59 protein-coding genes (2 of these 59 running past the window's edge) are annotated in these 57,671 nt (G+C 43.6%); 30 read left to right on the top strand and 29 right to left on the bottom strand.

From position 1 onward, the window contains the following. Both VHE99_03885 and phbB read left to right on the top strand, forming a co-directional pair. On the top strand, positions 1-578 hold the final stretch of the coding sequence (locus VHE99_03885) for an MFS transporter (protein ID HVV68165.1). Its footprint begins 784 nt before the window's first position; the window shows 578 of its 1,362 coding nt (coding positions 785-1,362); its start codon lies off the left edge, out of view; it ends in the stop codon at positions 576-578. A 102-nt stretch (positions 579-680) separates the two neighbouring features. Further along, positions 681-1,421 (top strand): acetoacetyl-CoA reductase, encoded by a 741-nt coding sequence (phbB, locus tag VHE99_03880; GenBank protein HVV68164.1) that lies wholly within the window; start codon positions 681-683, stop codon positions 1,419-1,421. 61 nt (positions 1,422-1,482) lie between these two features. On the opposite strand, the gene VHE99_03875 is transcribed toward phbB, so the two are convergent. Both VHE99_03875 and VHE99_03870 read right to left on the bottom strand, forming a co-directional pair. Further along, positions 1,483-1,611, bottom strand: a complete 129-nt coding sequence (locus VHE99_03875; protein HVV68163.1) for a hypothetical protein — start codon at positions 1,609-1,611, stop codon at positions 1,483-1,485. Between the two features lie 175 nt (positions 1,612-1,786). Beyond that, a complete protein-coding gene (locus VHE99_03870) occupies positions 1,787-2,011 on the bottom strand; it encodes a hypothetical protein (GenBank protein HVV68162.1) in 225 nt (74 codons plus the stop codon). A gap of 19 nt (positions 2,012-2,030) precedes the next feature. Between VHE99_03870 and VHE99_03865 the strand changes: the two genes are divergently transcribed. Beyond that, positions 2,031-2,606 carry an MFS transporter gene (locus VHE99_03865; protein HVV68161.1) on the top strand — a complete coding sequence of 192 codons (576 nt, stop codon included), beginning with the start codon at positions 2,031-2,033 and terminating at the stop codon, positions 2,604-2,606. Beyond that, positions 2,603-3,580 (top strand): BadF/BadG/BcrA/BcrD ATPase family protein, encoded by a 978-nt coding sequence (locus VHE99_03860; GenBank protein HVV68160.1) that lies wholly within the window; start codon positions 2,603-2,605, stop codon positions 3,578-3,580. Before VHE99_03865 ends, VHE99_03860 begins: the two co-directional genes overlap by 4 nt. A 37-nt stretch (positions 3,581-3,617) precedes the next feature. Here VHE99_03860 and VHE99_03855 read toward each other — a convergent pair whose 3' ends face one another. Next, the gene (locus VHE99_03855; GenBank protein HVV68159.1) at positions 3,618-4,262 is read right to left on the bottom strand and encodes a DUF4351 domain-containing protein; all 645 of its coding nucleotides are present in this window, start codon (positions 4,260-4,262) and stop codon (positions 3,618-3,620) included. Between the two features lie 3 nt (positions 4,263-4,265). After that, positions 4,266-4,607, bottom strand: a complete 342-nt coding sequence (locus tag VHE99_03850) for a hypothetical protein (protein HVV68158.1) — start codon at positions 4,605-4,607, stop codon at positions 4,266-4,268. Between the two features lie 88 nt (positions 4,608-4,695). Here VHE99_03850 and VHE99_03845 point away from each other — a divergent pair, with 88 nt between their 5' ends. Further along, positions 4,696-6,717, top strand: a complete 2,022-nt coding sequence (locus VHE99_03845; GenBank protein ID HVV68157.1) for a hypothetical protein — start codon at positions 4,696-4,698, stop codon at positions 6,715-6,717. Between the two features lie 183 nt (positions 6,718-6,900). After that, entirely contained in the window at positions 6,901-7,356 is a 456-nt protein-coding gene (locus tag VHE99_03840) for a hypothetical protein (GenBank protein ID HVV68156.1), read from the top strand. 58 nt (positions 7,357-7,414) lie between these two features. Here the strand turns inward: VHE99_03840 and VHE99_03835 are convergent, their stop codons facing one another. From VHE99_03835 to VHE99_03815, 5 genes are all read right to left on the bottom strand, one after another. Further along, a complete protein-coding gene (locus VHE99_03835) occupies positions 7,415-10,384 on the bottom strand; it encodes an FAD-binding and (Fe-S)-binding domain-containing protein (protein ID HVV68155.1) in 2,970 nt (989 codons plus the stop codon). 126 nt (positions 10,385-10,510) lie between these two features. After that, complete coding sequence (locus VHE99_03830) at positions 10,511-10,855, bottom strand: DUF1640 domain-containing protein (GenBank protein HVV68154.1); 345 nt, start codon at positions 10,853-10,855, stop codon at positions 10,511-10,513. A gap of 62 nt (positions 10,856-10,917) precedes the next feature. After that, entirely contained in the window at positions 10,918-11,820 is a 903-nt protein-coding gene (mmsB, locus tag VHE99_03825; protein ID HVV68153.1) for a 3-hydroxyisobutyrate dehydrogenase, read from the bottom strand. 90 nt (positions 11,821-11,910) lie between these two features. Next, positions 11,911-13,413 (bottom strand): CoA-acylating methylmalonate-semialdehyde dehydrogenase, encoded by a 1,503-nt coding sequence (locus tag VHE99_03820; protein ID HVV68152.1) that lies wholly within the window; start codon positions 13,411-13,413, stop codon positions 11,911-11,913. A 39-nt stretch (positions 13,414-13,452) separates the two neighbouring features. Continuing rightward, positions 13,453-14,634 (bottom strand): ATP-binding protein, encoded by a 1,182-nt coding sequence (locus VHE99_03815; GenBank protein ID HVV68151.1) that lies wholly within the window; start codon positions 14,632-14,634, stop codon positions 13,453-13,455. Between the two features lie 487 nt (positions 14,635-15,121). Here VHE99_03815 and mnmG point away from each other — a divergent pair, with 487 nt between their 5' ends. The 5 genes from mnmG (at position 15,122) to VHE99_03790 (ending at position 19,059) form a co-directional block, all read left to right on the top strand. Beyond that, entirely contained in the window at positions 15,122-17,002 is a 1,881-nt protein-coding gene (gene mnmG / locus VHE99_03810) for a tRNA uridine-5-carboxymethylaminomethyl(34) synthesis enzyme MnmG (protein ID HVV68150.1), read from the top strand. A gap of 100 nt (positions 17,003-17,102) precedes the next feature. Then, entirely contained in the window at positions 17,103-17,381 is a 279-nt protein-coding gene (locus VHE99_03805; GenBank protein HVV68149.1) for a BrnT family toxin, read from the top strand. Then, positions 17,362-17,601: a CopG family transcriptional regulator gene (locus VHE99_03800; protein ID HVV68148.1), complete on the top strand. Its 240-nt coding sequence runs from the start codon at positions 17,362-17,364 to the stop codon at positions 17,599-17,601. The genes VHE99_03805 and VHE99_03800 overlap by 20 nt, the downstream gene beginning before the upstream one ends. Before the next feature lie 28 nt (positions 17,602-17,629). Next, complete coding sequence (rsmG, locus tag VHE99_03795; GenBank protein HVV68147.1) at positions 17,630-18,262, top strand: 16S rRNA (guanine(527)-N(7))-methyltransferase RsmG; 633 nt, start codon at positions 17,630-17,632, stop codon at positions 18,260-18,262. A gap of 32 nt (positions 18,263-18,294) precedes the next feature. Next, positions 18,295-19,059, top strand: coding sequence for a ParA family protein (locus VHE99_03790; GenBank protein HVV68146.1), 765 nt, complete (start codon positions 18,295-18,297; stop codon positions 19,057-19,059). Between the two features lie 27 nt (positions 19,060-19,086). Here the strand turns inward: VHE99_03790 and VHE99_03785 are convergent, their stop codons facing one another. Continuing rightward, positions 19,087-19,890, bottom strand: coding sequence for a hypothetical protein (locus VHE99_03785; protein HVV68145.1), 804 nt, complete (start codon positions 19,888-19,890; stop codon positions 19,087-19,089). Between the two features lie 226 nt (positions 19,891-20,116). On the opposite strand from VHE99_03785, the gene VHE99_03780 reads away from it, so the two are divergent. From VHE99_03780 to VHE99_03770, 3 genes are all read left to right on the top strand, one after another. Further along, positions 20,117-20,992, top strand: coding sequence for a ParB/RepB/Spo0J family partition protein (locus tag VHE99_03780; protein HVV68144.1), 876 nt, complete (start codon positions 20,117-20,119; stop codon positions 20,990-20,992). A gap of 91 nt (positions 20,993-21,083) precedes the next feature. After that, positions 21,084-21,305 (top strand): hypothetical protein, encoded by a 222-nt coding sequence (locus VHE99_03775; protein ID HVV68143.1) that lies wholly within the window; start codon positions 21,084-21,086, stop codon positions 21,303-21,305. Next, on the top strand, positions 21,302-21,856 hold the full coding sequence (locus VHE99_03770) for an ankyrin repeat domain-containing protein (protein HVV68142.1): 555 nt from the start codon (positions 21,302-21,304) through the stop codon (positions 21,854-21,856). Before VHE99_03775 ends, VHE99_03770 begins: the two co-directional genes overlap by 4 nt. 12 nt (positions 21,857-21,868) lie before the next feature. On the opposite strand, the gene VHE99_03765 is transcribed toward VHE99_03770, so the two are convergent. The 3 genes from VHE99_03765 to VHE99_03755 form a co-directional block, all read right to left on the bottom strand. After that, the gene (locus VHE99_03765; GenBank protein HVV68141.1) at positions 21,869-23,188 is read right to left on the bottom strand and encodes a replication-associated recombination protein A; all 1,320 of its coding nucleotides are present in this window, start codon (positions 23,186-23,188) and stop codon (positions 21,869-21,871) included. Positions 23,189-23,337: 149 nt separating this feature from the next. Continuing rightward, complete coding sequence (gene lolA, locus VHE99_03760) at positions 23,338-23,952, bottom strand: outer membrane lipoprotein chaperone LolA (protein HVV68140.1); 615 nt, start codon at positions 23,950-23,952, stop codon at positions 23,338-23,340. A gap of 241 nt (positions 23,953-24,193) precedes the next feature. After that, on the bottom strand, positions 24,194-24,679 hold the full coding sequence (locus VHE99_03755) for a GAF domain-containing protein (GenBank protein ID HVV68139.1): 486 nt from the start codon (positions 24,677-24,679) through the stop codon (positions 24,194-24,196). Between the two features lie 229 nt (positions 24,680-24,908). Between VHE99_03755 and VHE99_03750 the strand changes: the two genes are divergently transcribed. The 3 genes from VHE99_03750 to waaF all read left to right on the top strand — a co-directional run bounded on the left by VHE99_03750 (position 24,909) and on the right by waaF (position 26,942). Continuing rightward, entirely contained in the window at positions 24,909-25,580 is a 672-nt protein-coding gene (locus VHE99_03750; GenBank protein HVV68138.1) for an outer membrane beta-barrel protein, read from the top strand. Positions 25,581-25,708: 128 nt separating this feature from the next. Continuing rightward, the gene (locus VHE99_03745) at positions 25,709-25,924 is read left to right on the top strand and encodes a zinc-finger domain-containing protein (GenBank protein HVV68137.1); all 216 of its coding nucleotides are present in this window, start codon (positions 25,709-25,711) and stop codon (positions 25,922-25,924) included. After that, positions 25,908-26,942: a lipopolysaccharide heptosyltransferase II gene (waaF, locus tag VHE99_03740; GenBank protein HVV68136.1), complete on the top strand. Its 1,035-nt coding sequence runs from the start codon at positions 25,908-25,910 to the stop codon at positions 26,940-26,942. Before VHE99_03745 ends, waaF begins: the two co-directional genes overlap by 17 nt. Before the next feature lie 22 nt (positions 26,943-26,964). Here waaF and VHE99_03735 read toward each other — a convergent pair whose 3' ends face one another. Further along, complete coding sequence (locus tag VHE99_03735; GenBank protein ID HVV68135.1) at positions 26,965-28,254, bottom strand: MFS transporter; 1,290 nt, start codon at positions 28,252-28,254, stop codon at positions 26,965-26,967. A 68-nt stretch (positions 28,255-28,322) separates the two neighbouring features. On the opposite strand from VHE99_03735, the gene VHE99_03730 reads away from it, so the two are divergent. Next, on the top strand, positions 28,323-29,105 hold the full coding sequence (locus tag VHE99_03730) for a TatD family hydrolase (GenBank protein HVV68134.1): 783 nt from the start codon (positions 28,323-28,325) through the stop codon (positions 29,103-29,105). 329 nt (positions 29,106-29,434) lie between these two features. Here the strand turns inward: VHE99_03730 and glpK are convergent, their stop codons facing one another. Next, positions 29,435-30,922, bottom strand: coding sequence for a glycerol kinase GlpK (glpK, locus tag VHE99_03725; protein HVV68133.1), 1,488 nt, complete (start codon positions 30,920-30,922; stop codon positions 29,435-29,437). A 337-nt stretch (positions 30,923-31,259) separates the two neighbouring features. Between glpK and VHE99_03720 the strand changes: the two genes are divergently transcribed. Further along, positions 31,260-31,661: a hypothetical protein gene (locus VHE99_03720; protein ID HVV68132.1), complete on the top strand. Its 402-nt coding sequence runs from the start codon at positions 31,260-31,262 to the stop codon at positions 31,659-31,661. Between the two features lie 43 nt (positions 31,662-31,704). Here VHE99_03720 and VHE99_03715 read toward each other — a convergent pair whose 3' ends face one another. After that, positions 31,705-32,910, bottom strand: coding sequence for a multidrug effflux MFS transporter (locus VHE99_03715; GenBank protein HVV68131.1), 1,206 nt, complete (start codon positions 32,908-32,910; stop codon positions 31,705-31,707). Between the two features lie 150 nt (positions 32,911-33,060). On the opposite strand from VHE99_03715, the gene VHE99_03710 reads away from it, so the two are divergent. Together VHE99_03710 and VHE99_03705 are read left to right on the top strand one after the other, a co-directional pair. Further along, the gene (locus VHE99_03710) at positions 33,061-33,498 is read left to right on the top strand and encodes a hotdog fold thioesterase (GenBank protein HVV68130.1); all 438 of its coding nucleotides are present in this window, start codon (positions 33,061-33,063) and stop codon (positions 33,496-33,498) included. Beyond that, positions 33,495-35,012, top strand: a complete 1,518-nt coding sequence (locus VHE99_03705; GenBank protein HVV68129.1) for a hypothetical protein — start codon at positions 33,495-33,497, stop codon at positions 35,010-35,012. The genes VHE99_03710 and VHE99_03705 overlap by 4 nt, the downstream gene beginning before the upstream one ends. A 3-nt stretch (positions 35,013-35,015) precedes the next feature. Here VHE99_03705 and VHE99_03700 read toward each other — a convergent pair whose 3' ends face one another. From VHE99_03700 to VHE99_03675, 6 genes are all read right to left on the bottom strand, one after another. Continuing rightward, positions 35,016-35,519, bottom strand: a complete 504-nt coding sequence (locus tag VHE99_03700) for a phosphatidylglycerophosphatase A (protein HVV68128.1) — start codon at positions 35,517-35,519, stop codon at positions 35,016-35,018. Positions 35,520-35,534: 15 nt separating this feature from the next. Next, positions 35,535-36,491 (bottom strand): thiamine-phosphate kinase, encoded by a 957-nt coding sequence (thiL, locus tag VHE99_03695; protein ID HVV68127.1) that lies wholly within the window; start codon positions 36,489-36,491, stop codon positions 35,535-35,537. A gap of 678 nt (positions 36,492-37,169) precedes the next feature. Beyond that, on the bottom strand, positions 37,170-37,625 hold the full coding sequence (gene nusB / locus VHE99_03690; GenBank protein HVV68126.1) for a transcription antitermination factor NusB: 456 nt from the start codon (positions 37,623-37,625) through the stop codon (positions 37,170-37,172). Positions 37,626-37,745: 120 nt separating this feature from the next. Further along, positions 37,746-38,204: a transcriptional regulator NrdR gene (gene nrdR / locus VHE99_03685; protein HVV68125.1), complete on the bottom strand. Its 459-nt coding sequence runs from the start codon at positions 38,202-38,204 to the stop codon at positions 37,746-37,748. A gap of 3 nt (positions 38,205-38,207) precedes the next feature. Continuing rightward, complete coding sequence (gene glyA, locus VHE99_03680; GenBank protein HVV68124.1) at positions 38,208-39,461, bottom strand: serine hydroxymethyltransferase; 1,254 nt, start codon at positions 39,459-39,461, stop codon at positions 38,208-38,210. 160 nt (positions 39,462-39,621) lie between these two features. Next, complete coding sequence (locus VHE99_03675; GenBank protein HVV68123.1) at positions 39,622-40,278, bottom strand: response regulator; 657 nt, start codon at positions 40,276-40,278, stop codon at positions 39,622-39,624. 233 nt (positions 40,279-40,511) lie between these two features. Between VHE99_03675 and VHE99_03670 the strand changes: the two genes are divergently transcribed. After that, complete coding sequence (locus VHE99_03670; protein HVV68122.1) at positions 40,512-40,991, top strand: hypothetical protein; 480 nt, start codon at positions 40,512-40,514, stop codon at positions 40,989-40,991. Between the two features lie 76 nt (positions 40,992-41,067). Here the strand turns inward: VHE99_03670 and polA are convergent, their stop codons facing one another. Further along, positions 41,068-43,761 (bottom strand): DNA polymerase I, encoded by a 2,694-nt coding sequence (polA, locus tag VHE99_03665; protein HVV68121.1) that lies wholly within the window; start codon positions 43,759-43,761, stop codon positions 41,068-41,070. A gap of 183 nt (positions 43,762-43,944) precedes the next feature. On the opposite strand from polA, the gene VHE99_03660 reads away from it, so the two are divergent. Beyond that, complete coding sequence (locus VHE99_03660) at positions 43,945-44,592, top strand: hypothetical protein (GenBank protein HVV68120.1); 648 nt, start codon at positions 43,945-43,947, stop codon at positions 44,590-44,592. 89 nt (positions 44,593-44,681) lie between these two features. Further along, positions 44,682-45,332, top strand: coding sequence for an OmpA family protein (locus VHE99_03655; protein ID HVV68119.1), 651 nt, complete (start codon positions 44,682-44,684; stop codon positions 45,330-45,332). A 155-nt stretch (positions 45,333-45,487) separates the two neighbouring features. On the opposite strand, the gene VHE99_03650 is transcribed toward VHE99_03655, so the two are convergent. Then, on the bottom strand, positions 45,488-45,949 hold the full coding sequence (locus VHE99_03650) for a DciA family protein (GenBank protein HVV68118.1): 462 nt from the start codon (positions 45,947-45,949) through the stop codon (positions 45,488-45,490). An 82-nt stretch (positions 45,950-46,031) separates the two neighbouring features. On the opposite strand from VHE99_03650, the gene secA reads away from it, so the two are divergent. Beyond that, positions 46,032-48,767: a preprotein translocase subunit SecA gene (gene secA, locus VHE99_03645; protein HVV68117.1), complete on the top strand. Its 2,736-nt coding sequence runs from the start codon at positions 46,032-46,034 to the stop codon at positions 48,765-48,767. A gap of 44 nt (positions 48,768-48,811) precedes the next feature. After that, positions 48,812-49,228, top strand: coding sequence for an 8-oxo-dGTP diphosphatase MutT (gene mutT, locus VHE99_03640; protein HVV68116.1), 417 nt, complete (start codon positions 48,812-48,814; stop codon positions 49,226-49,228). A 49-nt stretch (positions 49,229-49,277) separates the two neighbouring features. Here the strand turns inward: mutT and zapD are convergent, their stop codons facing one another. Both zapD and VHE99_03630 read right to left on the bottom strand, forming a co-directional pair. After that, the gene (gene zapD / locus VHE99_03635) at positions 49,278-50,063 is read right to left on the bottom strand and encodes a cell division protein ZapD (GenBank protein ID HVV68115.1); all 786 of its coding nucleotides are present in this window, start codon (positions 50,061-50,063) and stop codon (positions 49,278-49,280) included. 117 nt (positions 50,064-50,180) lie between these two features. Next, entirely contained in the window at positions 50,181-51,059 is an 879-nt protein-coding gene (locus tag VHE99_03630; GenBank protein ID HVV68114.1) for a Kdo hydroxylase family protein, read from the bottom strand. A gap of 175 nt (positions 51,060-51,234) precedes the next feature. Here VHE99_03630 and VHE99_03625 point away from each other — a divergent pair, with 175 nt between their 5' ends. Together VHE99_03625 and VHE99_03620 are read left to right on the top strand one after the other, a co-directional pair. Continuing rightward, positions 51,235-51,861: a DUF47 family protein gene (locus VHE99_03625; GenBank protein ID HVV68113.1), complete on the top strand. Its 627-nt coding sequence runs from the start codon at positions 51,235-51,237 to the stop codon at positions 51,859-51,861. After that, a complete protein-coding gene (locus VHE99_03620; GenBank protein HVV68112.1) occupies positions 51,862-52,863 on the top strand; it encodes an inorganic phosphate transporter in 1,002 nt (333 codons plus the stop codon). A 49-nt stretch (positions 52,864-52,912) separates the two neighbouring features. Here the strand turns inward: VHE99_03620 and VHE99_03615 are convergent, their stop codons facing one another. Beyond that, entirely contained in the window at positions 52,913-53,188 is a 276-nt protein-coding gene (locus VHE99_03615; GenBank protein HVV68111.1) for a YfhL family 4Fe-4S dicluster ferredoxin, read from the bottom strand. Positions 53,189-53,208: 20 nt separating this feature from the next. Continuing rightward, on the bottom strand, positions 53,209-53,682 hold the full coding sequence (gene coaD / locus VHE99_03610; protein HVV68110.1) for a pantetheine-phosphate adenylyltransferase: 474 nt from the start codon (positions 53,680-53,682) through the stop codon (positions 53,209-53,211). A gap of 64 nt (positions 53,683-53,746) precedes the next feature. On the opposite strand from coaD, the gene rph reads away from it, so the two are divergent. Beyond that, on the top strand, positions 53,747-54,463 hold the full coding sequence (rph, locus tag VHE99_03605) for a ribonuclease PH (protein ID HVV68109.1): 717 nt from the start codon (positions 53,747-53,749) through the stop codon (positions 54,461-54,463). Positions 54,464-54,516: 53 nt separating this feature from the next. Here rph and typA read toward each other — a convergent pair whose 3' ends face one another. Further along, on the bottom strand, positions 54,517-56,328 hold the full coding sequence (gene typA / locus VHE99_03600; protein HVV68108.1) for a translational GTPase TypA: 1,812 nt from the start codon (positions 56,326-56,328) through the stop codon (positions 54,517-54,519). Positions 56,329-56,457: 129 nt separating this feature from the next. Between typA and pepP the strand changes: the two genes are divergently transcribed. Next, a protein-coding gene (gene pepP, locus VHE99_03595) for a Xaa-Pro aminopeptidase (protein HVV68107.1) crosses the window boundary here: on the top strand, positions 56,458-57,671 show its 5' portion. It continues 145 nt past the right edge of the window; only the first 1,214 of its 1,359 coding nucleotides appear in the window; its start codon is at positions 56,458-56,460; the stop codon falls past the right edge of the window.

Here is a 57,671-nt window from a genome sequence, read left to right as displayed (position 1 = left end):
CGATGGCGCTCATTGCGGCGATGATTCTGAATTTGTGTTTTTATGGCGAATTATTCATGATCCCATTTTATTTTGAAAATTTTCGTCATTATTCTGTTTTTGTAACGGGCCTTGCTATTTTACCACTACCAGGATTAGCGCTTATTGGTTCTTATTTAGGTGGGAAATTAACCGCAAAAATTGGAGCAGCAAAAATTATATTTACTGGGTTGTTCATTGCAGCCATAGGATTTTTTGCATTATTGACTTTGGAGGAAATGTCTCCGAATTATATTTGGATCATGCTACCATTTCTCGCAATTGGTTTTGGTGTTTCTTTTACCACGCCGGCGATGACTTTCGCCGCCATCCATTCAGTAGCGCCAAAACGCGCAGGCATTGCTGCCGCAGTGTTAAATACGGGCAATCAAATTGGTAGCCTTATCGGTGTTGCAGTATTTGGCACTATCACAATTACTTCAAAGGATTTTATCTCTGGGGTGCATAGTACGTTTTATATTTCTGGCACATTGTTTATGGTAACTGGGTTTTTGAGTTTATTTATCATGAAGGAGGGCGTTTCTACTAATTTCTCTTGAACCTAGAATGGAGAAGCTTTATGGGGGAAATCTATCCAACGTCTGAAAAATTCAAACTTTATGCTATACTTAAATTTCGCATGAAATATAAGGAGATAAATCATGAGAAATCAAGTTGCACTCGTAACAGGAGGTATGGGTGGAATCGGAACCGCAATTTGCCGCAGTCTGGTCGATCAAGGGGCTAAAGTTGTTGCTACCTACAACCGTGGCGGAGACCACGTTTCCGCTCAAAAATGGCAGCGCCAGCAGCAAGAAGATGGCTATCACATCGATATAGCCTTTGTTGACGTAACGGACTACAACTCTTGCAGCCGCTTAGTAAAAGGCCTGCCTGTTGATTTAAATAAAATAGATATACTCGTCAATAACGCGGGTGTCGTGCATGACATGCAGTGCTACAAAATGGGTGCAGATGCCTGGGATAAAGTCGTAAATACCAATTTAAACGGCACATTTTACGTTACCCGCCATGTCATTAATGGCATGATTGACCGCCAATATGGCCGTATCATTAATATTTCCTCAGTCAATGGACAAAAAGGCCAATTTGGTCAGGTGAATTATTCCGCTTCAAAAGCAGGCATTCATGGCTTCACCAAAGCGTTAGCATTAGAGGTTGCCAGCAAAGGGATTACGGTGAATACCATTTCCCCGGGCTATGTAGCAACCGAAATGGTGATGTCAGTAGCTGAACCAGTACGCGAAAAAATACTAGCACAAATCCCGGTAAAACGTTTTGGCCAGCCTGAAGAAATAGCGCGAGCTGTGGTTTTTTTAGCAGCGCCGGAAAGCAGTTTTATTACAGGCTCTAATTTAAATATTAATGGTGGGCAGTACTAAGTGCCCAGGTTAAAGATCTGAAGCAGGGTAGCGTCCAGTCTGCCCTGGTTCAATCTTTCTTTTACTGATAGCTAGCGCCACTTGTTGTAGCAGGCACGGCATAAGGACTTGGTTTTGCAAAAGTGTGGCAACAGGCGCTCAAACCACCCAGTGTCAAACCGAATAAAACAATCATAATAGCTCGCTTCATATACCTTTTCCTCTTTATTAGATTAATTTAACTTATTGGCTTACTTCTTTATTCTACATAGGGTGCAAGAAAGCAGGGGTAAGATACTTGATAAACAGAAGCTTTGCAATATATATAAGAAAAATACAGTGTAAAATAAAAAAAATCAGCGCTGTTTCGGTACTGTAGCGAATAGTTACGAGCTAGGAATAATGCTAGGGTCAATTTTTAGGCGTGCATGCCCAATCAGCACGGCCTTATGGCTGGCGGTTCCCTGCTTAGCTATGGCTAAACCTGAAAAAGTATCCCCATTCACTTTAATTTTGTAACTCACATACAGTGGATCTGCCGGTTTATGATTGTCGGCATAGGCATTTAGTTCGCAAAAAGTGCCGATGTAAGTATCTGGCTCACCTGGCACAGTTTACCGAGTTTATTCCATATTTGCTCAATTCAGTGGTATCAATGCAATTATGTATTACGCGCCGGAAATTTTTAAAACTGCCAGTACGTCTACGGATGCAGCTTTTGCTGCAACGGTATGGGTGGGGGCTATTAATTTGATCTTTACTTTTGTCGCCATTTTGTTTGTGGATCATGCGGGTCGTCGGCCTTTGTTATTGGTAGGCACTGCCATTCAGACAGTATCTTTATTTGGGGTGGGTTGGATGTTTCATATCGGTCATGAAGGCTTGGGGGTTTTATTGTTTATTTTAGTTTTTGTTGCGGCTTTTGCTATGGCTATGGGACCATTACCCTGGATTATTATTTCAGAAATTTTTCCAGCGCGTATTCGTGGCCGTGCAGCGTCATTGGGGGTGATGATGATCTGGATTGCCTGCTACATTGTGGCGCAGACTTTCCCAATATTGAATAACCGCCTAGGTGGGGCAGTCACATTTATAATTTATGGTATTTGTTCACTCGCCAGCTTAGTTTTTGTACTTTTTGCAATACCGGAAACCAAAGGCCGAACCCTGGAGGAAATTCAGGCACAGTGGAATAGAAAACCATGAAGCGGCCTGGTTATTTCATAGGAGTGGATGGAGGTGGCACTCACACCCGTGCTTTGCTCGCCAATGCGGAAGGTGAATTGTTGGGCAGGGCTGAAGCAGGCTCTACTAATCGTAATCATCATTCGCGTGAAGTGGTGCGTAGAAATTTGCGCGAGGCTATACTGACAGCGATGGGTGATGTCGCTACAGGTCAAGAATTAGCCGGTATTTTTTTGGGTATGTGTGGTGTTTCCACCGATGATGACCGTGCTGATACAGTATCAATTGTACGTGAAATCACAGAAATTCCTGCAACGGTGCCGGTGCGGGTCGAAAATGATGCTTGGATTGGTCTGGCGGGAGGGCTGCTGGGTCGTTCCGGTATGGTGCTGATTGTGGGCACAGGTTCGGCGTGTTTTGGCTTAAGGGAAGATGGAAAATCGCTATGGTGTGGTGGTTGGGGAGCTTTGGCCGATGATGTGGGCAGTGCACCCTGGATAGGGACACGCGCCTTGCAAGCGGCTGTGCGCTGTGAGGATGGCCGTATCCCGTCAACCTTGTTACGGGATTATGTATTTAATTTTCTCGGTATATGTGAACCTAGAAAGCTGATTGACCGCATACATAACCAGGGTTTAACTCGTGAAGAAATCGGTCAATTGGCACCGAAAGTATTACAAGCTTATGTATTGGGAGATATTGAAGCTAAAAAAATTATTACTGATGCCGTTTCTGAGTTATCACTTTTAGTAGCCACGGTGGCTAAAAATTTATTTCAGCATCAACCTTCTGAATTAATTCTGGTAGGGGGATTAGCCTTATCTGGAAAGCCTTTTCAAAATTTGTTAATTGAGCGCATTATTCAAGATTCACCTGAGGTTTCAGTACCTACACCTGAAATGTCGCCGGTGCAGGGTGCGGTATTAGAGGCGCTTAAAGCGGGTGGTATCAGTTGTGGTCCAGAAATTATGGCGCGTATTCGGCGATTTGGATGAATATTCAGGGAATAAATAGAAGTCATTGGGTAGGTATTTATTCAAACACTTCTTCTAAGGTGTTGGCATCAAGCACACGTTCACCCCAGATTAAAAGAGTATTGCTATCTGCTTGTTGAATTCGTGTTAAGTAATTAGAAGGTAGATGATGAAAACGGTGTTGTAATAAACGGATTAACAGGGCAGCTTCACCCTTTTGTAAACCTGTTTTCAAGCCTTGTTGAAAACCTTGCTGAATACCTTTTTGAATACCAACGCGCTCTGGGGTAGTAATAAAATCCACTTGTTTTTCCTCCTCAATCTCTTTTAATGTTTCATTATATTTTATCACAAGTTCTTCAGGTAGCGTAACCAGCCAGTCAATTAGGGTAAATAGCTGAATAATATCCTGTCTGCTATAGCCTCTTTCATATAGTAAGCGGGTAAGGGCAGTTTTGGCTTTTAAACGTACTATTGGATTGTGCTTGGTTTCTAATACAGTTAATTGCGCCAACATAATGATGGCAAAGCGATTATTTATGGCAGCTAATTCTTGTCGCCGGTGTTGGTAATCCAATAGTTTCACAACGATATAACCTACCTCCAGGTAAGTACCAAAACATTCTTCTCGGTAGTGATTGATTCGCCAATTGGGATCATCATCAATAAGGATAGCAATGCTAATAATGGGTAGACGACGCATGTCTTAGATGCGATAGCGATAGATCATCATACGCTGAGGTAGTTTATCCTTGGGATCTCTATCAATTTCAAGATGACATAATATTAATATCTCATTATTATTTTTTTTCCAGAGTTTGATTAGTTTATCAGCAATCCGATTGCCAATTTCCGCATCACGAGTAATGGCATTTAATTCTTTATCCAGCGATTCATACCCTTTTGACCAATCAATTTGCTCGGCAATGTGGGGCAAGCAGAATTGCATAAAGTCGCGAAAATAGAATTCTAAGCTATGTTTCCAGGGACTATCAAAATTAGCACGAGGTGTGGTTTTCCTAATAGGTTCGATGGTATCAGTCATCATTTACTGGTCCTTAGCTATACATCTATTGTTGAAGATGCTAATTTATCTCAAACGATGTGACAATACCGTAAAATTCAGGAGAATGGCTATGTCAATTTCGGCACTTAATTCTGCATTATTAGAACTTTTAGCAATCCATCCGTCTTTAGCTTCGGAAGACTATGTCAATAATAAGCAACAATTTCATTTATATCATTTGTTAACGGAACAGCGTCACCCCAAAACGCAAAACTTAAGCCGATTGATAGCAGAAAACACAGCAGCGGGTTTACGTGCATTGCTGAGTGTGGATGAAGATATTGCACAGCAATTAAATGTCATTGTGCATAATCCTGAAACTTTAAAGCAGCTGAACTGTGCTTCTGCCAGTATTCAGCAAGCCTTACTTGGAGGCCAGCGCATTTATTATTATGGCACGGGTTCAACTGGCCGATTAGCGGCTACTTTAGAAAGTGGATTGTGGCGGCCTTTCTGGCAAAAATTAGAGAAACTGGCATTTTGGCCAAAGCTAGAAAAGCGTTTACCTCATATAAAAAATCGCGTCAAAGGTGAAATTACCGGTGCAGATCGCACTTTAATCAGTTCACTGGAAGGTTTTGAAGACTCTCAATTGATCGGGCAATTGCAATTACAGGAAAATCACATAAGTGAAGATGACGTGGTCATTGCCATGACTGAAGGTGGAGAGACCTCAGCAGTCATCGGCTGTATTTTAGCAGCTGCAGAACAGCACAAAACGCATACCTGTGAGCATTTGTTTTTTGTTTACAATAATCCCGATGAAGTATTGCTACCTTTTGACCGAAGTCGAATGGTGCTAGAGCATCCCAAAATTAATAAAATTAATTTAGCGACGGGTCCGCAAGCGATTAGTGGTTCTACCCGTATGCAGGCTACGACGATTGGTTTATATGTTATGGGTGCGGTTTTGCAAGATGCTGTGTATCGTGTTTTGCAAACTTGTTTAACAGCTGATGAATTAGCAAGCAGCGGTTTTGATGAGTCATTCACGCTAAAATCACAATTACTGCAATTTACGCAAATCCAAAAGACGCTGTATCAACTGGCTGATAAATTGGCGCCTTGGGTGGAAAAAGAAGCAAATACCTATCAAAAATTTGGTCATAGTTATTATTTTGCAGGCAGGGGTTTGCTATGTGTTTTTGTTGATGTGACCGAGCGTTCTCCGACTTTTCGTTTGCCACCTTTAGATAAAAAAAGTACCGAAAAAAAATCTTGGATAGAGATTTGGTCGCCAGCTAAAAGTCAATCTGAAGCTTGGGATATGTTGCTTAGACGGCAGTTTAAAGGTTTAGATGCGGGTTTTTATAAAAAACTATTTAGTGAGTTGGCGGATAGGTATTTACGAGAAGTCGCTTTACATAGCTTGGATGACGCAGGAGACGAGCAGCAGTTTCATTATGATTTGTCTGCACAAGAACAAAGACTGCGACATTTGTTTCCAAGTCCCAATGATCTGGGTGTCATGTTTTTATTTGGCGATGAAGAAATAACGCCAATTTTTCAGCAATGGTTAAATAAATTTTCCTTCACAAAAACACCGGTTATTATTTTTTCACTCGCTGCACCCGAGTCTGATTTTTCGGGGGATAATTTGATGCATATTCATTTGAATATTTCCAAACGCGACCCTTTTGATTTGTATTTAACGATTGCTTTAAAGATGGTATTGAATGCGGTATCCAGTGCCACGATGGCGAAAATTGGCCGTATCGTTGGTAATACCATGACCAATGTACAACCTAGCAATTTAAAATTAATTGGACGTGCGACTTATTTGATTCAACAACATGTCAATAATGTGTTGCAAAATGCTAAATGGCCAAAACATAGCAACATTTCTGCTATAACTTTTGCTGAAGCCAATGCAGTTTTATTTTCAGCCAAGGATTTTCTAGAACAACAGGGTAGTGCAACGGAGTCTGCAGAAGTTGCCGTGTCTATTATCCGAATTTTAGAGGCTTTGAAAAAATCTGAAAATATTTCTTGGGAACAAGCTATTTTAGTGTTAAAAGCGCAGGGGCTGGAAAATTATTTAAATGCATTCATGCTTGTTTCATCTGAATATGCGAAATTTAAACCAAAGTAAGGTTGATAGATTTACAAGTTTTGATTCAAAAAAATCCCTAAAAATCTCGACGTATTTCAAAAATTTTTCTATTTCCATCCCGTTTTGGTAAAAATTACTATGATGCAATTCTGTGGTTTGACAACTAATTAAAATTGAGACATTATTTGAAGTTTGAATATAATATTTAGTGGAGATTAAGTTATGTCGATGTTTAAACGGCAAAAGTTAGACGAGAAAAAAGCTAAACAATCCCCCCCCCTCTTTGATAGTATCGAAGAGCTAATCACAGAATGGAAAAAGCATAAAACCAATCCAGTGAATTTGATATTTTTCGCTATTGAGAAGGTTAAAAATAAATCTAGAGATGAAAAAGAATTATTACTTAAAATAGCCAAACTTTATCTGCCCATTGCGGCTAAAATAAATCCATATAAGGGATTTGACTCGGAAATTACCATGAATGTTTTTTTTGGGAGAATTGAGGGGTATAAAAGCACTGGAAAATTCAATGAAACTCCGATAGAACCTCAACCAGGTACCCAGAACTTTTTATTGGAGGGAACAGATCACTATCGAAACCTGTCTTGGGCCATCAAGGATTTGGAGAAAAATCTTGCTGAGCCAGATAAACAAGAAAGTAAATGCCTCATTTGCTAACCTTAAATTGTGAAGGGGGCAAGTATTCACATGACATGTTTACTTGACCCTTTACATCTCAGCTTTTTGTTAAAGACACGCTTACCTTACCAACACCATCCGTATAGGGGTAATCATTTTCAAAAGCCTCAAGCGCCATCCTCAAAACTTCCACCAAATGCAAGGCCTTTTTACCCGTACCATGCTGGATTTGTCCTTGGCAACTAAAACCATTAGCAATAATCAGTGTATTTTCTTCAGCTTGGCGCAATTTTGGAAATAATGCTTGTTCTGCCACTTGCATCGATATATCGAAATGTTCGCCTGCTTCATAACCAAAGCTACCAGCCATCCCGCAGCAACCAGCATTTAATATTTCCAAATTTAAACCTAATTTTTCCAATAATTGTTGCTCAGCATCAAAACCCATGAGAGCTTTGTGATGACAGTGCACTTGTACTAAAGCCTTGCCTGATAATTGTGGCCAAACATAATCTTTTTGTTCCTGTGCTAAAAACTCGCTGAACATAAAGCTTTGCTTGGCTAATCTTCGCGCATCTTCATCTTTGGGTAATAAATTCGTTAATTCGTCGCGAAAAACGGCTATGCAACTGGGCTCTAGTCCAATCAAAGGGATGCCGGCGCGAATTTCACAACGCAGGGCTGAAAGAATTTTCAGTAACGTTTGTTTGGCAGTTTTCAAAAAGCCATAATCATAGAGCGGCCGTCCACAGCATAAATGCTCGTTAGGAATTATGACCTCGTAGCCGAGAATTTCTAATACTTCAACTGCCGCTTTGCCAATCCTAGGATTAAAATAATTGGTAAAGGTGTCAGGCCATAATAGTACTTTTTTTGTGATTGTTGTCTTGCTTAAATGGGGTCGATTTTTAAACCAGGTTTTAAAGTTCTCTTCGGCGACAATAGGAATAGCGCGATGTTCCGCCATGCCAACCAGTTTTTTGCTTAAACGATTAATCAACCGATTTTGCGTCATGAAATTAAAAAGGCGAGGTGCTTTTTCTGCCAAGCGCAGCCAACGGTTAATCAATCCAAAAGCATAGGCTGAACGCGGTCGCAGACGATTTTGGTAGTAATGCGAAAAAAATTCCGCCTTGTAAGTGGCCATATCTACATTGACTGGACATTCACCACGGCAACCTTTGCAGGCCAGACATAAATCCAGTGCTTGTTTGACGGCAGAATCCCGCCATTTTTTTTTGCCGATTACTTCGCCTCTTAACAATTCAAACAGCAGACGGGCACGGCCGCGCGTTGAGTGCTGTTCTTCACGCGTGACTCGATAACTGGGGCACATCACTCCCCCCTCATCGCGTCGACACTTGCCCACACCGACGCAGCGTAAAGCGACATCACCCAAATTACCTTTATCGCGCGGGTAACCAAAATGCGTATTGGGTTGCCAAGGGTGATAATCTGTGCCCAGGCGCAGATGGTCAGTAATGCTGAAGGGGTCAACGATCTTGCCGGGATTCATTTTGCCTTGTGGATCAAAGATACGTTTAAATTGTTTAAAAGCATCTACTAATTCAGGTCCAAACATTTTAATTAAAAATTCAGCGCGCGCTTGTCCGTCACCGTGTTCACCGGATAAAGAACCGCCTAAGCTCAAGACTAAATCAACAGCTTCTTCCATAAATGAGCGGAATTGTTTCAGCCCTTGTGCGGTTGTTAAGTCAAAAGGAATGCGACAATGCATACAACCCTGGCCGAAGTGGCCGTAGATAGAAACCGTCCAATCATATTTAGCAAATAATTTTTTTAACTCGCGCAGATAAGTACCTAATTTTTCTGGCGCAACCGCAGCATCTTCCCAACCTTCCCAGGTGAAGGGTTCATGCGGCACGTGCGAAAGTGCGCTTAAACCTGACTCTCGCACTAACCACACACGCTGTTGTTCTTCAGGATTTTGAAAGAGTTTAAAAGATAAAGCCGAGTGTTTTTCTTGGACTTCGCTGATGAGGCGATTGGCTTTGGCTTCTGCTTCTTCTTTAGTGTTACCACCAAATTCAACCAATAGCCAACCTTTGCCTTGAGGTAATAATTGGATATGTTGGGGATGAATATGGCTGCGCTTCATATAATCAATTAATAAATCATCCATGCCTTCAAGACCTGAGGGTTTATGTGCCATGACTTCAGGTACATGATCTGCGGCGGTATAGATATCGGGATAGCCCAAGGCTAATAGAGCGCGGTGACGGGGGCTAGGTATTAATTTGACAGTGGCTTCTAGGACGATGACGCAGGTGCCTTCGCTCCCGACTAAAGCCTGTGCCACATTAAAGCCGTTTTCCGGTAATAAGGCTTCAAGGTTATAACCTGATACGCGTCTTGGAATATTAGGATAGCGGGTTCTGATGAGTTCGATATATTGGTCACGCAACTGTTGTAGATGCGCATAAATTTCTCCACGTCGACCGCCTGCTTGAATAATAGCAGCTAATTCTTGTTCACTGGTTTTGCCCACGCGCAAGCGGATACCGTCATAGGTGAGAATTTCCAGTTCTTCGATATTATCTGCGGTTCTTGGTCCGTCTCCCTCAAAGGCAGCAAGGACAGAATGCACGCCACAAGAATCATTGCCTATCATACCGCCTAACGTATTGTTGTAATGCGTTGAGGGGTCGGGACCAAAGGTTAAGTGTTGTTGTTCGGTTATTTTGCGTAAATGATCTAAAACACAACCTGGCTGTACTCGTGCTAGGCGTTTTTCAGCCTGGATTTCTAGGACTTTGTTTAAGTATTTGGAGAAATCTATAATCACTGCATGGTTGCAGCATTGTCCTGCTAGACTGGTGCCGCCACCGCGAGATAACAGCGGTAATTGAAAAGTTCGGCAAAGGGCAACAGTGGCTATGACTTCTTCAATAGTTTTAGGCAACACCACGCCAATGGGTGTCATGCGGTAATTGGAGGCATCGGTAGCATAAAGCGCGCGGCTACCGTCATCAAAGCGGACATCGCCGGTTATTTGGTTTTGTAATTGTTGAATGAAGCGATTGATGAGCTCGGGGTGATAGTCCATATCATTCATCCTATCTAGGCTGTCATCCTGAGTGTAAGCGAAGGATCTCCTTATGGTCGCACTAGCCTAGTATTGGGTGCCACTAAAAGGAGATCCTTCGCTTACGCTCAGGATGACATCCTACTTCTAGTTAAAAAATGCTTTAAGAATTAAAGCAGCTATCCCAGTCAGTACAAACCCAATCATCCAGCTGTGGAGTTTTAAATTAGATTTAACGTCGACAAGCTCATGGTTGATTTCTGTGCGGAGGTTAGTAATATCCTGTTTAACCTCAAGCCGCAAATCCGCTATATCTTGTTTGAATTCTTGTTTAAGCTCAAGAAGGTCAGTTTTAGTCGCTATCATATGATTTGTGGTTTCAATAAATGCTTCATTTTGTGCTTCAGTCAAAGCGATAGCCTGCTCTTCCGGCATACCGCCGGCTTTTAGTTTTTGTAAGAATTTCAGTGTGTCAAATGCAGCGCTTATCATGCTAACCCTCCTAGTATTATTATAGGAAAATTAGTGAGTAGCTGCTATACCGTAATAATAAATTAAAACTCTTCAGCCGCTTTCCCAGAAAGCATCTGAATAATGCCGGAAAAATCTTTCTCACCATAACCTTGGTTGACAAACAGCGTGTACAGTGCCGTTGCAGCTGCGCCAAGCGGGGTGGCATTTCCGCTCTGTTGTGCGGCATTCTGGCTAAGTAGTAAATCTTTCAGCATCATTTTGCCAGTAAAACCTGGTTCATAATTAAAATTGGCAGGGGAGGTGGGGACTACCTCAGGGACAGGGGCATAAGTGGTTAAAGACCAGCATTGCCCTGAAGCATTGCTGCAGATTTCAAAAAACTTATCGGCAGGTAATCCGAGCTTTTCTGCTAAGTTAAATGCTTCTGAGACGGCAATCATGGAAACACCGAGAATCATGTTATTGCAGATTTTAGCAGCCTGGCCATTACCAGGTGGTCCGGCGTGGAAGATTTTTTTACCCATCGCTTTGAGTACTTCCTCTGCACGCTGGAAGTTAGCTTCTGTCCCGCCCACCATAAAGGTTAAGGTGGCAGCGGCTGCGCCTTTATCGCCACCCGACACAGGAGCATCCACCATCGCAAGACCGGCTGCAACCGCTGCCTCGTGCAGCATACGACTGCTGGTGATATCAATGGAGGAACAGTCAATATATAAGCTGCCAGGTTTGGCGTGTGCAAAGATGCCGTTATTACCTAAACAAACTGAGCTGACCTGTTCTCCTGTTTGTAGCATAGTAATAATTATATTAGCTGATTTTATCGCATCTAAAACCGATGTGGCAGCCGTTGCGCCTAATGCTGTCAGTGGGGTGATTCGATCCGCCACGGTGTCATAAGCAGTGACTTGATGACCTTGTTTGAGTAGGTTTTGTGCCATGGGTTGTCCCATGTGACCAAGGCCGATGAAGGCAATGTGGCTCATGTTGAATGCTCCTATAAATAAAGAAATTCTGATTCCCTTCTCCCCTTGTGGGAGAAGGAAAAATGTCAAGGCTATTTTTAGATGCCACTTTCAAGCCCTAGCCGTAGGTATATTAAAATCCACCCCCACTTTCACCGCGCTCGGCCAACGTTCCAACACTTTTTTCAAGCGAGTATAGAAATGAATAGCGTCAGTTCCATACATCCCCGTATCCCCAAAAAATGACAGCTTCCAACCGCCAAAGCTGTGGGCGGCAGAGGGCACAGGAATCGGCAGATTAATGCCTACCATGCCAATTTGCGCCTGCGTCGCAAACTCACGGGCGCTGTGGCCACTTTGCGTAAAAATCGCTGTACCATTACCGAATGGATGCGCATTGATCCATTGTAATGCAGTTTCTAAATCTGGGGCGCGCAATACACAAAGCACCGGACCAAAAATTTCTTCTCGGTAAATACGCATATGCGGTGCGACATGGTCAAATAAACAGCCACCTAGATAGAAGCCATTTTTCAAAGTAGGATGCTGATAGTCTCGACCATCAATCACCAGTTTTGCGCCTTCATTGACCCCGAGGTCTACATAAGATTTAACCCGTTCGCGATGTTCAGCAGTAATCAGCGGACCCATTTCCACTTCCGGGGAATGTCCATCACCGATTTTCAAATCAAGTACACGGTTTTTAAGTTTATTGATAAAATGATTTGCCGTGCTTTCACCCACCGCCACCACCGCAGAAATTGCCATACAACGCTCTCCCGCTGAGCCATAAGCGGCTCCGACAATGGCATCGGCAGCTTGTTCAAGATCAGCATCAGGCATAATTACCGCATGATTTTTCGCGCCACCCATGGCCTGCACGCGTTTACCATGCGCTGCAGCCGTTTTATAAACAATTTCAGCTACATTAGTTGAGCCGACAAAACTGACCGCAGCAATATCGGGATGCGTCAGCAATACCTCTACTGCAATCTTATCTCCTTGCACCACATTTAATACGCCGTCAGGTAAACCCGCTTCATGCATCAGCTGTGCCAGCCGCACGGAACATGAAGGATCTTTTTCGGAAGGTTTTAATACAAACGTATTGCCGCATGCAATGGCTAATGGAAACATCCACAGCGCAATCATAGCCGGAAAATTAAACGGCGTGATACCGGCACACACGCCCAGCGGTTGGCGCATGGAATAAGTATCAATACCTTTACTGACATTGTCACTGAAAGCACCTTTGAGCAAATTAGGCCCACCGCAAGCAAATTCCACTACTTCTATACCCCGCAATACTGACCCACGTGCATCAGTCAGGGTTTTACCATGTTCTCGGGTAATGAGTTCTGCCAGCTCATCTAAATGCTGATGCAACAGATGATTAAATTTAAATAAAATCTGTGTGCGCTGTGTGGCGGGTGTTGCAGCCCAACTGGGGAAGGCAGCTTTAGCCGCGAAAATGGCAGCTGTCGCTTCTTGTTTATCAGCCAAAGCGACTTGCCCAATGATTTCGCCAGTGGCTGGGTTGTAAAGCGGTTGTGTGTGGTTGGAACGGCCTTGAACAATTTTGCCTTGAATAAAATGTGGGACGGTATAGGTCATGAGGCATTCCTTATGTGAAAAATAAAATTTAAACTATGATCAAATATTTTGAATCTTATTGACCATCTGCGCTACATGTCTGAAATTAATTACCTGAAAATGACCAATGCGTTGTTCCTGCTCACCTGCGTAAATTAAAAAACCTTGTTCACAACGATCATGTACCAAGCGCTTAAAATATTCCAGATTTTTAAGAAACTGCGGATGAAAGGTTTGGCTGGCTTTGATTTCTATAGGAATCAATTGTTGTCCACTTTTAAACAACAAATCTACTTCATGTTGATTGCTATCGCGATAAAAATAGCAGCCAGGTTCAAATCCGGCATTTAAACGGTATTTAATAAATTCTGAAATGACTAAATTTTCTACCAAATTGCCCAATAACGGATCTCTAACAATCTGTTGCACAGAAGTGATATCCAGCAAATAACTGGCGAGCCCAACGTCAGTAAAATAAAGTTTGGGTGATTTAATCATACGCTTGCCAAAATTTTCAAAATACGGCGCTAATCTGAATATCAAGAATGAAGCCTCTAAAATCGATAACCAATTGGATACAGTATGATATGAGACGCCTAAATCATTACTTAAACTGTGACTATTTAAAACTTGGCCAATTCTGCCGGCACATAATTTTAAAAATTGTTGAAATAAAGTTAAATCTTTTACATTTACCATTTGTCTGACATCGCGTTCAACATAAGTTTGTACGTAATCACGATAAAATTTAGTAGGGTTTAAATTATCTTTATAAATACGCGGATACATACCTTGAAAGATATACTCGTGTAGTGAAAACTCTTTATGTTCTTTGGCCAGTTCTTGCATTGTGAATGGCAGTAATTTTAACACAGCAGTTCTGCCGGCCAGTGATTGGCTGATAGATTCATGTAATGAAAGCTGATGGCTGCCGGTTAAAATAAACAAGCCCTTAGTATCAATGTTATCGATAATACCTTGCAGGAAAGAAAGTATTTTAGGAAGGCGTTGAATTTCATCCAAAATAGCGCCATTGGGGAATCGTTGTAAAAATCCTCTGGGATCACCATATGCAAAGCTTCTTTCGTCTGGATCTTCCAGGGTGATATAGGGTTTTTGTGGAAATACCTGTTTAATTAGCGTGGTTTTTCCAGATTGTCTTGGGCCTAATAGCGTAACAACAGGGTAGCTGGCTGCCATAGTCAAGAGTTCTTGTTCTAGATTTCGCGTGATAATTTGCATGAATAGCTTATCAGATTATCGTGATTAGAGAATTTATATAATATTAGCATAAATTTATGTAAATTAGAAGTTGAACTTCTAAATTGCATAGGGGTACTTTGGATGGAAGGCATTGATTTTGGATTTAAAGCTAGGGGGGATTTAAGAGTTTTTTGGGTGGTGCCAATATGTCTACGAGTATTCAAAGCTTTTTAAATCCCCATTAATCCCCCTTTTTCAAAGGGGGAGGGTAGCCACACAAAAGCTTAGAATAGTATCCAAGTAGGCTCTCAATCCGTTTGCCAACCCTGCCGGCTAAAATAACCCCTTTTTTTCATGGATGAAAAAAGGGAGCGTACAGGGATGTATTCACCGCGTGTTTGTTTTAGCGGGCAGGGCTGGCAAATGGATTGAGAGCGTGAATTGGCACTGAGATTGGCACCGAGGTCTTGCCTCTGTACAAACTTTTAACCATAATCCTAAGTTTTACATACACGCGCTTTATACCATGAACCTGGATCAAACATACGATGTCATCATAGTAGGCGGCGGTCACGCGGGGACTGAAGCCGCATTGGCTAGTGCGCGGCTGGGGGCTGCGACTTTGCTTCTGACCCACAATATTGAAACCTTAGGCCAAATGTCATGTAATCCGGCCATCGGCGGCATTGGCAAAGGCCATTTAGTGAAAGAAATTGATGCCTTAGGTGGCGCCATGGCGCAGGCAGCGGATAAAGCGGGCATCCAATTTCGAATATTAAATGCCAGTAAAGGCGCCGCAGTGCGTGCCACCCGTGCTCAGGCCGATCGGGTGTTATACCGCCAGGCGATACGCTATATGCTGGAGCATCAGCCCAACTTATCGCTGTTCCAGCAGGCTGTTGATGATTTACTAGTAGAAAATGGCCGAGTAGCGGGTGTCGTGACGCAAATGGGATTGCGAATTAAGGCCAAAACCGTGGTATTAACCACCGGTACCTTTTTAGGTGGTTACATACATATTGGTGATAGCCACTACCAAGGTGGGCGCGCAGGTGATCCACCGGCTAATGCGTTAGCGGAGCGCCTACGCGCACTACCATTTCGCGTGGATCGCTTAAAGACGGGTACACCGCCACGCATTGATGGTCGCAGCATTGATTTCAGCCAATTAGCTGAACAGCCAGGCGATACGCCTCTGCCGGTATTTTCTTTTTTAGGCACAGCAGCTGACCACCCGCGTCAGGTGCCTTGTTACATTACCCACACCAATGAAACCACCCATGACATCATCCGCAATAGTTTAGATCGTTCACCCTTATATACAGGGCAAATTGCCGGCATCGGTCCACGTTACTGCCCTTCCATTGAAGACAAAGTCGTGCGCTTTGCCGATAAACTCTCCCACCAGATTTTTGTCGAACCGGAAGGTTTGACTACCCATGAAATCTATCCCAATGGCATATCCACCAGCTTACCGTTTGATGTGCAGTTGGCAGTGGTACGTTCCATCAAAGGCTTTGCGAATGCGCATATGACGCGACCAGGCTATGCGATTGAATACGATTTTTTTGATCCGCGGGATTTGTATCCGTGGTTAGAAACTAAATTAATGCCGAACTTGTTTTTTGCTGGGCAGATTAATGGTACTACCGGGTATGAAGAAGCAGCCGCGCAAGGTCTTATCGCCGGTGCGAATGCAGCCCTGCAAGCGCAAGGTAAAGACACCTGGTATCCGCGTCGCGATGAAGCTTATATGGGTGTGTTGATCGATGATTTGACGACACACGGCACTAAAGAACCTTATCGCATGTTTACCAGCAGAGCGGAGTGCCGTCTAATTCTACGTGAAGATAATGCCGATTTACGTTTGACTGAAATTGGCTATCGATTGGGTCTGGTGGATCAAGCGCGCTGGCAACAGTTTAACGCCAAACGTGAAGCCATAATCCATGAACAAAAGCGTTTGCATCATGTGTGGATACGCCCGGATACGGCAGCTGCATTGCACATTAAAACGGCAACTGGCCAAGTGTTGGATAAAGAGTATCGGGTATTAGAGCTATTGCGCCGACCTGAAATCAGTCATAGTCTTTTAGGAGAATTACCTGAAACTGGCATGGCAGATGTGGCTGTTGCAGTGATGGAGCAAGTGGAGATACAGATTAAATATGCAGGTTACATCGAGCGTCAGAGTGCTGAAATTGCTCGTAGGCAGCGGCATGAGGAAACTAAGCTGCCAGTCACGCTTGATTATCAAAGTGTTCCTGGATTGTCAGCAGAGGTGATCCAGAAACTCAATCAGGTTAAACCAGTCACCATTGGCCAGGCCGCACGTATTTCCGGCGTGACACCGGCGGCGATTTCGATTTTGTTGGTTTATTTGAAAAAAATGCGAGAATATATCTGATAGTCAGTTTATATCTGTTATTTTTATTTATTAATAGAAATGTTAAATAAGATTTGAGTTCCACATAACCATATTATATTATGGTTATAAGTATGGTTAAATTAATATAAATTTTGAATGGGATGATAAGAAAGATCAGCTAAATCATCATAAACATGGCATTTCTTTTTATGAGGCTCAAAAAGCTTTTTTAGACCCGAATCGTATTATTGCAGAGGATATAGAACATAGCCATAGTGAGCAAAGATATTATTGCTTTGGAAAAGTGGGTAATGATGTCATGACGGTAAGATTTACATATCGAGGTAATATTATTCGAATCATAGGCGCAGGTTATTGGAGAGGAGGAAAGAAGATTTATGAAAAAGCGCAAAATTAAATATACCAATGAACCTATTGGGCGGGTAAAAATTGTTCCTGATTTTTTACCTAGTCCTAGTGAGTTAATATTAAAAGAAGAAACGGTTAAAGTGACTTTAGCGCTTACTAAGGAAAGTGTAGATTTCTTTAAAAAAGAAGCAACATTGCATCATGTTGGTTATCAAGCCCTTATTAGGGCTTTACTAGCATCTTATGTATCACATTATCAAGAGCATTAAACAACCACATTTTCCCTGTTTGCAAATAATGCCAAATCAAATTTTTCCCCAACTCGAGCAATTATTAACTCAAATTCTAGCAACATTGGATCTCAAATTACCCTCTGATGTCCCCGAAAAAATACTCCAGTATTTAACAATTCTGGAGCAATGGAATCAAATTTATAATCTCACCGCCATTCGCAACCCCGAAGAAATGTTATATAAACATATCGCTGATTCTCTGGCCTGTGCGCCTTATTTACAGGGACAGCGTTGGTTAGATGTGGGCAGTGGCGCAGGTCTGCCAGGCATTCCTTTGGCGTTGGCATTTCCTGATTGGGAATGGACGCTACTTGACAGCAATGGTAAAAAAACCCGCTTTTTATTGCAGGTGAAAACTTTGCTGAACTTATCCAATGTGACGATAGTGCAGTCCCGAGTTGAGAATTTCAAACCGCAACAGTGTTTTGATGGAGTGATTGCGCGTGCCTTTGCAAAATTAAGTGATATGATGGTCGTGACCGGTGGTCTTTATTGCCGAGGTGGTCGTTTGTGGGCGCTAAAAGGCGTTTATCCAGAAGCAGAGCTGCAAGCTGTCACTCTGCCGTTTACGGTGCAGGCTATAAAAGTACCGGGGTTAGAGGAGCAGCGCCATTTAGTTTGTGTGTCTATGAATTAACAGCTTAAAAACTTTATCATCAGGAAATTATCATGGGAAAAATCATCGCCATAGCCAATCAAAAAGGCGGTGTAGGCAAAACCACCACCTGCGTCAATTTGGCGGCGTCGTTAGCGGCCACTAAACATCGGGTATTGTTGATTGATTTTGATCCGCAGGGCAATGCCAGTGTTGGTAGCGGTATTACCAAAGATCTGGAAGTACTGACTATCAAAGAGGTTTTACTGGGTGAGGCTGAAATTGCAGAAGCCTTGGTGCACACAGTTGGGCAATATGATCTGTTGCCGGCCGATGGAGATTTAACTGTAGCTGAAATCCAGTTGTTGCAGCAGAGCGAGCGTGAATATTGTTTGCGTAATCAGTTAGCTTTAGTGCGTGATGAATATGACTATATCCTAGTGGACTGCCCGCCCTCGTTAAATATTCTTACGGTGAATGCATTAGTCGCTGCAGATACGGTGCTCATCACCATGCCTTGTGAATATTTTGCCCTAGAAGGATTGGCCAGTCTTTTAAATACTATTGAACAAATTCGTCAATCTGCCAATCCGATGCTGCAGGTCGAAGGTTTGTTGCGCACTATGTATGATGGTCGTAATCGTTTAACGCACGAAGTCAACGAGCAGCTGACAGCGCATTTTGGTGAAAAACTTTACAGTACAGTGATTCCTCGCAATGTTCGGGTAGCTGAAGCGCCGAGTTTTGGTCTGCCAGCGTTATTACATGACCGCCGTTCACCTGGCGCTTTAGCCTATTTGGCATTAGCGGGTGAGATGCTACGGCGGCAGCGGGTGTAATGCTCACGCTATTTAAAGCGATCCTAATTATCTGTTTTTATGCTCATTATTTTCAGTAGTTAAGTTCTCTAGATGAGAGAAATCTAATTTTAATCCGGGAAAAGCTGAGTTTAATTTTTTCAAGGGGTCTTCCAGAAGTATCGCTATGTCTTCTACCGCATATTCTTTTTTAAGATCACTATAATTTTTTAACAACTCGGTAAGTTGTTTTTGCAGTTCTGCCTGTTGTCGCTGTTCTGCTCGCCGTTGTTCTTCAGCAAAAAAAGTTTGATTTGATTCCGCAAGCGCTTTTTGCAAATCTGCATCATCGTTGTTTTGTGGAATAACTCTGGTTGCGGATTTTTGCTCTGCTGGAGCTGACGACGAAGTTGAAGAGGTTTGAGATAGAGAAGCTTTATTCATCGACCTATTATAGTTATTCCATTGAGCTAGGAGTGTTTTTTCCAATTCTGTATTTGGCGGTGATGTTAATATTTGTTCATAAAATTTTTCATATCTAGCTCTTCTTAGGTCGTCAGATAAATATTTACAAAGCTCTATGTTTCTAGTTACTTTTGCATATTGACCTTCAGCAGCTGTAAGCTGTTGAGATACTTTTTTTTGTGTTTCGCTACCTAGATTAAGCCCTGCTATACTGAGTTGTTGTCTCAAATCCTCAATGTCGCCTCTTAGTTTGTTTTGCTGCTTAAGCAATGCAGTTAGCAGTCCTTCTTGTCTAATATCGTTCATCCATTGAGGTGCATCTTTAGTGGAATGGATAATGGCATAATAATCTGGAAAAATATTAAACCGGGTACTTGGGCTTTTAGTTTCAGAAGGTTGATATGTCATGGTTTAGTACCTTTATTTTTCATTAAATTTTAAAGAATATTTGACAAGTTTACATTAGGAATCTTAACAGTAGATTAATGTTTATATATTGCGAACTTTCTTTTTTACTCTGGGTTTGGGATTTGGCTAACATCCATTCGGGGTTATAGATGATTCAGCCGGATTTGGGTGGTACACTTACCGCATTTCTATCAATCCCAAATGATCATTTAAAAGCCCTTAAAATATGAATTCATCCATTAAAACCAAACGCAGCCTAGGTCGCGGGCTGAATGAACTGCTAAGCGGCGGTGCACAGCTCCAAAGTGCAGCAAAATCCCAACTCCAAGAAGTACCACGACATTTGCCTGTGGAAGCACTGCAGCCAGGCAAATATCAACCACGTCGAGAAATGGACCAAGAAGCCTTGCAAGAGCTTGCGGCTTCTATCAGTGCCCAAGGGGTTTTGCAGCCAATCCTGGTGCGGGCATTGCAACAAAACCGCTATGAAATCATTGCCGGTGAGCGACGCTGGCGGGCGGCGCAATTGGTGGGTTTAGCTGAGGTACCGGTGTTCTTGCGCGAGATCAGTGATGAAACCGCGATGGCGATGGGGCTGATTGAAAACATCCAACGTGAAGATTTAAATGCTTTGGAACAAGCAGTGGCATTGAAGCGGTTGGGTGAGGAATTTGGTTTGACGCATGAAGCGATTGCTAAAGCAGTGGGTAAGTCACGGGTTAGCGTCAGTAATTTGCTGCGCCTATTAAATCTGGAAGCACAGGTCCAGTCATTATTGGAAAAAGGGGTCTTGGATATGGGGCATGCACGAGCACTCTTAAGTTTGTCGGCACTCCAACAGGTTCAGTTGGCTAATCTGATCGTGGCTAAGGGATTATCTGTTCGCGCTACAGAAGATTTAGCACGCAAATGGCAGTCTGAACCTGAAACTAAAAATCATAGATCACAAGCTAATCCAGATATTATGCGCTTAGAGTCAGAGTTGGCAGATAAGCTAGGGGCGAAAGTTGATATTAAACATCAGGTAAAAGGCAAAGGTCGATTAGTCATTCATTATCATACTTTAGATGAGTTAGATGGAATTTTAGAACGTATTCGATAACTCTATTCTACCGTGCTTTCAGAAAATTTCCTGTCTACTATCCTGGGAGAAGAATAATTGCATTTTCTTTTTTAAAAATCAGGCCACAGTAATGTCACACTTATCGAAAGAAACTTCCCCTCCACCAGAACAAAAAGCCCACGGCAAAGATAATTTTTGGGAACAGTATTTAGAAGCCTGGAAAACTGTAGAGAATGACTCTGCCAAACTATTAAAAGATTTTAAAGAATTTTCAGCTTCGGGGGCTGATCTTCGTTCATCCTGGGAACAATTATCGGAATTCCGGCATTCCTGGCGCATGGGGCTAATGTGAATCATGTTAATAACAAGGGTGATTCTGTGCTTATCACCGCTGCAGACTCGGGTAAAAGCCGTTGGGTGCAGATGTTATTGGAAAAGGATGCAGACGTGAACTATTCCAATGAATTAGATAATGGTGATACTGCGCTTATTGCGGCATCTGTAGAGAGTGATGCTGAAGTCATGCAGCTCTTATTAAACGGTGGTGCTGATGTGAATCATACCAATCATGAGGGTGATTCAGCGCTTATTTGTGCTGCTAGACTTTCGCGGCTTGATAAAAGTGATTCTCCTGATAAAGGTATACTCATTTTGTTGGCATATGGTGCTGATCCACGCATTGTTAACAAGGAAAATAAAACTGCTTATAAAATTGTTAAATCGGATATAATAACTGCTCAACTTTGGCGAGCAGAAAATGGTGAAAGACCACCTAAACAGCCGTTCTCTCCAGAGTTTTTTCGTCCTTCTTCTTCCCCGAAAAAGGAAAAACCCGTAGAAGAAATTGAACCAGATAAAGACAAGGATCAAAACAAAAATAATGAAGACTGCACAATTTGTTAAGCGCATTGGTGGCTATTTCTTTTCTTTAGTTTTTCGATCCAACTCGCGCAAATGTTGTAGTTTTTCTCCAATTTTTATTTCCAGTCCCCGTGCGACTGGGTGATAATAATGTTTTTCACCCAATGCCTCAGGGAAATAGGTTTCTCCGGCAGCGTAAGCTTCCGGTTCATTATGCGCGTAGCGATAACCTGTACCATAACCCATGTTTTTCATCAGGCGGGTAGGCGCATTGCGGATATGCATCGGAACATCCAGAGAGCCTGAGTTTTTGGCATCATCAAGGGCGGCGCCAAAAGCGGTATAGACAGCGTTGCTTTTGGCAGCGCAAGCCATATAAACTACCGCTTGTGCAATAGCCAGCTCGCCTTCAGGGCTGCCTAAGCGTTGATAAGTTTCCCAAGCGTTGAGTGCCAGTGTTAATGCGCGTGGATCAGCGTTGCCGATATCTTCACTCGCCATACGCAATACTCTTCTGGCGATATATTCAGGGTCGCAGCCGGCATCTAACATGCGCGTCAGCCAGTACAATGCAGCATCAGGAGCAGTGCCACGTACTGATTTATGTAGCGCAGAAATCTGTTCATAAAATAAATCACCTTGTTTATCAAAACGTCTGACACTGCCGGAGAGAATTTCATTTAATATCTCTTCAGTAATTTGTTCGCTTTCTGCTTCTTCCACTGCAAAATCGGCGATAATTTCTAACATGTTTAATGCTTGGCGCGCATCGCCATCGGCAAATTGGGCTAAACGTTGTTTAAGATCGTCAGGGAAATGAATAGGGCGATTGCCAAGGCCGCGTTCTTTATCTTTGAGGGCAGCATCGATAATTTTGAGAATTTCTTCTTGCTGTAAACGTTTTAATACATAGACACGGGCGCGTGACAGTAAAGCATTATTTAATTCGAATGAAGGGTTTTCCGTGGTGGCGCCGATGAGAATTAAAGTGCCATCTTCGACATAAGGTAAAAATGCATCTTGTTGGGCTTTGTTGAAGCGGTGGACTTCATCTACAAATAATACAGTGTTATGTTGTTCAGTTTTTCTTGCCTGTTGGGCGCGCTCGACAATTTGGCGGATATCTTTGACGCCAGCTAGTACAGCAGAAATATTTTCGATATTGGCTTTGGCATGTTCTGCTAGTAAACGCGCAAGCGTCGTTTTGCCGGTGCCGGGTGGCCCCCATAAAATCATCGAGTGCAAACTGTTGCTTTCGATGGCGCGACGCAAAGGCTTATTTTTTCCTAGCAAATGCTGCTGGCCAAAAAATTCATCAATGGAGCGCGGGCGCATGCGTGCGGCTAGAGGTTGAAATGAGGTGGTGTTTGACATGGGTAATTTTATTGTAACTCATCTCTTTACACAAAATATTGTCATTCCCGCGCAGGCGGGAATCTATTTCTTTTCTGGCACAGAGCTCAAACCAGGATAGATTCCCGCCTGCGCGGGAATGACAGCTAATTTAGGATGACAGTGTTTGCTCAATTTTTAATAACTTCCACACCCCGTGGTGCTTTAAATTGAAATAAACCCGCGTTTAATTTCGGATTGATACTCACTTGGCTAAAATGAAAATCAGTTAATGAACCTAAATTATCCATCAAGCGCATTTGCGTTAATTTTGAATTACTAAAAGTTAATTCAATCCATTTAAACATATCATTTTCACTTTTAGGTTTTAATTGGAAAGATTGACTGGTTTTTTGCGTAACGATAAAACGATTTTCTAAATCTTCAATCGAGCCGCTTAATAATGAGGCCGGACTATTGTTGTTATTTTTATCGAGATGCTGCTGAGTCGCTTGCGATAAATCGATGTCATAAATCCAAAGATTACGTCCGTTCGCAATTAATAATTGTGGATTCGGTTTAAACACCTGCCAACGAAATTTTCCCGGCCGCATCAGCGCCATTTGTCCGCTGCTTCTTTGTAAGGCTTTGCCATTACTGTTAAAAACAACTTGTTGAAATTGCGCGGACATTGATTGAAAGCTGGAAAGCAACTGAGTCAGATCGTCGGAAGCGGTTTGTGCTTGTGCGGTTAACGTCAACAAAAACAAGGACAGGCATAAGCCTTTCAGTAGAAAACTTTTCATATAATTAATCCATTGGAAATAGGAATCAACCTATGGTACCAGTCTGATCTCTAGGTTGCTAGTTAGTCACTGTCGTGTTTTAAAAGGCACTTAACTGAGCTTTCAAGAACTGTGGATTAGGGGAGGGTTAAGCGAAACCTTTGTTTCATGGATGAAACAAGGGAGCGTACATGGACGTATTCACAGCGTTTTCGCTTAACCCTCCCCTAATCCACAGTTCTTGAAAGCGTCCGGCGGCACCTCAGATAGCAGACATGTCTAACAATATATCCAACAAAACCTCTAATCCTTGCCGATCAGTTTCGTCAAAACGACCAATCACTGGACTGTCTAAATCGAGTACACCGATTAAACGATTATGTTTTATCATCGGCAATACTATTTCAGAGCGAGTCATGTCATCGCAGGCGATATAGCCGGGAAAACTTTGCACATCTTCAATAATGACCGCTTCGCGTTTTTCAGCACTCACGCCGCAAGCGCCTTTGCCAAGCGCAATGCGTACACAAGCAGGGTGGCCTTGAAAGGGTCCAACCACCAACATATGGTCTTTTAACAAATAAAATCCTGCCCAATTGAGTCTTGGTAGGCTATGAAATAAAAAGGCGGCAAATTGTGCGCTATTGGCTAGCCAGTCAGATTCACCGGTGAATAAGCCGCGTAATTGCGTAGCCAATTCATGGTAATGTAAAGATTTATCAGGGTTTTGGGGTAGGGCATTGAACATGTTATGTGTCCTGTTTTACAGAGGTAATATAGAAATAGTGCGGGAATTAATCCTGCCAAAATGGTTGCTTTTCTTAGACCCAATGATTAGACTTCCAACGTTCAGCTTTTGTCAAGGAAAGGTGAAAGGGGTGTTTAAAGCTTTGTCAAGGCTTTTTCGCGCTTAAAAAGGTAAATAGATATAGTGGATATACGAAGTTTCTAAACAACACACTCTTTAGGAGATAATAATGATGTTGAAAAGACCTATTTTAAATGTAGCAATTTCCCTTGCTGCCTTGGGTTTAACGACGGGAGCATTAGCTGGTCAATATGATAGTAGCAATAGCGGTTATTACAGTCCGGCACCTATTCCGGTAGCCGTCCCTTCTCCTTATGAATATAAGGATTCAGGTTTTATCATTGGCTTGCAAGCCGGCTATGCTGATACGCATTGGGACAATATTGATAATTTGGTCCCGAATTTGGATGGTGATGGGTTCGCTGCTAGAGGCTATTTGGGTTATGCCTTCAATAAATATTTCGCAGTGGAAAGTGGTTATACTTACCTACCTAAAGCCACAGGCGATGATGGTGTTAGTATTACCAATTATGCTATAGACTTATTAGGTAAAATATCTTGGGCAGTAACTCCTGGATTAAGCATTTATGCCAAAGCGGGTGGAAGTTACTTGCATTCTAATATCGATACAAATATTAAAAATGCTCCCAATGGCAGCAATGGACATATCGGTCCTGCTTATGGAGTGGGCGCTTCTTATGAAATCATTCCAAACTTAGCCATTGGTCTGGATTGGGAACGTTTCAGCGGTAATGGCAAAGTCGGTGATTCAAGCTATCAGCCACAACAGGATGCGGTATTCTTGGGGTTGTCATATAAATTCCCGACCAATTATTCATAACGATACTTAAGTAACTTAAAGGCGGGTAGCTGACATCCTTCACTTATGGTTCAGGATGACAACTACTCGCTTTTTTTTGTGTTGATATTTGCCAATTCTTGTAGATACATTTGTCCAAGGGGGAAACCATGACTGAACAACAGGCTTGCTGCGCTAAGCGCTATGAAGTAACCCATGCGGATCTGCCACTGTCTTGTCCGATGCCTGAATATCGTTTGTGGGATGCGCACCCTTGCGTGTATTTACCTATTCAAGCGACCGGTCAAGCCGTATGCCCTTATTGTGGCGCTGAATATTTACTGATTGACTATGAGCCGGAATACGATAATGAGCAGTCCGAATAAAAATAAAAAAATACTGGTAGTGGCTCCGGCTTGGGTGGGTGACATGGTCATGACACAGACCTTGTTCCAAGTGATAAAACAACAACATCCTGATGCCATCATCGATGTATTAGCTCCAGCCTGGACGCAAGGTTTATTGGAGCGTATGCCGGAAGTGCATCAATCTTTTATTTCTGCTTTTAAACATGGTGAGTTGCGCCTATGGCAGCGTTTGCAGCTGGCGCGGCAGCTGCGTTCAAATCATTATTCACAAGTCATTATTCTGCCTAATTCTTTCAAGTCAGCCTTAATTCCTTTCTTCAGCGCTATTCCGCAGCGCACGGCTTGGCGCGGTGAATGGCCGCGTTTTTGCCTAGTCAATGATGCACGGACGTTAGATGAACAGCATTTACCCTTGATGGTGCAGCGTTTTGCGGCGCTGGGATTGCCTAAAAATGCGTGTTTACCTGACCCTTTACCCATGCCGTTATTGAACATTTCGTCTGAGAAATTAAATGCAGCATTACAAAAGTTGCAATTACCATTGCCTAAACGTCCGCTGTTGGCCTTGGCGCCGGGCGCGGAATTTGGACCCAGTAAACGCTGGCCAGCTAGCCATTTTGCAGAGGTAGCTAAGGCTAAGCTTGCGCAAAATTGGGATGTTTGGTTATTTGGTTCAGGTAATGACAGTGCGATTACTCAGGAAATTTACAAACTGACAGATGGGAAAGTCGTGGATCTCACTGGAAAAACTACTTTGGCTGAGGCGGTGGATTTGTTGTCATTGGCGACGGCGGTGATTAGTAATGATTCAGGATTAATGCATATCGCTGCTGCGCTGAAGAAGCCTTTAGTCGCGATTTATGGTTCAACCTCTCCTAAATTCACGCCGCCGTTGTCGGATAAAGTAGTGATTGTTTCGCTAGATTTATCCTGCAGTCCATGTTTTCAGAGAGTTTGCCCATTGGGGCATTGGCGTTGCATGTTAGATCTGAAGCCCGAGGAAATTTTGGCTGGGTTGGAGCGGTTAGGTGTTTGATGGGATAGGTTTAAGTATCCCATTACGATGTCAATTCAATCCCACTTAATAAGGGTTTACGGTAGGTTTCCTGACACAACAACATCGTAATAAAAGATAATGCAGCGCCTCCCATCAAATACCAGGCAGGTGCTAAATCATTATGGGCAAGTCTAGCTAGAGATAAAGCGACCAGTGGGGCGGTGCCGCCGAAAATGGTGATGCTGATATTGTAGCCGAGGGCAGCGCCGGTATTGCGGACTTCTGTAGGAAATAATTCAGCAAGACAAGTCAAAACTAAGCCATCTATGCTAGCTAGCAAAATAACGAATAAAATTTCTGCGCCTAAGGCATAATAAAATGTCTTGTGAGAAAGTAACCAGAAAACGGGTAACTGGCACAAAAAAAAGAGTGCACTACCTGTCAAAAATACTGGTTTTCTGCCCAATTTATCGGATAGAAAACCGAAAAATGGTGTGGCGAAGATAAACACGATCATGCTCAGTACATTGATTAGCATGGCTTGTTTTAACAATAATCCGCCTGGGCTGGTCAGATAAGTTGTGAAATAACCAATCAGAAAATAATTGCCGATACCCATCGCGATTGTTAAACCGATAGCACGTAATAAACTGGCACGGTGATGCTGAAAAATTTGTTTAATGGGCGATGAGGCTTGGTGTTTTATCGCTTTAAAATGTGGAGATTCTAAGGCCATTAACCGTAATGCCAAGCCGATTAATCCAAATACTCCGGCAAGTAAAAAAGGAATACGCCAGCCCCAAGCTTTCAACAACTCAGGGGGCATGAATTCTGTTTGCAAGGTGGCAATGGCTGCGCCTAACACAATGCCGACGAACGCGCCCGCATAAATCAAGCTGCCTGAGAAACCTCGGCGGCTAGGATGGGAGTGTTCAATTAAAAAACTACCGGAACTGGTAAATTCGCCACTGACTGCAAACCCTTGCACACAGCGAATCAAGGTTAAGAGAATGGGAGCAGCTACACCTATCGTGGCATGTTCGGGTAATATGCCAATTGCAACCGTAGGTAATGTCATTAACGAAATAGTAAAGATTAAAGTTTTTCTGCGGCCGTAGACATCTCCCCAGCGTCCAATGACTAATGCCCCTAAGGGTCGTACTAAAAAACCCAGGGCAAAAACGGAAAATGTCATTAATAATGATAAAAAATAGGTTTTGGCTGGAAAAAAAAGTGGTGCGATAATCGGAGCAAAGTAGGCATATAATAAGAAATCATACCATTCCAAGGTGTTGCCAACGACGCCGGCCAGTGTGGTGATGGTTGATTTATGAGATTGTGATGTCAGCATTATTTGTTTCCAGTAGATGCTTAATCTAAAGAATTTTGAGAAATTATAATCATACTTCAAAGGATTTTATGCTTATCGATTCCCATTGTCATTTAAATCGTCTAGATCTTAGCAAATATCAGGATGATTTAAATCTGGCTTTACAAGCCGCCAAAGCTGAAGGTGTTGAACGGATACTTTGTGTTTGTGTTGAGTTAGAGGATTTTCCCGCCATAATCTCCATCACAGAACAGTATAATTTTGTGCAGGCATCCGTGGGTTTGCATCCCACTGAATCAGTTCAGCAAGAACCGACACAGAGTCAGTTAACCGATTTGGCACGCCATTCTAAAGTCTTGGCCATTGGTGAAACGGGTCTGGATTACTATCGTTGCGAAGGTGATATGGAATGGCAACGTCAACGATTTCGCAATCACATTGGTGCTGCACGTGCGGTGCAAAAGCCATTGATTATCCATACGCGCCAAGCTGCAGCGGATACTTTGCATATTTTGCGCGAAGAAAAAGCAGAGGCAGTGGGTGGCGTGTTTCATTGTTTTACTGAAGACTGGGAGGTCGCAAAGCAGGCTTTGGATATAGGTTTTTATATTTCATTTTCAGGCATCATTACATTTAACAATGCAAAAGCCTTGCAGGAAGTCGTCAAACAGGTGCCGTTAGCGCGTATTTTGATTGAAACGGATGCGCCTTATCTGGCGCCAGTACCACATCGCGGTAAACCGAATGAACCGGCCTATGTGCGTTATGTAGCGCAAAGCATAGCGCAATTAAAAAATACTGACTTTGAGACAGTGGCTGCAAAGACTAGTGCCAACTTTTGCCAGCTATTTCAAGTTAAAGAGAATAGTTAACAAGTGGAATATACACAGGTTGAATCCAACTCTTTGCATATTAAGAAGTTAGCTGAAAAAATCCTGCTGTTTGTGAAGTATTCGATACAACTATCTGATTAATAATTAGTTTTTGTGATTGACTATTTCCTGGGCAAACTGAGTAGGGGCGAGGAAAATCAGGGATTTGCTTAAGTCACAGGGAATATATCCACAAAGTTATCCACAGAATCTGTGGATAAGATGTCGCTGGCGCGAAATACAAAAAAGGCACGTCGTTTTGCCATGAATGCCGGGACGATGTGCCTTTTTGAATTTCGTGCCAGGGGCAAGCTTCACCCCTTTTTCACCTATTGCTGCACCAAAACCCGATTAATCGTTTGTTGCCAATTTTGATAAAGCCCTTGTGATAACGCAGCATCAATTGTGGGTTCAAAACGTCGTTCGCAGCGCCATAGCTTGCTGATTTCTTCCAGCGAGTTAAACACACCAGCCTGAAGCCCAGCTAGAAAAGCCACACCTAAAGCAGTCGTTTCTTTAACTCCCGGTCGTTCCACAGGCAAATGCAGCATATCCGCTAGAAACTGCATAAGCCAATTATTAACCACCATCCCGCCATCAACACGAATGGCACCTAACGTCATTGGGCTGTCAGCCAGTACGGCATTCAGTAAATCACGGGTTTGATAAGCTACAGCTTCAAGCGCGGCTCTGACAATGTGTGCCGGTTGGCTATCGCGTGTTAGCCCTTCTATGCTAGCGCGAGCAGTGGGTTTCCAGTAAGGCGCCCCAAGACCAGTGAAAGCAGGTACTAAATAGACTCCGCCATTATCGGGTAAGCTGGCCGCAAGTGATTCTGTTTGGTCAGCATTTTCAATCAGATGCAATTTATCGCGCAACCACTGCACAGTGCTACCGGAAGAGAAGATACTGCCTTCAATCGCATAATGCGTATTACCTTGGATACGGTAACCGATAGTAGTCAACAGACGGTTTTTAGATACCACGGCTTCTGTGCCGGTATTGACTATTAGAAATGCGCCAGTTCCGTAGGTACTTTTAACCATGCCTGGCTGAAAGCAGGCTTGTCCAACCAGTGCTGATTGCTGATCCCCAGCCATGGCCATAATCGGTATTTCATGGCCAAATAGACTGGGATGCGTGGTGCCAAAATCCGCTGTATTGTCCAGAACTTCTGGTAGTAAGCTAGAAGGCACATTAAATAAGCGTAATAAACCACCATCCCATTGTAAGCTATGAATATTAAACAGCTGTGTACGCGAAGCATTGGTGATATCGGTAGCGTGGCGTGCGCCATTGGTCAGGCGCCATAACAGAAAACTATCAATGGTGCCAAATGCGAGCGAGCCTTTTTCTGCTTGAGCGCGTGCGCCAGGCACGTGATCTAACAGCCAAGTGATTTTTGATGCAGAAAAATAGGGGTCAAGTAATAAACCAGTGCTGTGCTGGACTTCAACCTCATGTCCCGCCTCAAACAGGTTTTGGCAAAAATCTGTGGTGCGTCGATCTTGCCAGACGATGGCGCGATGGATGGGTGTGCCGGTAGTTCTGTCCCAGATCACGGTAGTTTCACGCTGATTGGTAATGCCTATCGCTTCAATATCTTTCGCTGATAATCCTGCACTTTGTAAGGCTTGTCGGCAACAGGTCAGCGTAGCCTGCCAGATTTCTTCGGCATCGTGTTCGACCCATCCGGGGTTGGGAAAATATTGTTTCAGCTCCAGCTGGTGCAAGCTGATGGGCTCTGCACTGTCATTAAAGACAATGGCGCGGGTGCTGGTGGTGCCTTGATCGATAGATAATATGAACTTGGCCATAGGGTTTTTTTCTCCATTAGCAATGGTTGTTATGCACAGCTCTAAGACAACTTCTTTTTTATGAATAAGTTAGCCTAAAAATCCAGCTGATTATGAGGAATGTTTTGTAACATATTGATTTAAATTAAAATTACTTTGTTGGCTAATAACTGAGCAAATTGTTGCGCTAGTAGCTGATTCACTGTGTTCGGCTACTTAGATAAGCGTATATCCACAAAGTTATCCACAGAATCTGTGGATAAGCCACCGGATGACGAATTGTTGCGGAAAAGGCTTAGTTACAGCTACAGTGGTTGAGTATATAATCTTCCGCTGATCTCATACAGGATTTTAAATTATGAATACGCCCAAAAAAGTACTTGGAGCGGCATTGGCTGTTGCCGTTGGCATGACATTAAAAGGCTGTGCCACCACCAACACCCAGACTCAAGTTTATGGACCACGTCCCTATTATAATCATGGCAATGAATTGGTGTTATGCTCAGGTTTTAATGGTAGCAACGCCTGTCGTGGCATCAGCGGTTGTGGATCCTATAGTCAATGCGGTATGAGCAGTTGTGGTTCAATTAATTCTTGTGGTAGCAGTGGCTGTCAGACCTTCGCTACCACTTATGTTGCAGTTAACAATAGCTGCAATGCTTTCAGTTCTTGCAGCGGCGTCAATGGCTGCAATGGCAAATACACCTTTCACAAAAATAATAATGTCAGGTGCAGGTTGGTGGGTTATGTTGATCCTTAATTTGGTTGTCATTTTGAGCACAGCGAAGGATGACAGTCCCTGCTTAGGACGCCAGGAGATGTTGCCTATGTCGCAATATAAATTGCCCTCCCAAGGCCATCAGCGCTACCAGGCTACAAACTATCATGGTAATGGCAAGTGGCGTAGTAGATTGCACTTGCCAACGCATGACATAGGAACCAACTAGCGCCCCGATTAAAAATTGCAAACAACCCACTAGCGCGGCGGCCGAGCCCGCCATGGCAGCAAAGGGTTGCATGGCGCCACCTACACCGGCTCCCATCATAAACGACCCACCTAGACCTGCTAACATACACGGCAATAGAAATTGTGCCTTACTGATTCCCATCGACAGATACCATACTTCCATGCTGACTCCAGCCACCAGCATAAATATGCTGCCTATTAGCACTGTTTTAAATGGACCAATTTTATCGGCTACTTTGCCACTAATCATGCTGCCAATAAAAAAGGTAAAACCTACGGTAAAAAAATAATAGCCAAAATTCTTTACCGGTGCGTGCAATAAATTAATGATGATATAAGGAGAGCTGGAAAAAAACGTAAAGAAGATAGTCAAACCCGCTGATGTGCAACAGGCATAGCTGATAAAAATCGGATGCGTGAGAATGTTAAAGTAGCGCCGAAAAATACCCAAATCTAGCTTTACGCGTTTTTCCAAGGCTAAAGTTTCTTTTATTCTAAATAACGCTAGCATCAATACCAAAATACCGATAGCAATTAAAAATACAAATTCAGCTCGCCAATCAAACCACGTTGCCAAATAGCTGCCAATAATTGGTGCGAACAACGGTGACATCGCCAGTCCACAGTTCAAAAAGCTATACACTTTTGCGCCGTCATTACCGGAGAATTTATCTCGTACCATAGCGAATGCTGCCACCATCATCCCGCAGCCGCCAAAGGCTTGCACGAGTCGTCCCGCGATTAAAAGCTGGATGGAATTGGACAGTGCGCAAATCAGTGAGCCGATGATAAACGAGAATACACTGAAAAAAATTATCCGGCGGCGACCATATTGGTCAGTAATGGGGCCCATTAGCAATTGGCCGAGTCCAGTGACGACCATAAATAAACTTAAAGTCAGCTGCACATTAGCCTGATTGGTGTGGAAGTATTGCTTCATTTCTGGGACGACAGGGATGTAAACATCCATGGCAAAGGCGAAGCTGAATACAAAAGGGGCTAGCAGGCAGACAGTGGGTAGGACTTTGGGTTTTGTAGCCATGATGATCCTTGATATAAATTTTTTTATACTGCGATCATTTTCATTCAGTAATGATGAAAAAGCAATTGAATGAATTTTATCGAAAGTTATACTCTAGAATGCCCGCACAAGTTCTGATAATCTCGTTGCTTTGTTGCAGGAGAATGCCCCATGTCCATTTGGAAAACCCCTTTTGATATACACACCGCTAATGCGCGTAGCAAAAACACCATGGCTGAGCATTTAGGTATAGAGTTCACAGAAGTTGGTGGTGATTACTTGGTCGCGCGTATGCCGGTAGATCAACGCACGCGTCAGCCACTGGGTATTATGAATGGGGGTGCATCTTGTGTGTTGGCCGAGACAGTTGGCAGCACGGCTGCGAATTATTGTGTGGATTATGCCAATTTCTATTGTGTTGGGCTGGATATCAACACCAATCATATACGTTCTGCCCGTTCGGGATTTGTCACAGGTACGGCAAAACCCTTTCATATTGGCAAAACTACCCAAGTCTGGAGTATAGAAATTGTCGGTGAACACGGCAAGTTGATTTCTGTCTCCCGCCTGACTATGGCAGTGCTAAAACGTCAGGCGTTACCAGCATGATTTTCAAATGGTTAAGCGGCTTGCCGCAGACAGTTGGTAAATCCCTGTTTTGGACGCTATTGATTATAGTGTCTACTTCTTTGTTGTTGTTTCAAAATATCACTCACGCTACGAATTTTAAAAACGTTTATCGTGATACTAATTTTCAATTATCAGCCGCAATTAATGCCCATCTGTGTCATACGCAGCATATGTTGGATCCAAAAATGATTAACATCATGCGCCAATCGGGTCAAGTGACCGATAGCACGCATATTTTCGATATACCACGCTTCAACAATATGTCCATGCAGGCATACTGTAATCAACATATCAAAGATACACCCACCACTGTCAGTCTTGAAAAAAATTTCGATGTCGCAGAAGGGTTGCCGTTATACTGGGTAGATCGTGCCTTGATTGGCGCATTTGGTAATGTGACTATGCTACAAATGAATATTATGTATCGTTTGCTGCAGATTGCCTTCGCTGCGGTGTTTACATTTTATCTGCTGACGATTGGGGTGCGCTGGCCTTCCGTTTGGGTCATTACTTTGCTAGCAAATTTTGTGAATACCATTGCGCACATTCAGGCGATGAATATTCACGGGTTTGTGTTGCCCTGTTCATTAGCGATTATTGCGATGTATGGTATCGCAATGCGTTTTCGTTTTGATCGATATTTAGCTTGGCACTCCCTGTGGGTGGTGATAATTTCTGCGTTGGAGCTCTGGTTATTTTATGGTCGTTCCTCACAATTGTTTGCGCTTTTAGCATTTAATGTCATTTATGTTATTTTTCTGTTGCGTAAAAGTGACAGAAAATGCTGCTTGGTCATCACATTTTTGTTGGTGAAATTAATCACTATCAGTCTTCTATGTTATGCAGCCTGGGTGGAGCTTGGTCCCAAAGCCTTAACTAGGACGCATCCTGTTATCCATTCGGTGATACTAGGCATGGGTACGCCGAGCAATCAGCTTGCTAGACAGCAAGGCATCAAATGGGAAGATATGATTGGTCTTGATGTAGCCAAAAGAGTAAATCCAAAAGTGGATACGCTCTATAGCCAAGAATACAATGCCGCATTAACCACGTGGTATTTTTCATTGTGGAAGAATGACACACACAGCATGTTGTCACTCTACAATTTGAAATTTTATTATCTACCACAGACAATTATAAAAAACATCGCACTTTATATTAAGCAGAACTATACAATCAATTTAAAGCCATTATTTTATCCGTTTACTTTTATTGAAGGCTATGTAGTGCTATGGCTGATGTTAATCGGTGTGTTTTATTATTTATTTCAATTTGTCAGCAAACTATCGAATGGCTGTTATGTTGTATTATGTTGGTTGATATTAGCGTTTTTAAATTTGCTTGAAAATGCATTGGTCAGTTCGGTGTTTGCTGTGCGTTTTCAGACTATTTTTATTTTTAGTTTTTTAGTGTGGGTGTATGTATTTTGGGGAAGTGTGGTTTATGGTTGCGTATTGTTGTGGAAAAAAATACGTAGCAAGAGCATTTCATGAGCTTTAATCATAATAAACCAATGCCATTGCTAACAATTGTAAAATGATCAACGAATAAACCGCCGCCAATAAGTCATCTAATACAATCCCTAATCCGCCTGTGACTTTGCGATCAATCCAACGAATTGGCCAGGGTTTCCAGATATCAAAAATCCGAAATAATACAAATCCAACAAAAATCCAAAAAACGCCTAATGGCGCACCTACCATAGTTAGTAAATACCCGACAATTTCATCAAGAACCATTCCCGGATGATCGTGTAAACCAAGATCTCGCGAAGCAATGTCGCAGATAATAATTGACGCGATAATAAATACCAAAGTGAGGACGATGTACCAAACTAATGGTAAATGCATCATTAAAATGTATAACGGAATAGCTGCCAGTGTACCAAAGGTTCCGGGTGCAACGGGTATAATGCCACTGCCGAAACCAAAAGCAACGAAGTGGATAGGGTTGCGCCAGATACTACGAAAGCTGCTCGCAGGAGGGAAAGTATGTTTCATGAAATAGATGCCTTCTTAAAAATGTTCGTAGCCTTTGCTTTGAGGATTAAAAATTTGATTATTTCCATATCTTACCCGTAGACCTGTGGCTGTTTCAATAACTCCAATCCGCTGGCAAGGGCAATTCAATTTTGTAAACACTTCTGTGATGGTAGCGCGTTGGCTGGGGTTGGCAGTAAAGCAAAGTTCATAATCATCTCCGCCGCTTAGCATTAATTCCCAGGCATCAGTTTGCGGCAAAGTAGCTAAAGCCTGAGACAATGGCAGGTGTTCTGCGTAAATTTCTGCACCCACTCCGCTTTGTTCCAGAATATGTCCAAGATCTGCAGCCAGGCCATCTGAGACATCAATGGCGGCACTGGCGATATCCCTTAATGCAATACCTGCTGCAATGCGGGGTTCTGGGTAGTGCAAATGCGGGGTTATTTCTTCATGTGAATGTGTTGCTAGGTTACATTTGTGTTGCAGGCAACGCAATGCCAATGCAGCATTTCCCGGCTGTCCAGTGATGTAGATATCGTCGCCAAGTTTTGCGCCATGGCGTTGCAAGGCTTTACCAGGGGGAACAAAACCAGTGATGTGGGTAGTAATAGCCAGCGGACCAGAAGTCGTATTGCCACCGACTAATTGTAATGCATATTGGTTAAGTAAATGAAAAAAACCCTGGCAAAATTCGCTTAGCCATTTTTCATTGGCTTCTGGCAATGTGAGAGATAGCATCACCCAAGCGGGTTCAGCACCCATTGCGGCTAGATCACTTAAGCTAACGGCCAGACTTTTATGCCCAAGCGCGGCGGCTTCTGTGCCTGGTAAAAAGTGGATATTTTCCACCAAGGTATCAGTGGATACGGCAAGCAGCTGTTTTTGAGGAGGCTCGAGCAGTGCGCAGTCGTCTCCTATGCCGAGGATGACATCGGAGCGTGTTTTTATTGTATCTTTAAAATAGCATTTGATTAGCTCGAATTCATGCATGGTTCATCCTTTCAAAGTTGCATTGTTGAATAAATATCTATACTTTTTTCTGCTTTTGGGGGTGTTGTTGAATATTCCTAAGCTTGATGCGTTCCGCCTGAGCATAGTAAAGGCACCTCTCCAACTAGCAAACCCCCAAACCTGTCCTATACTGAAATTAGGAAAAGGATTTTCCCTGTGTCCCAAAGGTTTTAGATTTGTAGCCGTCAAATCTTGAAAGAAGCCTGATTTGGATCACGCCGCAAAGTGTAAATAGAGGTGATCGCGATGTGATCCAAATCCGACTTAAAGGGTAAAAAGTTAGTGCAAAGTCTCCAGCAAAAACAGGAAAAATAAATTATTTGTACTATACTTTCAATGTGAGGAGAGGTTCTCCAGTCTTCGCTAAGGTGTAAAGACGAGGAGATGCTCCTAATGACTTGCCTAAGATGATTCTGGTCTTTGCGTGTAAAGCGCAGAGCCAGGATCAGAAAAGGCATTTTTTATAGCTATATACCATAGACTTGAAACGGTCAGATTTTCCCAGCCTATCCTTAAAAAATTCTCACATACTACGTGTATGCTCTGCTTTTTTAAAAATTTTTAAGGGCGATCTTGGAAAAATCTGACCGTTTTGTGCTACTTCTAGCAATGTGTTAAATATTACTTTTTTTGCTTAGCTGCAAAGTGGCTCTGGTTTTAGTTTTCAGGGCGAGTCGTCCGCGCTCCAATTTCTACAGTTCGTAAACTGCGGGCGACATTATCCAAAACGCCATTGACATATTTATACCCCTCAATAGCACCAAATGTTTTAGCCAGCCGTAATGCTTCATCAATTACCACGCGATAAGGAATATCCATGCGGTGAACAAACTCATAGAGTGCAATACGTAAAATGGCCAATTCCACTGGATTTAATTGTCCAATGTCGCGGTCTAATGCTGGCTTCATGTGTGCATCCAGACTTTCGCAACAATTGACCACCCCACGTAGTAATTCCAGAAAATAAGGCACATCCACCTTATCCAGAGGACAATCCTGTAGGAATTGGTTTTCAATTTCCAATGAAGAGGTAGAGGCTAACTGCCATTGATAAATGGCTTGTAGCGCAAGGCGGCGTGCTAAGCGGCGGGGGGCGGGTGATTTTTTGCTCATAGGGTTTCTCTTAAGGCGTTTACACTTTTTTCCTCTTAATCCATGACTTCTTTCCTTCTCCCACAAGGGGAGAAGGGAAAAAGCTAGAGCTGTAAGAGGGAAAAAGGGTAAACGCTATTTTTAGTCAGAAGTTTTTTCCAGCCGATTAATTTCATCCCGAAACGCATGTACATCCTGAAAACTTCGGTAAACAGAAGCAAAGCGTACATAAGCGACCTGATCCAACTGGCGTAACTCATCCATCACCAGCTCACCGATAAAGGTAGAGCTGACTTCTCGTTCACCGGTAGCGCGCAAACGATGGGTAATATGTCCAATAGCCGCTTCCAGCTGATCCGTGCTGACTGGACGTTTTTCTAGGGCTCGCATCATGCCTGCGCGAAGTTTTTTCTCGTCAAAGGGATTGCGACGCTGATCGCGCTTAATAATTTGTGGCATGATTAATTCTGCAATTTCATAAGTAGTAAAACGCTCAACGCAGGCCGTGCATTCTCTGCGGCGTCTGACACGGTTATCTTCATCGACAAAGCGCGAATCAATAACACGGGTATCAGGCGTATGACAGAATGGGCAGCGCATAAATTAACCGTATACCGGAAAGCGTTTACAAATGGCTAATACTTGAGATTTGACCTGATCTATCACGCTTTGGTTTTGATAATCATCCAGAACGTCGCAAACCCAGCCAGCCAGAATTTCAGTTTCATTTTCTCCAAAACCACGGGTGGTGATGGCAGGCGTGCCCAGGCGTAAACCACTAGTGATAAAGGGTGAGCGCGGGTCATTGGGAACGGCATTTTTATTGGCGGTAATATTGGCCAGTCCTAAAGCGGCTTCCGCATCTTTTCCAGTGATGTCTTTATCGATCAAGTCAACTAAAAACAGATGATTATCGGTGCCTCCAGAAACTATTTTATAACCACGTGCCATCATCACGGCCGCCATTTTACGGGCATTATTGACAACCATTTGTTGGTATTGTCTAAATTCGGGTTGCAAAGCTTCTTTGAAGGCAACTGCTTTGGCGGCAATCACATGCATTAAAGGGCCGCCTTGTAGTCCTGGAAAAATGCTGGAATTTAATTTCTTTTCAATTTCGGGATTGGCTTTAGCAAGAATAAAACCACTGCGCGGACCGCGTAAAGTTTTATGCGTTGTGGAAGTGGTGACATCGGCAATTTGTACTGGTGAAGGGTAAACTCCCGCCGCCACCAAACCTGCCACATGTGCCATATCCACAACCAGAAAAGCGCCCACTTGGTCAGCGATGTCGCGGAATTTTTGCCAGTCAGCGATGCGTGAATAGGCTGAAAAACCAGCCATAATTAAGCGTGGACGGTGTTCTTTAGCTAGATGCTCAACTTGATCGTAATCAATTTCTCCCGTTTCAACATTAAGCCCATATTGTACGGCTTGATAGATTTTACCGGAGAAATTAACTTTAGCGCCGTGTGTTAAGTGGCCGCCATGGGCTAGGCTCATGCCCAAAACCGTGTCTCCAGGATTAATCAATGCCATATAGACGGCAGCATTAGCCTGTGATCCAGAGTGGGGTTGCACGTTGGCGTAATCTGCTTTAAATAGTTCTTTAACGCGATCTATGGCTAATTGTTCAACGATATCCACATATTCACAGCCACCATAATAGCGTTTACCAGGATAACCTTCAGCATATTTATTGGTGAGCACTGAGCCTTGTGCTTCCATGACACTGGGGCTGGTGTAATTTTCAGAGGCGATGAGTTCTATGTGTTCTTCTTGGCGGCGTTTTTCAGCTTGGATGGCTTGGTTTAATTCGGGATCAAAATCGGCTAGGTGGATTTTACTGCTAAACATGGGGTCTCCATTGAGAGGGTAAATGTGTTTTTGTTATTCGCAAATATAAATTTTCAACTCTTCTGAGCCTTAACTTTTTCCCTTCTCCCACAAGGGGAGAAGGGAAAAAGTTAAGGCTGTAATAGGAAAAAAGCTAAGGCCATTAGAGATTAACGCAAGCCTAATGCCACTGGCTGTCCACATCAATCAATCCATATTCAATAGCAATCCGTGTCGCTTCGACGTCAGTTTTTACGCGTAATTTCTTTAATATGGTGCTGCGATAACCATTGACGGTTTTGTTGCTAAGAAACAGTTTTTTAGCGATTTCATTCACATCCATACCTCTTGCTACCATTAGCAGAATCTGTAATTCGCGTTCGGAAAGCTTTGCCAGCGGGATGGCTTTATTATCTTTTACTTTGAGTCGAGGTATCACGATGTTATCCATCATAATCGGATCAACATAACGGTTTCCGGCATAGATGGTATTGATTGCTTCGATCATTTGATCGCGGGAAGCACTTTTACTCAGATAGCCTACGGCACCTAAGCTCAGTAGCCGTGCTGGCAGAAAATCGTCTGTATGAGCGCTGATAATGAGGATTTTGGCTGTAGGTTCATTTCGCAACAGTCGTATAGTCGCCTCTAACCCGCCGATACCTGGCATATTCACATCCATCAGGATAATATCCGGTACAAGCTCGCGCGCTAGGCGAATTGCTTCTTCTCCATTGCCTGCTTCGCCGACGATTTCAATATCTAGGACATCCATGAGTAGCATTTTTATGCCGGTACGTACCACTTCGTGGTCATCGACTAACAAAATTCGAATCACAGAAAAATAGCTCCAATAGAGTAAGAAAGCACAAAACGAGAATCATTCTAACATTGCATTAAGCTTTTATACAAATTCGTGTGGTGGCTGGCTGCTTACCGCCTTTTTTAAAGGGAGAAACATGCCTTGTTAGGAGTGTGGGAGGCTACAAAAAAGGGAAGCAATTGGTAAAATCGCCATTATTCGCTATATTGTTAGTATATAGGAAGCGGTAATCCGCAAGGAGAGGATACATGCGTAAATTGCAACTAAGCGTTATGGTAGCTTTATTATCCCTGGCAGCCACCGGTTTTGCGGAAACCACGTTGACACTGGAAATAACCAATACTGGTTGGGAAACCCCTTTATATACCAAGGTGTATTCCAGGCATGTGAATACTTTGTTGGATAAATCTTTTTTATTTACAGAACTTTCACCACAAATGAAGAAAGTTTTTTCTCTGGTGGTTGGACGCTATGGTCCTCCTCCGCCTGAGAAAATCGAGGTAAGCTTTTTCGACAATCCTGATCTACAGGGTGAGCCGGTAGCTAAATGGGGCTATTTCGATGAGGAGAATCCAATAACGGGTAAATGGGAAAGTAGACTCTGTGATTTCCGCTCGGATAGCTTTGTGAGTTGTTTTTATACAGGTGATGCCAAGAACGGTTATTTTGTTTACGTTACGGTGGATGGAGATTATGTTTCCAGTCACAAGATTCTATTACAGCCATGACTTCTTCCCTCTTAAAGCCATAACTTCTTTCCTTCTCCCACAAGGGGAGAAGGAAAAAGGTTAAGGCTGTAAGAGCTTAATGCGCCTCATCCCAATTATTGCCAACATTAATATTCACTACCAACGGTATTTCTAGTTTTACTGCGTGGATCATATGCGCTTCAATTTGTTGTTTAGCTAAATCCACGCAGTCTTCAGCTACTTCAAACACTAATTCGTCATGCACTTGCATAATCATTTTTACATCTACGCCGCTTTGTCTTATCCAAGCATCCAGCGAAATCATAGCGATTTTAATAATATCGGCAGCAGTGCCCTGCATGGGGGCATTGATCGCAGCACGTTCAGCAGCGCGGCGGCGTTGCATTTGACTACTGTTGATTTCAGGAATAGAAAGACGCCGACCTAATAATGTTTCCACATAACCTTGTTTACGTGCTAATGCTCGAATGGCTTCCATATAAAATTTCACACCAGGATAACGAGCAAAATACTTATCGACATAAGCTTGAGCCACTTCGCGTGACACGCCTAATTGTCGTGATAAACCAAAAGCTGACATGCCGTAAATCAGTCCAAAATTAATCGCTTTAGCACTACGGCGTTGCTCTTGTGTCACTTGCGTTAAAGGCAAGCCAAACACCTCTGCTGCTGTGGCAGTATGAATATCAAAGCTGGCAGCAAATGCTTTTAATAATCCCGGATCATGAGATAAATGCGCCATGATGCGTAATTCAATCTGTGAATAATCTGCTGAAATAATTTTGTAACCTTTAGGTGCGATGAAAGCTTGGCGTACACGACGGCCTTCTTCATGACGGATGGGGATGTTTTGCAGATTAGGGTCGGTTGAGGATAAGCGTCCAGTAGCGGTGACTGCTTGGTTATAGGAAGTATGCACCCGTCCGGTTTTAGGGTGAATTTGTTTGGGTAGACTGTCGGTATAAGTCGATTTGAGCTTGCATAAACTTCTGTGTTCTAAAATCAGTTTAGGCAATGGATAGTCTAGCGCTAATTCTGCTAGCACTGATTCTGCAGTGGAGGGTGCACCGCCCGGTGTCTTACTTAATATGGGTAATTGCATTTTTTCATATAACACGCTCTGCAATTGTTTCGGAGAGGCGAGATTAAACATGGTATCTGCTAGCGCATAAGCTTCTTTTTCCAATGTCTTGATCCGTTGTTCCAAATCCTGGCTCTGCTCAGCTAAAAGTTTTGGGTCTATGCAGACGCCGCAACGTTCCATACGCGATAAGACACTGACCAATGGCATTTCGATGTCTTCCAATACACATCGCAGATCGTCATTCGCAATAATTTTAGGCCATAAAATCTGATGCAATTGTAAGGCAAAATCCGCATCTTCTGCTGCGTAATTGCTAGCATCTGTCAGGGCAATTTGATTAAAGGTCAATTGGTTTGCACCTTTCCCTGCTAAACTTTCAAAACTGATGGGTTTTTTGCCTAAATATTTTAAGGATAGGCTATCTAAATCATGGCGGTTGGCACTACTTTCGAGTAGGTAAGATTCCAGCATGGTGTCATAAATCTTAGCGCCAATTTCGATGCCGTAATTAGCAAGTACGCCGATGTCGTATTTTAAATTTTGTCCAATCAGCGTATGCAGTGGATTTTCCAATACGGGTTTTAATTGTGCTAACACTTCATCAAGGGATAGCTGCGCTTCCACGCCGATGTAATCATGTGCCACGGGTACATAGGCTGCTTGATTTGCATTAACAGCAAATGAGAAGCCGACAATTTGTGCGTCCAGTGTATTTAAACTGGTGGTTTCAATATCAAAAGCAAATTGTTTTGACTGTTTAATCCGGTTTATCCACTGTGATAAATCTGCTTGGGTTAATACCAATTGATAATCCAGAGCAGTTTTTTCAGCAGGTGATTCTTGCTCTAAGAGTTCTTTTAACCAGTTTTTAAATTCTAGTCGTCTGAATAATTCCAGTAATTTGACGCGATCGGGTTGGCTAGGCTTCAGCTCAGTTACTGAAACTGGCAGAGATTCATAAAGGCGCAAGGTGACTAACTTTTTAGCCAGAGGCAGTTGTTCTAGACTTTGACGCAAATTTTCGCCGATTTTGCCAGAAATTTTATCTGCTTGTGCGATGAGAGCATCCAGCGAGCCATAATCATGCAGCCATTTAGCCGCTGTTTTCGGACCAACTTTAGGCACACCTGGAATGTTATCTGATGTGTCGCCAATCAATGCCAGATAATCAATAATGCTTTCCGGGGGGACGCCGAATTTTTCCTGTACACCTTTGGAGTCCAGTAGAGTTCCGCTCATGGTATTAATCAGGGTCACTCGATCATTGACCAGTTGTGCCATGTCTTTATCCCCGGTGGAGATTAGCACAGTCCAATTTTGTTCTAATGCCTGTCGCGTCAAAGTGCCAATCACATCATCCGCTTCTATGCCTTCTATGCTAATCAAGGGTAACCCCATGAATTGGATCGCTTCTCGTAGTGGTTCTATTTGCAGACGTAATGGGTCAGGCATGGGTGGGCGGTGGGCTTTGTAGGCTGGATAAATTTCATCGCGGAAGGTTTTACCTTTGGCGTCAAATACCACAGCGACATATTCGGGATCATAATCGGTCAGTAATTTTTTTATCATATTGAGCACACCATAAACCGCTCCCGTTGGCTCGCCGCGAGAATTGGTTAGGGGTGGCAGGGCGTGAAAAGCCCGGTACAAATAAGAGGAGCCATCGATTAGGATCAGAGGTTTGGGTGAGGTATTTGCTTGCATGGAGTGATTCTATACTGTCTGGGTTGTGGCTGTCATCACCCCCATTTTCAAAGGGGGTAAGAAGGGGAAGAATTTTTTTAGGAAAAACCTTGTATTTTCACGCCACTTCTCTATCATGTGCAAACTCGCATGCATGCAATTCTCACAGGGAGGTATATACAATGTCCGTCCGCCGAGGTTGTCGTGAAACGCTTAATTTTATTGGTATGGTTGAGTACATTCCTATTTAGTCCCACAAGTCTTGCAACTCCCCCTTCCCTTGATCCTACTTTGCAAATGACCGATCTGCCTTGGGCAGTGATGGTCTATTATGGTCGCATGACCAATGACACACTGGGGAATGTTGTCATCCAGAATTACAGCTTCGCCAATGAAAATCTTTACTCAGTTGAGTTTGCCCATCAATTATCGGAGAGCAATCCGGTACGGCGTTTTTTTCAGCCTATTTTGAGTACGATGGAAGTGGTTGGCAACTTTACTTATCGCCAGGATCCGGTGGGGCCTATTTACGAGTTCAATCCCTATGTAACCTTTCGTTGGGCACATTTTCCTTGGGACAAATATATCACTACCACTTTTGGTTTGGGTGAGGGTATTTCTTTTGATAGCAAGGTGCCTGCCATTGAATCTAATAGCGACGATCAAAACACCACGGATTCTCCCCAGAAGGTGTTAAATTATTTAATGCTGGAAGCAACTTTTGCTTTGCCCGATCATCCGCATTGGGAATTGGTGGCGCGCGTTCACCATCGCTCCGGTGTTTTTGGTTTGTACAAAGCTGAAAATAGTGGATCGACAGCAATTGGGCTTGGGATTCGTTATCGGTTTTAAATTTCCCGGCTATACAAATGCAAAGCGGGGCGTTAAAATCGCCGGCGATTGACAAGTAAGTTTTATAATAATTTATAAGAGGTAATAAAATGATCACAGGTTTACGTTCATCTTTTCTAGCAGTTTCCCTGGGTTCCGTTATGCTAATCAGTGGTTGCACGACTAATCCTTACACCGGTGAGCAGCAAGCCAGCAAGACCGGTATGGGTGCGGGCATTGGCGCCGCGACGGGCGCTTTAGCAGGTCAATTGATTGGCCGTAATACCACATCCACTTTAGTTGGTGCAGGTATTGGTGCGGTGGTCGGTGGTGTTGCCGGCAATATCATGGATCAACAAGCTGCTGAATTGCGTAGACAATTGGAAGGAACGGGTGTGAGAGTGGTTAAGAATGGCAATCAAATCCAACTGGTGATGCCGAGCGATATTACTTTCGCCGTCAACAGCGCTGATATTAAGCCACAGTTTTACAGCGTGTTAAATTCCGTTAGCCTGGTATTGAAAAAATACACTCAGACCAGCGTTCAGGTGGCAGGATATACGGATAGCACCGGTAGTGCTTCTCACAATCAGCAGTTGTCGCAAAACCGCGCACAAAGCGTTGCTTCTTACCTGATTAGCCAGGGTGTTGCTGCCGGCCGCTTTAATGCAGTGGGATATGGGCAGAATAATCCAGTTGCCAGCAACGATACGGCCTCTGGTAGAGCGCAGAACCGTCGCGTGGAGATTACGTTGCGGTAGGGGAATTATCCTTCTTGTTTTGTGGGAGAAGGTGCCCGAAGGGCGGAGGAGGGGTGAGTTTAGATTGGCTTTAAATAGTAAGTGCTACTGCAAACTTACCCCTCATCCGCCCTTCGGGCACCTTCTCCCCACAAGGGGAGAAGGAAGCTAAGGCCTTAACTTAATTTATTCGCCAATTTCAACAAAGCATTTTTCAATCGAATATCTTTAATCCCTTTCGCCACTTCGGCAATACTAGCTGCACTTTCCTCTGGAATTGGATTGGGTGGTGTGGTCAGTCCTACCTTGATATCTTTAGGATCAGGATGCACATAACAGAAAATACTTTTTAAATCCCTAAATTCCGCCACCAGCCGCAGTAGTTTAATCAGTTCAGGGGTATGATAACGCACATGAGTTGCCCAATTTGCATTACTGACTGCTAAACTCAGACGGCCACTACTAAACTCTAATATTTGACAGTGCTGACCCAGCTCCCAATCCACCGCTTTTAGAAATAAAGTTTGCAAATACTCAACCTGTTTTAACTGCAGTTTTAATTTTCGAAACCAATCATTGTCCAAAATGGCTTCTGAGAGCTTTAACGGAGTAGTTTCGCGACTGGATTGACTTGGCATTTTATGACATACTCCCGCAGGGTTTTTAATGTGTAACTTATGGGTCAAGTTTTGACCCTTTTAAAACGGCATTTACAAACGAATATTTATGAAATTACTCAGCAAAATTTTTGGCACTCGCAATCAGCGCCTAATTAAACGCATGCGCAAGGTGGTTGATCGCATCAATAGCTTAGAGCCCGAATTCCAGAGTCTAAGTGATTCTGAACTCCAAGGCAAAACCCTAGAATTTAAACAACGACTGCAGCAGGGCGAAACCTTAGACAGCCTATTGCCAGAAGCATTTGCCGCTGTACGAGAAGCAAGCCGGCGCACTTTAGGTTTGCGCCCCTTCGATGTACAGCTCATTGGCGGCATTGTCATACATTCAGGCAAGATTGCAGAAATGGGTACGGGTGAAGGTAAAACCCTGGTCGCGACTTTACCGGCTTACCTCAACGCTTTAACCGGTGAAGGCGTATACATCGTTACCGTCAATGATTACCTGGCAAAACGTGATGCAGACTGGATGCAGCCGGTCTACCAATTTTTAGGACTCACTGTAGGCATAAACCTGCCCAATATGGATCGTGAACAAAAACGCTTAGCTTATGCTGCAGATATCACCTACGGCACCAATAACGAATTTGGTTTTGATTACCTGCGTGATAACATGGCGTTTTTAATGGAAGGCAGAGTACAGCGCAAATTACATTTCGCCATCGTCGATGAAGTCGACTCCATTCTGATTGATGAAGCACGTACCCCACTCATCATCTCCGGTGCAGCTGAACAAAGTTCCGAACTTTACAAACAAATCAATACCATCGTTCCCAAATTGATCCGCCAACAGACCGAAGAAGGTGCTGGTGATTTTAAAGTCGATGAAAAAACCCGCCAGGTGCATTTAACCGAAGAAGGGCATCAGCACGTTGAAACCCTGATGGCAGAGCTGGGTTTAATCAAAAATGGCGCTAGCCTTTATGACATTGCGCATATTTCTTTGATGCACCATTTATATGCGGCTTTACGCGCGCATACCTTATTCCACCGTGATGTCGATTATATCGTCAAAGACGGTCAGGTCATTATCGTCGATGAACATACCGGCCGCTTAATGGCTGGCAGACGCTGGTCTGAAGGTTTACATCAAGCGACAGAAGCCAAAGAAGGTGTGGAAATCAAAAGTGAAAACCAGACATTAGCGTCGATTACTTTTCAGAATTATTTCCGTTTATTTGAAAAACTCGCCGGTATGACAGGCACGGCCGATACCGAAGCTTATGAATTTCAGCAGATTTATGGTTTAGAAGTCGTAGTCATACCCACCAATAAACCCGTCATCCGCAAAGACCTAGGCGATCAGGTGTATCTGAATAAAAAAGGTAAATTTGACGCGATAATCAAAGATATCAAAACCCGAGTTGAGCGCGGCCAGCCGATTCTAGTCGGCACGACCTCCATTGAAACTTCAGAATATTTATCACAATTACTCAATGCCGAAAAAATTCCCCATCAGGTACTCAATGCGAAATTTCATGAACAAGAAGCGAAAATCATCGCCGAAGCGGGTCGTCCCAGCGTGGTAACCATTGCAACCAATATGGCCGGTCGTGGTACTGATATTGTGTTGGGCGGTAACTTGCAAGCAGAACTGGCCGAACTTGCCAATCCCACACCTGAAGCACAGCAGCAGCTAAAAGCCCAGTGGCAACAACGCCATGAGCAGGTGATGGCTGCCGGCGGTTTACATGTACTCGGTACTGAACGTAACGAGTCACGACGTATTGATAATCAGTTACGTGGCCGCTCTGGGCGTCAGGGTGATCCGGGTTCTTCTCAATATTTCTTGTCCTTGGAAGATAATCTGATGCGCATATTCGCTTCAGAGCGCATGGCCAGTATTATGCGACGTTTGGGTATGCAAGAGAATGAAGTGATAGAAAACCCACTGATTTCGCGCGCTATCGAGAATGCGCAACGTAAAGTCGAAGGGCAGAATTTTGATATTCGTAAACAATTATTGGAATTTGACGATGTCGCTAATGACCAGCGTAAAGTGATTTATCTACAGCGTAATGAATTAATGGCAGCAGAAGATATCGCAGACACCATAGAGGCTATTCGTACAGATGTCTTGCAGGATGTGACTGATGAATTTATTCCTCCACAAAGTCTAGAAGAAGAATGGAATATCGCTGGATTAGAACAGCAGTTAGAGCAAGAATTTGGATTAAAATTGCCACTACGCCGCTGGTTGGAAGAAGATGAAACATTACATGAAGAAACTTTACGGGCGCGCATTATAGAAGAAGCAGATAAAGCTTATAAAGAAAAAGAAGCGCGGGAAGGCGAAACCATGCGCCACTTAGAAAAATCTATCATGTTGCAAAGTCTAGATAATCACTGGCGTGAACATCTGGCAGCGATGGATCATTTACGTAAAGGCATACACTTGCGTGGTTATGCGCAGAAAAATCCCAAACAAGAATACAAGCGCGAAGCGTTTTTGATGTTTACCAGTATGTTGGAAAGCATTAAACGCGATGTGGTAGCCACTTTATTTAATTTACGATTACAAGCATCTACTGCTGACGCCGAACTAGTTGAGGCACAACGTCTGAAAGAAGCCACTATGCAGAATTTACAGTTTTTACATGCTGAGGCCAATACGCTTGCAGCAATCAATGCGGCCAGCGCTGAAGCTGAAGAGCCAGCGCCTGCGTCATCGGCAACTGGGGAGACTTTTGTGCGTGGTCAACCCAAAGTAGGTCGCAATGAACCTTGCCCCTGTGGCTCTGGTAAAAAGTATAAAAACTGTCATGGGGCGCTGAAATGAGTCGCGGCCGAATCATTTAGATTTGCACTTATTCGGAAATGCATATGTCTGTCATCATCCCTGTTGCTGTTGGTATCGTACTGAATTCAGAAAGTAAAGTCTTAGTTTCCTTAAGACCCCAAAATAAAGACCAAGGTGGTTTATGGGAGTTCCCCGGGGGCAAAATTGAACGCGGGGAGAATCCAGAGCAAGCTTTAAAACGTGAATTGCTGGAAGAGGTAGGTATTGTAGTGCAGCGTGCAAGACCTTTGATGCAGTTTGAATATGATTACACTTCGCGGTTTGTGATGATTGATGTTTGGCAGGTTGAAGAATTTTCGGGAGAGGCGCATGGGCGTGAAGGTCAGGAAATTGCGTGGATAGAGTTAATGCAATTGGGGGCGCTGAATATGCTGTCGGCCAATAGGCCTATTCTTGAATGGTTGCGAGGTAAGTCATCATCCTCTTCGTTGTCATCCTGAGCGTAGCGAAGGATGACAACGAAGAGACGGGATGACAGCTAAGACGGGATCAAGAAATATTCACCAATGGCAGGCAACAGGTCAATTCAAACGGGATATCTTCCATACTCTGGCAAGCTCTATCCGCCACATTTAATTCTAAAAAACGCACACTCAGCCTATGTTTACCCACACTGATTTCTGGGTAAATCTGTAATTTGAGTGGAACCGATACCCGCACCAAATGATAAGCAAATTTGGGGTCTAATGCTTGCTGGTAAAACCCCTGGGTTGCGATTAAAGACTGCGGCATAGTACTACCGCGGGTTAGTTGTAATAATAATTTTACCGCAACGTTAATTTGGTCGAATTCACTGTACCATTCAGATAGATGACGTTGACGAACTTCTGCAGGCTGTTGCAGCCATAGGTGATAAGCAGGGGTACTGAAGGCAGATGCACCGCCGGGATTGGCCATATGCTGACGGATGCTGTTAAGAAAACTATTACTACGTAGGTTATGTCCCATCTTGTCCTGATTTTTGTACAGATTATCCGTTAACTGCACCAACTCGGTTAGAATTTCTCCTAATTTTTCTCTATCGACATTGGGTTTTTCTTCAAGCTGGGATAGTGCGTGTGCATGCTGGGTCAGCGCTTTACTGATTTTAGATTTTAAGTCAGGCCGGTCAATGACGTTTAAGGCTTCCAGCATGGCGGATACAGCAATGCGAGTTTCCCACTGATTTTGACCATTGATATGTTGATTAATATCGGCGAACAGATGCTCAAGCCGCAGGCAGACGCGGACGTATTCATTTAAAGGTTGCTCAAAAGTGATGATTGAGTCTGGCATGAAGTCACCTGTTGGCATGGCATCGTGCTAAATAATGCCAGAAAAATAGGGGTTATCATAGTAATTAATGAAATATCGTAATTGTTCACCCCCTTTTTCAAAGGAGGTGAATATGCGCTAAACCAGTGCCCGACCTGTCAAGCGTTCCAGTATTTTTAAAGGCGAAAGCTCACGATTAGCCATAGCAGGAACTGGCAGATAAAACGTCTGCTCCAGCATATGTTGCCCGCTTAATGCCGCATGCGACACTGAATCAGTTTGTACTACCCAGCTGGCGCCGGGAGGAAGGCGTAATTCAGTCTGCATTACCTGGTGTTGATAGGCCGTATCTTTTTTCATGCGATTATGTAGTTGCAACATAATGTGATCGTATTCCGTGCGCAGGCTTTTCGTTAGTTTCAGTTGTTGTAATAACTTGTTGCTACCGGGTAAGGGTCTGGAAATAGCCGGTAAAAACCGTGCGGCCACTGATTCAAATGGTTCGCCAATACGCCATACCCGATCTTCACCGTGTGGATTGATATTACTAAATACACGCAGAATTCGCCTCCCCTGATTAGGATTGGCTGGGAACGCATCGACGTGTAACAGTCTATCATCCTTGCGATAAGACATTTTGCGGTTGCTGACCTGCACGGGTCTAAAGCTAGTACGGCCTATCTGCAGAGCACCTTGGTAATGCGGGAATACACGATTAATTAGCAAATAAGTTTGCTGGGAGAAACGTGCCAGCATATTTTTAATTTGCTCACGTTGTTCTGCCGTGCCAATAGCCCCTTTGATGGTGTTGGTATGGGTGTTATAGCTGATGTTTTTGGCTTTAGCCTCTACAAAGTCTGGTGATAAAAAAGACATTTCGCTGGCGTTTAATTCAAATGCGAGGCGGGGGAAAAATAAGAGCTGCCCTGCTTCAAGGGCGCTGAGTGCCTGTTGTTGGGTTTCTGGGGTGTATTCAGAGTCCCACTGAGTATTGTCTAAGGTTTGCATGATTTTCATGGGGCTACTGCCTTTCAAAAGTAGGGTGGTGAATGGGTACTTAATCAATTTTAGTAATTATACTATTTTTGTAACCATTGAGCACAGTCTACAATGCACTGTATCCCCTCTGCTTGCGATAGCGCTTAAGAATAGTTACACTCCGCCCTCAGTAGGTGAATAACAGGAGCCCAAGGTGCTTAAAAGGTTACTACCCAAACAGGATAATTTTTTCGAGCTTTTTCAACAGACAGCACATCAAGTGGTGAGCGCTGCTGAGCTGTTTTCGCGCTTAATGCAAGACCTTGCCCATACCGAACAATATGCCAAAGACATCGCAGAACACGAAGCCATTGCCGATAATTGCGCCCGAGCTACCTTTGATCTCTTGCATAAAACCTTTATCACCCCTTTTGATCGCCATGATATCCATCAGCTAACGCGTAAACTCGATGATATCCTGGATATGACCAACCGCACCACCCAGCGTATTGCCCTGTATCAATTACAGGCATTGCCGGAAGGCTTACATCAAATCGCACTGTGTGCCCTAGACGCAGCCAAAGCAATCAAAACTGCATTAAAACAGCTGGAATATCTTAAAAATGCCCCGGAAATTATCCGCTTATGCCGCACCATCAGTGAAGCGGATAACCAGGCCGAACGCATCATGCTACAGGGTGTAGGTGAGTTGTTCGCCCAGGAAATGGATTTTAAACAATTACTTAAACTTAAGGAAATATACGAATATAGCACTTACATTGTCCGCGAATGTCATGATTTAGCGGACATTGTAAAGGGTATAGTATTGGAGTATTCCTAAATGCATCACGAACTGCTCCTGGTCATATTCCTCATTGGCCTGGCGTTGCTGTTTGATTTTCTTAACGGTTTTCACGATTCCGCCAATTCCATTGCTACGATTGTATCGACCCGTACGTTAAAACCGCATTGGGCGGTACTCTGGGCGGCATTTTTCAATTTTGTCGCATTTTTGTTTTTTAAACTGCATGTCGCCAATACCATTGGTACTGGCTTAATTATGCCAGAAATTGTTGACCGTCAGCTGATTTTTGCCACACTCTGTGGTGCCATTTTCTGGAATATCTTTACCTGGTTTTATGGCTTACCTTCCAGTTCTTCTCATGCGTTGATTGGCGGATTGATTGGCTCGGCTATTGTCAAATCTGGCGTGCATTCATTGAATATTCCGGGTATCAGCAAGGTGGTCGCTTCGATTTTTTTCTCGCCACTTCTGGGTTTTGTACTGGGATTATTATTAATGTTTTTGGCGACTCGCTTGTTTTTCCGCATTACGCGGCACAAGGTAGATAACTGGTTTAAGAAGCTGCAGTTTTTATCTTCAGCGCTGATGAGTTTGGGACATGGTGCGAATGATGCCCAGAAAACCATGGGTATTATCGCTATTTTATTGTTTTCATCGCATATGTTGGGAGATAAGTTTTACGTCCCGGTGTGGGTGATAATCACCTGTAATTTTGTCATGGCGTTAGGCACTTTTCTGGGTGGCTGGCGTATTGTTAAAACAATGGGTATGCGTATCACCAAGCTTAAACCGATCAATGGCAGTTGTGCTGAAATCGCGGGTGCCTGCACGTTGTTTTTAGCAACGGATTTGGGTATTCCAGTATCTACCACCCATACCATCGCTGGGGCGATTTTTGGCGTGGGTGCTACACATAATTTATCAGCAGTACGCTGGGGTTTGGCGCGGCGTATTGTGATTGCTTGGGTGGTTACCTTACCGGCGGCAGGGCTGGTTTCGGCTGGCGTGTGGTTATTGGTGCAGTGGATTATTGGTTAAGATTTGTGCCCCTTTTCAAAGGGTAGGATACTTTGTCAGAAGCATCTTCTTAGGATTGGTCTTGTGCTGAACGATGGGTTTGTGTCGTCAATTGGTGATATTTTTCTAGTAACTGTTGCTGCGTTTCTTGATATGCCGGATCTTTGGGGATGCAATCTACCGGACAAACCTGTTGGCATTGCGGTACTTCAAAATGACCTACGCACTCAGTGCATTTATCGGGGTTGATTTCATAAATGAGTTCCCCCTGGTAAATGGCTTGATTTGGGCATTCAGGTTCGCATACGTCGCAATTAATACAATCTTCGGTGATCTTTAGAGCCATGGGTGTCTGTGGAAAATAAACTAGTGGTTTTTGAGTGCCGTTAGCACTGCTTCTGGCACAAACGCCGATAAATCGCCCCCCATCCTAGCAATTTCACGAATAACTGTAGAAGAAATATGGGCAAAGCCTGCTTCGGGTTTTAAAAATATCGTTTCCATTTCTGGATACATACATTGGTTCATAGTGGCCAAACGGAATTCATATTCCATATCACCGACGGTGCGAATGCCGCGCACTATCACACGGATATTTTGTTCGCGCATAAAATCGACTATCAATCCTGAAAAGGTGACTACCTGAACCCCAGCATACTCGGCAAACACAGTTTCAGCGATACTTTGACGCTCAGGTAATGATAAAAGAGGGGTTTTAGCAGCACTGGCAGCGATAGCAATAACGACAGTGTCGAATAGTCGCAATGCGCGTTCAACTAACTGCACGTGGCCATAAGTCAGGGGGTCGAAAGTGCCGGGGTAGATAACGGTTTTTTCCATAGGGAAGTATGCTAGCATATTCTGCTTGAGCGGTCATTTTTTCTACTAATTAACAGGAAACCTTATGCGACTCAATAACAGAAATGCCGACCAGATGCGTCCCATATCGATTACGCGCTACTTTACCAAACATGCCGAAGGTTCAGTGCTGGTTGCATTTGGTGATACCAAAGTGCTGTGCACGGCCAGTGTAGTGCCCGGTGTGCCGCGGTTTTTGAAAGACAGTGGCCAAGGGTGGGTGACTGCTGAATATGGCATGTTGCCGCGTGCTACGCACGAGCGTACCGATCGTGAGGCCAGTCGCGGTAAACAAGGCGGGCGTACTTTAGAAATACAGCGTTTAATTGGTCGCTCACTTCGAAGCGCTGTGGATTTAAGCTCTTTAGGAGAAAACACGATCACGATTGATTGTGATGTGTTGCAGGCCGATGGCGGTACCCGCACTGCGGCAATCACCGGTGGTTGTGTCGCATTATTCGATGCCATTACCTACTTGCAAAGAATGCAGGAAATCACGATTAATCCGTTTAAGCGTTGGGTCGCTTCGGTATCAGTTGGTATTTATGCGGGAGTTCCAGTCGTCGATCTGGATTATCAGGAAGATAGCAATGCAGATATGGATATGAATGTGGTGATGACTGAAAGCGGCGAATTTATCGAGGTTCAAGGGACTGCAGAGAAAGCCCCGTTTAATAAAGATCAACTCAATCAGTTATTAGCCTTGGCGGAAAATGGAATTAAGCAATTAATGGTGCAACAAAAAGCGGCGGTGTTTACTTGAGGCATAATCTTCCCCCAACAAGGAGAGAAGATTATGCATTAAACTACAAATTTCTATTCTCTAGCTGCTTTTTTCCTATCAGTTTCTTTGAGAAACTTCTTGCGTAAACGAATAAACGACGGCGTGACTTCTACCAATTCATCTTCGTTAATAAATTCCAAAGCCTGTTCTAAAGACATCTTCAGTGGTGGGGTTAGAATGATATTCTCATCTGAGCTGGCGGCGCGTATATTGGTCAGCTGTTTGCCTTTGATGACGTTGACGACCAAATCATTATCACGAGAATGGATGCCAACAATCATGCCCTCGTAAACTTCAGTCTGCGGACCGATTAACATACGGCCGCGTTCTTCTAAGTTCCACAGCGAAAACGCTGTCGCTTTACCTGGAGAGTTGGCGATCATGACACCATTTTTACGCTCACCAATGGTTGCTTTTACTTCTGGTCCGTAATGATCGAAAACATGATACAAAAGACCGGTACCTGATGTTGTTGTCAGAAATTCGGTATGGAAGCCGATCAAGCCACGGGTGGGGATGATGTAATCCAGGCGTACTCGGCCTTTGCCATCGGGCACCATATCGCGCATTTGGCCTTTACGTGTGGCAAGTTTTTCCATGATCGCGCCTTGATGGGTTTCTTCTAAATCCACCAGTAAATTTTCATAAGGCTCTTTAGTTTCACCATTCACGGTTTTCATAATCACTTCGGGGCGGGAAACGCCAAGCTCATAACCTTCGCGGCGCATTGTTTCTATCAAGATGCCAAGATGCAATTCACCACGTCCGGATACCCTGAATTTATCAGGGTCAGCGGTATCTTCTACGCGCAAGGCCACGTTAGCGATCAATTCCCGTTGTAAGCGGTCACGGATCTGGCGGCTGGTGACGTATTTGCCATCTTTACCAGCAAATGGTGAATTATTCACTTGGAAAGTCATAGAGACAGTGGGTTCATCGACAGTCAGGGGTGGCAGTGCTTCCACTTGGGTAGGGTCGCATAAGGTATCGGAGATGCGAGGATTTTCGATGCCGGTGACGGCGATGATATCGCCAGCTTCGGCTTCAGGAATTTCTGTACGCTCTAAACCGGTATAACCTAATACTTGTAAAATACGGCAATTGCGGGTTTTGCCTTCCATGTCGATTAAGGTAACTGGGGTGTTGGTTTTGATTTTACCACGGTTAATACGGCCAATGCCGATAGCGCCCACATAGCTGGAATAATCCAGCGTTGTGATTTGCATCTGAAACGGACCATTCACATCGACTTCCGGCGGGGAGACTTTGTCGACGATAGTCTGGAATAATGGCTGCATGTCAACGCCAGGATTTTTCAAATCCAAAGTGGCGTGTCCCATGAGGGCGGAAGTATAGACAATAGGAAAATCCAGTTGCTCATGTGTTGCGCCGAGCCGGTCAAATAAGTCAAATACTTGGTCGACGACCCACTCAGGGCGTGCGCCGGGACGGTCGATTTTATTGACGACGAGGATGGGTTTTAATCCATGTTTAAAGGCCTTCAGGGTGACGAAGCGGGTTTGCGGCATAGGACCGTCCACTGCATCAACCAAGAGGAGTACGGAATCAACCATGGATAGGATGCGTTCGACCTCACCGCCAAAATCAGCATGTCCTGGCGTATCAACGATGTTAATTCGATAATCGCCCCAGGCCAGCGAGGTGTTTTTCGCTAAAATGGTGATGCCGCGTTCGCGTTCAAGGACATTCGAGTCCATAATGCGTTCGGTCTGAGCGCCGCGGCTTTTGAGGGTACCGCTTTGTTGCAGGAGTTTATCTACTAGCGTAGTCTTGCCGTGATCGACGTGGGCGATGATGGCGATATTGCGTAAGTGTTTATTCATAATTTAATCGAGTGCCAGTGTAGGTTAGGAAAGTTGCTTTTAGAGTGTAGCGGAATTCTTTAGAATCTACAAAGTGGAATGTCTTGTTAGGAGCAAAAATACGCTTTTCAACTTATAGGAAAAACCCTCATGCTACAAAGCGCAAACGAATATGCAAAACGGCGCAAAGCGCTATTAGAACAGATTGGGTCAGGTAGTATTGCCATTGTGACATCCGCCAATGAATATTTACGTAATGGCGATAGTCATTTTCCTTTTCGACAGGATAGTGATTTTTATTATCTGACTGGATTTAAAGAGCCGGAAGCGGTGGCGGTGTTTATTCCTGGGCGCAAGGAGGGGGAGTTTGTGCTGTTTAACCGGTCGCGTGATCCTGCCAAAGAGCTATGGGATGGTATACGTGCGGGGCAAGAAGGGGCGTGCAGTATTTATGGTGCAGACCAGGCTTTTCCCATCAGTGCTTTGCATGAAGAACTACCAAAGCTATTGGAAAACCGTGATCGTCTTTATTACCCTATTAATCGTGATACAGAGTTTAATCGCCAGATATTCGTTTGGGTTAAGCAGGTACAAACAAAAATTCGCTCTGGAATCAAAGCCCCGCATGAATTTCTTAGCATTGAAAATATCTTAAGTGAAATGCGTTTGATTAAAAGCCCGTTCGAATTGGCGCTCATGCGTCGTGCCGCTGAAATTTCTGCACTGGCGCATTGTCGCGCAATGGCTGCTACTACGCCAGGTAAGATGGAGTATGAATTGGAGGCTGAGGTACTTTATGTGTTTACAAAAAAGGGCAGTCGTGCGCCAGCGTATAACAATATTGTGTGTTCGGGTGCGAATACTTGTATATTGCACTACAATGATAATAACGCCAAAATTAGCGATGGTGACTTGATTTTAATCGATGCGGCGGCAGAATATGAATGTTATGCTGCTGATATTACCCGCACTTATCCAGCTAACGGCGTTTTTACTTTGGAACAGCGGGCAGTTTATGAGGTAGTATTGGCAGCCCAGGTTGCCGTCATTGATGCGGTTAAACCTGGGGTAGCATGGAACCTCCTGCAGGAAATTTCTGAACAAGTAGTGACGGAAGGCTTGGTTAAGCTAGGGCTTTTGTCGGGTGAGGTATCTGACTTGTTAGCAAAAAAAGCCTGCCGCAAATTTTATATGCACCACATTGGGCATTGGTTGGGATTGGATGTACATGATGTGGGTGCCTATCAAATTGCAGGAAAACCACGGGTTTTACAAGCGGGGATGGTGTTTACGGTAGAGCCTGGTATTTATATTCCTGCCGAGAGTGAAGGCGTTGATCCCAAGTGGTGGAATATCGGTGTGCG

This window comes from Gammaproteobacteria bacterium (assembly GCA_035546635.1).
GTDB lineage: Bacteria > Pseudomonadota > Gammaproteobacteria > JAURND01 > JAURND01 > DASZWJ01.
Note: the sequence above shows the minus strand (reverse complement) of the source record. Positions and strands in the feature narration are given on the sequence as shown.

What these genes read in the sequence shown, in the direction of transcription:
- VHE99_03670 (HVV68122.1), top strand. Translation starts at nt 40,512, where the DNA reads ATGCGTAAATTGCAACTAAGCGTTATGGTAGCTTTATTATCCCTGGCA.
- VHE99_03830 (HVV68154.1), bottom strand. Translation starts at nt 10,855, where the DNA reads ATGATAAGCGCTGCATTTGACACACTGAAATTCTTACAAAAACTAAAA.
- nrdR (HVV68125.1), bottom strand. Translation starts at nt 38,204, where the DNA reads ATGCGCTGCCCATTCTGTCATACGCCTGATACCCGTGTTATTGATTCG.
- VHE99_03705 (HVV68129.1), top strand. Translation starts at nt 33,495, where the DNA reads ATGATTTTCAAATGGTTAAGCGGCTTGCCGCAGACAGTTGGTAAATCC.
- VHE99_03820 (HVV68152.1), bottom strand. Translation starts at nt 13,413, where the DNA reads ATGACCTATACCGTCCCACATTTTATTCAAGGCAAAATTGTTCAAGGC.
- VHE99_03745 (HVV68137.1), top strand. Translation starts at nt 25,709, where the DNA reads ATGACTGAACAACAGGCTTGCTGCGCTAAGCGCTATGAAGTAACCCAT.
- VHE99_03850 (HVV68158.1), bottom strand. Translation starts at nt 4,607, where the DNA reads ATGATGACTGATACCATCGAACCTATTAGGAAAACCACACCTCGTGCT.
- VHE99_03755 (HVV68139.1), bottom strand. Translation starts at nt 24,679, where the DNA reads ATGTTCAATGCCCTACCCCAAAACCCTGATAAATCTTTACATTACCAT.
- coaD (HVV68110.1), bottom strand. Translation starts at nt 53,682, where the DNA reads ATGGAAAAAACCGTTATCTACCCCGGCACTTTCGACCCCCTGACTTAT.
- VHE99_03775 (HVV68143.1), top strand. Translation starts at nt 21,084, where the DNA reads ATGTCACACTTATCGAAAGAAACTTCCCCTCCACCAGAACAAAAAGCC.
- glyA (HVV68124.1), bottom strand. Translation starts at nt 39,461, where the DNA reads ATGTTTAGCAGTAAAATCCACCTAGCCGATTTTGATCCCGAATTAAAC.
- zapD (HVV68115.1), bottom strand. Translation starts at nt 50,063, where the DNA reads ATGCCAGACTCAATCATCACTTTTGAGCAACCTTTAAATGAATACGTC.
- VHE99_03765 (HVV68141.1), bottom strand. Translation starts at nt 23,188, where the DNA reads ATGTCAAACACCACCTCATTTCAACCTCTAGCCGCACGCATGCGCCCG.
- VHE99_03730 (HVV68134.1), top strand. Translation starts at nt 28,323, where the DNA reads ATGCTTATCGATTCCCATTGTCATTTAAATCGTCTAGATCTTAGCAAA.
- thiL (HVV68127.1), bottom strand. Translation starts at nt 36,491, where the DNA reads ATGCATGAATTCGAGCTAATCAAATGCTATTTTAAAGATACAATAAAA.
- VHE99_03710 (HVV68130.1), top strand. Translation starts at nt 33,061, where the DNA reads ATGTCCATTTGGAAAACCCCTTTTGATATACACACCGCTAATGCGCGT.
- VHE99_03735 (HVV68135.1), bottom strand. Translation starts at nt 28,254, where the DNA reads ATGCTGACATCACAATCTCATAAATCAACCATCACCACACTGGCCGGC.
- VHE99_03720 (HVV68132.1), top strand. Translation starts at nt 31,260, where the DNA reads ATGAATACGCCCAAAAAAGTACTTGGAGCGGCATTGGCTGTTGCCGTT.
- VHE99_03615 (HVV68111.1), bottom strand. Translation starts at nt 53,188, where the DNA reads ATGGCTCTAAAGATCACCGAAGATTGTATTAATTGCGACGTATGCGAA.
- VHE99_03655 (HVV68119.1), top strand. Translation starts at nt 44,682, where the DNA reads ATGATCACAGGTTTACGTTCATCTTTTCTAGCAGTTTCCCTGGGTTCC.
- polA (HVV68121.1), bottom strand. Translation starts at nt 43,761, where the DNA reads ATGCAAGCAAATACCTCACCCAAACCTCTGATCCTAATCGATGGCTCC.
- VHE99_03620 (HVV68112.1), top strand. Translation starts at nt 51,862, where the DNA reads ATGCATCACGAACTGCTCCTGGTCATATTCCTCATTGGCCTGGCGTTG.
- rsmG (HVV68147.1), top strand. Translation starts at nt 17,630, where the DNA reads ATGCCAAATCAAATTTTTCCCCAACTCGAGCAATTATTAACTCAAATT.
- mnmG (HVV68150.1), top strand. Translation starts at nt 15,122, where the DNA reads ATGAACCTGGATCAAACATACGATGTCATCATAGTAGGCGGCGGTCAC.
- VHE99_03845 (HVV68157.1), top strand. Translation starts at nt 4,696, where the DNA reads ATGTCAATTTCGGCACTTAATTCTGCATTATTAGAACTTTTAGCAATC.
- VHE99_03780 (HVV68144.1), top strand. Translation starts at nt 20,117, where the DNA reads ATGAATTCATCCATTAAAACCAAACGCAGCCTAGGTCGCGGGCTGAAT.
- VHE99_03800 (HVV68148.1), top strand. Translation starts at nt 17,362, where the DNA reads ATGAAAAAGCGCAAAATTAAATATACCAATGAACCTATTGGGCGGGTA.
- VHE99_03860 (HVV68160.1), top strand. Translation starts at nt 2,603, where the DNA reads ATGAAGCGGCCTGGTTATTTCATAGGAGTGGATGGAGGTGGCACTCAC.
- phbB (HVV68164.1), top strand. Translation starts at nt 681, where the DNA reads ATGAGAAATCAAGTTGCACTCGTAACAGGAGGTATGGGTGGAATCGGA.
- mmsB (HVV68153.1), bottom strand. Translation starts at nt 11,820, where the DNA reads ATGAGCCACATTGCCTTCATCGGCCTTGGTCACATGGGACAACCCATG.
- VHE99_03630 (HVV68114.1), bottom strand. Translation starts at nt 51,059, where the DNA reads ATGAAAATCATGCAAACCTTAGACAATACTCAGTGGGACTCTGAATAC.
- VHE99_03715 (HVV68131.1), bottom strand. Translation starts at nt 32,910, where the DNA reads ATGGCTACAAAACCCAAAGTCCTACCCACTGTCTGCCTGCTAGCCCCT.
- VHE99_03855 (HVV68159.1), bottom strand. Translation starts at nt 4,262, where the DNA reads ATGCGTCGTCTACCCATTATTAGCATTGCTATCCTTATTGATGATGAT.
- VHE99_03835 (HVV68155.1), bottom strand. Translation starts at nt 10,384, where the DNA reads ATGGACTATCACCCCGAGCTCATCAATCGCTTCATTCAACAATTACAA.
- VHE99_03875 (HVV68163.1), bottom strand. Translation starts at nt 1,611, where the DNA reads ATGAAGCGAGCTATTATGATTGTTTTATTCGGTTTGACACTGGGTGGT.
- lolA (HVV68140.1), bottom strand. Translation starts at nt 23,952, where the DNA reads ATGAAAAGTTTTCTACTGAAAGGCTTATGCCTGTCCTTGTTTTTGTTG.
- typA (HVV68108.1), bottom strand. Translation starts at nt 56,328, where the DNA reads ATGAATAAACACTTACGCAATATCGCCATCATCGCCCACGTCGATCAC.
- VHE99_03700 (HVV68128.1), bottom strand. Translation starts at nt 35,519, where the DNA reads ATGAAACATACTTTCCCTCCTGCGAGCAGCTTTCGTAGTATCTGGCGC.
- VHE99_03815 (HVV68151.1), bottom strand. Translation starts at nt 14,634, where the DNA reads ATGCAAATTATCACGCGAAATCTAGAACAAGAACTCTTGACTATGGCA.
- VHE99_03785 (HVV68145.1), bottom strand. Translation starts at nt 19,890, where the DNA reads ATGACATATCAACCTTCTGAAACTAAAAGCCCAAGTACCCGGTTTAAT.
- VHE99_03650 (HVV68118.1), bottom strand. Translation starts at nt 45,949, where the DNA reads ATGCCAAGTCAATCCAGTCGCGAAACTACTCCGTTAAAGCTCTCAGAA.
- VHE99_03840 (HVV68156.1), top strand. Translation starts at nt 6,901, where the DNA reads ATGTCGATGTTTAAACGGCAAAAGTTAGACGAGAAAAAAGCTAAACAA.
- mutT (HVV68116.1), top strand. Translation starts at nt 48,812, where the DNA reads ATGTCTGTCATCATCCCTGTTGCTGTTGGTATCGTACTGAATTCAGAA.
- VHE99_03790 (HVV68146.1), top strand. Translation starts at nt 18,295, where the DNA reads ATGGGAAAAATCATCGCCATAGCCAATCAAAAAGGCGGTGTAGGCAAA.
- rph (HVV68109.1), top strand. Translation starts at nt 53,747, where the DNA reads ATGCGACTCAATAACAGAAATGCCGACCAGATGCGTCCCATATCGATT.
- nusB (HVV68126.1), bottom strand. Translation starts at nt 37,625, where the DNA reads ATGAGCAAAAAATCACCCGCCCCCCGCCGCTTAGCACGCCGCCTTGCG.
- glpK (HVV68133.1), bottom strand. Translation starts at nt 30,922, where the DNA reads ATGGCCAAGTTCATATTATCTATCGATCAAGGCACCACCAGCACCCGC.
- VHE99_03750 (HVV68138.1), top strand. Translation starts at nt 24,909, where the DNA reads ATGATGTTGAAAAGACCTATTTTAAATGTAGCAATTTCCCTTGCTGCC.
- waaF (HVV68136.1), top strand. Translation starts at nt 25,908, where the DNA reads ATGAGCAGTCCGAATAAAAATAAAAAAATACTGGTAGTGGCTCCGGCT.